Here is a 56746-nt window from a genome sequence, read left to right as displayed (position 1 = left end):
GACGACCCCGGCCCGCTCGCGGCCTTCGGGGCCGGCGCCGCCGACGCCGTGCGCCGCACCCACACCTTCCCGCACACCGCGGACATCATGGTCAACTCCTTCCACGACCCGGCCGACGGCGAGGTCCTCGCCTTCGAGGAGCAGATCGGCTCCCACGGCGGCCTCGGCGGCGCCCAGTCCAGACCCTTCCTGCTGTCCCCGCTCGCGCTGTCCGTGCCCGTGGACGAAGGCGAGGTCCTCTCCGGCGCCGAACACGTCCACCGCGTCCTGCGCCGCTGGCTGCGCGAGTCCGACGGCCCCCAGATACCGCTCCAGGCGGCGAGCGAGGAACGGGCCGCCTAGAAACACGGGCCGCGTGCGGCATCGTGACGGCCGCGGGGCACGGGGCGCCGGACACAGGGCGAGGCGCGTGGGCCGCCCGAAAATCGGCTGCGCCCACGGGACCGTACGCACACACTGGTCGCAGTCGCGCGTCTGCGCCCTTCCCGAGCCCCGACCCTCTCTCAAGGAGCCCCTGCTTTGCAGGCTGCCGTCACCGTCACGCCCTCCCGCGTCCCCGACCTCCTCCTCGGCCTCGCCACCGTCCGGCCGGTGTTCCTCTGGGGCGCCCCCGGCATCGGAAAGTCCTCCCTGGTCAGGGAGTTCGCCGAGTCCCTGGGCCTGGAATGCGTGAGTCTGCTGGGGACGCAGCTGGCGCCCGAGGACCTGATCGGCGTGCCGCAGATCCGCGACGGACGGTCGGTGTTCTGCCCGCCGGAGGCCATCGCCCGCGACGAGCCTTACTGCCTGTTCCTGGACGAACTCAACGCGGCCACCCCGGACGTGCAGAAGGCGTTCTACTCGCTGATCCTGGACCGCCGCATCGGCGACTACGAGCTCCCCGAGGGCTCGATCGTCATCGGCGCCGGCAACCGCGCCACCGACAACGCCCTCGCCCGGCCCATCGCCTCCGCGCTCGTCAACCGTCTCACCCACGTCCACCTCGAGGCGTCCGCCCACGACTGGCTGGCCTGGGCGAAGGCGAACGGCATCCACCCGTGGGTCCTCGACCATCTCACCGACCGCCCCGACCACCTGTGGTCCAAGCCGCCGAAGACCGAGGAGCCGTTCTCCACGCCCCGCTCCTGGCACATGCTGTCCGACGCCCTGCACTCCTTCGGCCGGGACCTCGACGAGGACACCCTCAAGGTCCTCGCCCACGGCACCCTGACGCCCGCGCACGCCACCGCCTTCTGCGGCTACATCAAGATCGTCCGCAGCCGGTACGGCATCGAGGCCATCCTCAAGGGCGACGCCTCCTGGCCGCACCGGGTGGAGGACCGCGACCTGCTCTACTACCTCGCCGAGTCGTTCCGCGGCCGCCTGGTCAAGGACCTGCCCGCCGTGAAGGAGCACATGTCGGCGAACGGCCGGCAGACCGCCTACCGCGCCAAGTCGCTGCTCGTGCAGCTCGCCGAGATCTCCGTCGAGGTGGCCCAGACCGTCATCGCCTCCGACGCCGACGGCACCCCCGTGCTGCCCGCCTGGTTCCTGGTCGAGGCGGCCCGTGACATGCCCCGGCTGGTGGAGGCGCGGCGATGAGCCGGGACGGGCACGGCAAGAAGAAGAAGGACCCCGCGGCGGAGGCGTTCGTCGCGGGGATGAGCCTGGTGTACGCCCACCCGGCGCTGTCCGCCGTGGACTACGACGTCTGCCGCGACGAGACCTGCGACCTGGTGCTCCGCGAAGGCCTGGTCCGCGTCGACTCCGACGGCACCCTCCACGCCCACCCCACCCGCCTCGTCGACCCCGGCCTCTGGGCCTGGTCGATCGCCCACGCCGCCCTCCACCTCGGATTCGGGCACGTACCGGCCGAGAACGGCGTCCGCGTCCAGCCCGACCGGTACGATCTCGCCGCCCGCTGCGTGGTCGTCAACCGTTTCCTGCTGAACTTCCCCGTCGGCACGGCACCCGAGGACCTGCCGCTCACCTACCCCGACGGGGACGAGGAGCAGCTCGCCGCCCGCTGGCGGCGCACCGGCCTCCCGGCGGCGTACGACCGCTGCGGCACGGCCGGCCGGGAACCCGACCAGCTGCTGCTGACCTGGAACGCCCGCCGGTACGGCAAGCCTCCCGACCGGCAGCTGGCGTTCGCCGCGGCCCTGACCCGGACCGTGTCCGCCGCGATGGACATGGCGGGCGGCCGGCGCGCCGGCCTGGACGAGGACATGGCCCCCAAGCGGCCCTGGGAACGGGCGCTGAGCTGGTTCGTCTCCTCCTACCCGCTGCTCGGCGGCATCGCCGCCGGCGTCGAACTCGTCGCCGACGCCGAGATCGCCCGCGCCCACGGCATCAAGATCGCCGCCGTCAACGCCGAGGCCGGCGAGATCTACGTCAACCCGTTCTACCAACTCGACGACGAGGAATGGCGGTTCGTCCTCGCCCACGAGATGCTGCACGCCGCCCTGCGCCACGGCGACCGCTGCGGCACCCGCGACCCCTACCTCTTCAACGTGGCCTGCGACTACGTCATCAACGGCTGGCTGCGGGAGATGCAGGTCGGCACCATGCCCGAGGGTCTGCTCCACGACGACCGGCTCGCCGGCCTGTCCGCCGAGGAGGTCTACGACCGCATCGCCGGCGACCTGCGCCGTCTGCGCCGGCTGAGCACCCCGCGCGGCCGCGGCGCCGGCGACGTGCTCGGCGCCCCCCTCGGGCCGCCCCGCGACTTCGTCGACCTCGACGGCTTCTACCGCCGCGGCCTCGCCCAGGGCTTCGACCTGCACCAGCGGCAGGACCGCGGGTACCTGCCCGGCGGCCTGGTCGAGGAGATCCGCGCCCTGAGCCATCCGCCGCTGGACTGGGACGCCCGGCTCGCCCGCTGGTTCGACGAGTTCGTCCCGCGTCCGCAGCCCCTGCGCACGTACGCCCGCCCCGCCCGCCGGCAGGCCTCCACCCCCGACATCCCGCGCGCCGGCCGCTGGTTCCCGCCCGAGGAGGTGCCCCGCTGCACCTTCGGCGTCGTCCTGGACACCTCCGGCTCCATGGACAAGACCCTCCTCGGCAAGGCACTCGGCGCCATCGCCTCCTACGCCGAGGCCCGCGACGTACCCGCCGCCCGCGTCGTCTTCTGCGACGCCGCCCCGCACGACGCCGGCTATCTGCCGGTCGGCGACATCGCGGGCCGTGTCCGGGTGCACGGCCGCGGCGGTACGGTCCTGCAGCCCGGCATCGACCTCCTGCACCGCGCAGGCGACTTCCCGCGCGACGCGCCCGTGCTGGTCATCACCGACGGCTGGTGCGACGTCCTGCGGATCCGGCGGGAACACGCCTACCTGATTCCGCAGGGCGCCCGGCTGCCGTTCACGGCTCGGGGGCCCGTGTTCCGGGTGCGCTGAGCGAGAGTGTGATCGGATGGGGGACGGGGAAACCCGCTCGTCGGGACACCCACGCGAAACCATGCGAAACAATGCGAAACCCATGCGAAAGGAACAATCGTGGCCACCACGCGCTCCGCTCACACCGTCTGGGAAGGCAACCTGCTCGAGGGCAACGGAGTCGTCACCTTCGACTCCTCCGGCATCGGTCAGCAGCCGGTGTCGTGGCCGTCGCGCGCCGAGCAGGCGAACGGGAAGACCAGCCCCGAGGAGCTGATCGCCGCCGCCCACTCCAGCTGCTTCTCCATGGCCCTGTCGCACGGCCTGGCCGGCGCGGGCACCCCGCCCACCAAGCTCGTCACCTCGGCAGACGTCACCTTCCAGCCGGGTGAGGGCATCACCGGCATCCACCTCACCGTGGAGGGCACGGTCCCCGGCCTCGACAACGACGCGTTCGTCGCCGCCGCCGAGGACGCCAAGAAGAACTGCCCGGTCAGCCAGGCTCTCACCGGCACCACGATCACCCTGTCGGCCAAGCTCGCCTGACCGGCGCCCTCGACCGGCATCCCCACCGCCACCGGCCGGCGCGCCCGCGTACCGGCCGGTTCGGCACGTCCGGGCGGCGGGTATGACGCCCTGAACCGGCTGGGTGACGCGAGGGGAGGGCGGGCGACCGTGCCGGAAATCGTCGACCATGAGACGGTGATCAGCCTCTCGCGGACCCGCCCCGCCGTCTCCGCCCACCGCGGCGGCTCCGAGCGCTGCGGCCCCGCGACCCTCGCGGCGTACGAGGACGCGCTCGCCTCGGGAGCGGAGTACGCCGAGTTCGACATCCGCCGCACCGCCGACGGCGTCCTCGTCGTCCACCACGACGCCCGGGCCGGCGGCCGAGGCGGGCCCCCGCTGCACCGGATCACCCACGCCGAACTGTGCCGGCGCGCCGGACACCCCGTCCCCGCCGTCGAGGACGTGATGGCCCTGGTGGCCGGGCGTCTGATCGGACACCTGGACCTGAAGGAGACCGGCTACGAGCACGCGGTGATCGACCGGGCGGTGGCCCTGCTCGGCCGGGACGGGTTCGTCGCGACGACCCTGGAGGACCGTTCCGTCGCCGCGATCACCCGGGCGTTCCCAGGCGTCCGCACCGCCCTGTCCCTGGGCCGCGACCGCCAGGAGGTGGGGGCCGCCCGGCTGCCCGGGACCCGGGCGGGGGAACTGTTTCCCGTCCGGCGCCTGCGGGCCTGCGGGGCGCACGGCGTGGCCGTGCACCGGCTGCTCGCCCGCGCCACCGTGCTGCGCCGGGCGGCCCGGCACGGCCTGTTCACCATGGTGTGGACGGTCAACGACGACGCCGGACTGCGTCGCTTCCTCGCCGACACACGGGTGGACGTGGTGATCACCGACCGGCCCCGGCGGGCCGTGGAACTGCGCGGAGGCCGTTCCGCATAGCGGTGTGCCCCCTGCGCCCCATTGACAGAAGCCCGCGCACGATTTGTGCTGGAAGTCCGGTGACACGGGAGCTCCCAGGCGGAAGGGGACGGCTATGGGACGTCCGGTCGGCATCGATCTCGGGACCACGAACTCGGTGGTGGCCGTCCTGGAGGGCGGCGAACCCACGGTCATCGCCAACGCGGAAGGCGCGAGGACCACCCCGTCGGTGGTGGCCTTCGCCAAGAACGGTGAGGTGCTCGTCGGCGAGGTCGCCAAACGGCAGGCCGTGACCAACGTGGACCGCACCGCCCGCTCGGTCAAGCGGCACATGGGCAGCCCGGACTGGCGCTTCCCCGAACAGGGCGACGTGGACGGCACCCGCTACCGCGCCCAGGAGCTCTCCGCCCGCGTCCTGCAGAAACTCAAGCGGGACGCCGAGGCCTACCTCGGTGAGGACGTCACCGACGCCGTGATCACGGTGCCCGCCTACTTCGACGACACCCAGCGGCAGGCCACCAAGGAGGCCGGGGAGATCGCCGGCCTGAAGGTGCTGCGGATCATCAACGAGCCGACCGCCGCCGCCCTCGCCTACGGCCTCGACCGCGGCGACGAACAGACCGTCCTCGTCTTCGACCTCGGCGGCGGCACCTTCGACGTGTCCCTCCTCGACATCGGCGACGGCGTCATCGAGGTCAAGGCCACCAACGGCGACACGAACCTCGGCGGCGACGACTGGGACCAGCGGATCGTCGAACACCTCGTGAAGAAGTTCAAGGGCCAGTACGGCGTCGAGCTCGGCAAGGACAAGATGGCGCTGCAACGGCTGCGCGAGGGCGCCGAGAAGGCGAAGATCGAACTGTCCTCGTCCTCCGAGACGACCATCAACCTCCCCTACATCACGGCCTCCGCCGAGGGCCCGCTCCACCTCGACGAGAAACTGACGCGTGCTCAGTTCCAGGAGCTCACCGCGGACTTGCTCGACCGCTGCAAGCAGCCCTTCCACCAGGCCGTCAAGGACGCGAAGGTGGCGCTGTCCGCGATCGACCACGTCATCCTGGTCGGCGGCTCGACCCGGATGCCCGCGGTCACCGACCTGGTGAAGGAGCTGACCGGCAAGGACCCGCACAAGGGCGTCAACCCGGACGAGGTGGTGGCCGTCGGCGCCGCCCTCCAGGCCGGCGTCATCCGCGGCGACGTCAAGGACGTCCTCCTCCTCGACGTCACCCCGCTGTCCCTCGGCATCGAGACCAAGGGCGGCATCATGACCAAGCTCATCGAACGCAACACCACGATCCCCACCCGCCGTTCGGAGATCTTCACCACGGCAGCCGACAACCAGCCCTCGGTCGGCATCCAGGTCTACCAGGGCGAACGAGAGATCGCCGCCTACAACAAGAAGCTCGGCGTCTTCGACCTCACCGGTCTCCCGCCCGCCCCGCGCGGCGTCCCGCAGATCGAGGTCGCCTTCGACATCGACGCGAACGGGATCATGCACGTCTCCGCCAAGGACCTCGCCACCGGCCGCGAACAGAAGATGACCGTCACCGGCGGCTCGGCGCTCCCCAAGGACGACATCGACCGCATGATGCGCGACGCCGAGCAGTACGCGGAGGAGGACAGCAGGCGCCGCGAGGCCGCCGAGACCCGCAACCAGGGCGAACAACTCGTCTACCAGACCGAGAACTTCCTCCGGGAGAACGGGGACCGGATACCCGCCGAGACCCGGGAGGAGGTCGCGGCGGCGGTCACCGACCTGAAGACCCTGCTCGACCAGCAGGCCGACACGGCCGCGCTGCGCACCGGCATCGAGAAACTCGCCACCGTCAGCCAGAAGATGGGCCAGGCGATGTACGCACAGGCCGAGCAGCCGACGGCCGGACAGGCCTCCGACGACACCGCCCGGCAGTCCCCGGACGACGACGAGACCGTGGTCGACGCGGAGATCGTCGACGACGACCGGGACCAGGCCAGGGGCGCCTGACAGCGGACGCCGTCAGGGGCGCCGAGGGCGGGTGCATACAGTCGGCAGTGTGGCGCATACCGCATCCAGGACACAGGTGTACGGCGTCCCTAAGCCGGTCAGCCTGGAGCGCAGCCGCTCCAGGCCGTCACGGTGCTCGACTAGCGGGCCCGTGTCACCGGTGCGGGCGGCGTACTCCAGCACCGCGGGCAGGAAGTCCGCCCGTTCCGCGCCGCCGACCTCCAGGCCGTGTTCCCGGTAGAGGTCCTCGAGCCGGACCGCCGGGCTGCCGGTCCGGCCGGCACCGCCGTCCTGCCAGCCGCCCAGGTAGAGACTGTTCGCCCCCTCGCCGTCGAACACCCGGACGTAGTGCGCGGTCAGTTCCCGGAGCGGGGTGAGTGCCGCGTGGTCGGTGAACTCCCTCAGCTGCGGCGCCGCTTCGCGCACGAGGGGCAGCCGGGCGCGCAGTCCGTCGTCCGGACGCGTCAGGCAGAGCGCGGCGGCCTGGTGGAGCACGGCGTCCGAGGGCATCGGGCCTCCTTCACGTCGCCGGTGCTGCGCGGGTCCCCCGCTTTCGACGCTAGAGGCCTTCGGGGCGGCCCACCCCTTCACGGCACCCGTCCGGGTAACCCCGGGCGCGGATCACGGCTTGCGCGCGACCCCCGCGTACACCGGCACGATGCCCTCCGCCTGCGCGGCCACGTCCTCGGGCTCCGGCCGCCAGCCCGACACCGGGATCACACCCGGCCCGAGCAGCTCCAGACCGTCGAAGAAGCGGTTGACGCCGGCCAGCGGACGCGGATGGAACGGCAGACCGCTGCGGTGGAAGTGCTGGGCCGCCTTCGCGATCGCCGCCGGGCTGAGGTCGGGGGTGACCTGGGAAAGGATCAGGTAGCTGCCCGGCGCGAGCGCGTCGACGTACGTCTTCAGCAGGCCGTGGACGTCGTCGCCCGCCGGATCGTCGTCCAGGTAGTGGGTCAGCGCGATCAGCGACAGCGCCACCGGCTCGGCGAAGTCCAGGGACTCGCCGGCGCGGGCCAGCAGGGTGTCACGGTCGCGGACGTCGGCGTGGACGTAGTCGGTGCTGCCCGCGGCGGAGCCGCGCAGCAGGGCCTCCGCGTGCCGCAGGACGATCGGATCGTTGTCCGCGTACACGACCTTCGCGTCCGGGGCGGCCTGCTGCGCCACCTGGTGCAGGTTGGGCTCGGTGGGGATGCCCGTGCCGATGTCCAGGAACTGGCGTATCCCGGCTTCGGCGACGGTGCGGACGGCCCGTTGCATGAACCGGCGGTTGCCGCGCGCCCCGCGCAGCACCGTTTCGTCGACGGCGAGGATCCTGCGGGCCAGTTCCTCGTCCACGGGGTAGTTGTCCTTGCCGCCCAGCCACCAGTCGTAGACCCGGGCCGGGTGCGGACGGCTGGTGTCGATGCGGAAGGCCTCGGCCTCGGCCATACGGGATCTTCTCCTCGTGCGTGCGATCGTGGTCCGGATTCAGAGCGCCCCGCGGGCGTCCCGCAGGATCTCCTCGGTCTCCTGGGCGGACGCGGCGTGCGTCGTCAGGTGGTCGAGAACCTCCAGGTGCGCGGAGACCTCCGTGCGCGAGTCGAGGTACAGGGCGCCGGTCAGGTACTCGGTGACGACCATGTCGGGCAGCTCGGGCTCGGCGAAACGGAACAGGGAGAACGGCGCCACCGTCCCCGGGTGCGGGCCGTCGGCGAACCGGGCGATCTGCAGGGTGATCCGGTCCCGATCGGTCCACTCCAGCAGCTTGTCGAGCTGTTCGCGCATGATGGAGGGGTCCTCGCTCACCGGGCGGATCAGCACGGTCTCGTCCATCACCGTCCACAGGTGCGGCGGGTTCGGGCCGTCCAGCAGCCGCTGCCGGGCCATGCGCAGCGACACATGCCGCTCGATCGCGTCCGGCGTCGTCCGCCCGACCGTGCCGGCCTCCATGACGGCGCGCGCGTACCGCTCCGTCTGCAACAGCCCCGGCACGAAGTGCGGTTCGTACGAGCGGATCAGCCGGGCCGCGCCCTCCAGGCTCACATACAGGCTGAACCACTCGGGGAGCACGTCGTGGAACCGCTGCCACCAGCCGGGAAGGTTCGCGTCCTCGGCGAGACCCACGAACACCTCGGCCTCGTCGGCGGGCACACCGTAGGCGTCCAACAGCACCTGCACGTAAGGGATCTTCAGTGCGACCTCGGCCATTTCCATGCGCCGCACGGTCGCGGGAGCGACGCGCAGCGCGCGGGCCGCCTCGTCGCGGCCGAGACCGGCCGCCTCCCGCAACTCCTGCAGCCGTCTGCCGAGAACCACCTGGCCCACCGTGGGTGCGGGCCGTCTCTCACTCACGCCACGTCTCCCCTACGTGTCGAAGCACGCGGGTCAGTGTGTCATGTTCCGGCGGTGGACTCACGGGGTCGGACGTGAAGTTCTCGCCACGCTGGCAAAAAGGGGTCCCAGCGCAGCGTGACATATGGCGGGGAACGCGAGGCGTGGTCGCGCGGCCACGCCCTGGTCGACCGGGCCGCCCCGCGACAGTGGTCATACCGACGACCGTGGCCCGTCCTCGGAAAACCGGCCCCGACCGGCTGCGAGCCGCGCACGGTCGGCACGGCATCCGTCCTGACCAGGGCCGCCGTCGCTCTCCTGTGGCACGCTGGACAGGTACGCGACACCCAGGAAGGGAGTCAGGCCATGGCCGTGGAACCGCTTTCACAGAAGGACGTCGAGGACCGCCTGTCCGAGCTGCCCGGCTGGTCCCTCGACGGCGACCACCTCGCCCGCTCCTACCGGCTGGCCTCCCACTTCGCCGCGACAGCCCTGGTCGTCCATGTCGCCCGGATCCAGGAAGAACTCGACCACCATTCGGAGCTCACGCTCGGTTACAACACCGTCTCCCTCACCGTCAACACCCACAGTGTCGGCGGCGCCGTCACCGAACTCGATTTCGAACTCGCCGGGCGGGTGGAGGAAGCGGCTGCGGGGCACGGGGCGCGATGAGATCGGGCCGCGACGGAGGGGAGGGCGCGTGCTCGACTACGACGAGGAAGCGGAACGCTACGACGCCTCACGCGGCGGTGAACCCCGCGCGGCCGCCGCCGCGGAGGCCGTCCTGAGTCTGCTGCCGCCCGACGCCCGCGCCCTGCTGGACATCGCATGCGGCACAGGCATCGTGACGCGCCGCCTCGCGGGCGGACGCGCCGGCCTGCGGGTGACCGGCGTGGACCTGTCCCCGGCGATGGTCCGGCGGGCGGCCGCCCGGCTGCCCGGCGCCGTCGTCCGCGCCGACAGCCGCCGACTCCCCTTCCGGGACGGCGAGTTCGACGCGGTCACCAGTGTGTGGCTGCTCCATCTCATCGACGACGAGGCGGACGTGCGGCGGATCGTCACCGAGTGCGCCCGGGTACTGCGGCCGGGCGGGACATACGTCACGACGGTCGACAAGGGCGCCTCGCACAACGTGGGCAGCGACATCGACGCCGTCCTCTCCGCCCGTCCGCCACGCCCCGCGTCCGACGCCGCCGCGCTCGTCGAGGCGCACGCCGTCGGCTGCGGTCTGGTCCCGGCCGGGCAGGCGCGTTTCCCGGGCCGGGGACAGGGCCGCAGTCCGCGCCGGGCGATCGCCGACCTGCACCGCGGCTGGTTCGTCACCCTGCCCCCCGGCCACCCCCTGGCCGACGGGTTCGCCGCCCGCCTCGCGGCGCTGCCCGACCAGGAACGTGCCCGCCCCGAACCGGAGTTCACACTGCGGGCGTTCAGGAAGCCGGTTCGGCCGGTGCCGGGCGCGCGAACTCCATGACCCAGCCGGTCACCCAGAAGTCCCCGCCGTTCCCGGCGCCCGCCGGACTGCGCCTCCGCAATTCCCGGACGACGGCCGAACTGGCCGAAAGACACGGCAACGCGGCCGGGCCCCGCGGCGACCGACAGGGCGAACCCGTCCGTCCTCTCTGGAGGTTCGTCCCGTGCAGCACCCGCACAAGCACCGCGGACGCCGAGCCCTGCTCTCGGCGGTCACCGCGGCGGCCGCCCTCGTCGCCGCCGGCCTCACCGCGCTCACCCCCGGCACAGCCGAGGCCGCCACCGCGCGCCAGGTGGAAGCCCTCGACCGGGGTGTGGTCAGCGTCCACACCGACAACGGCAACCTGGTCAGCTGGCGCTGGCTCGGCACCGATCCGAACGATGTCTCCTTCAACGTCTACCGGGCCGGTACGAAGGTCAACTCGGCCCCGATCACCGGCTCCACCAACTACTTCCACTCCGGCGCCCCCGCCCAGGCCGACTACACGGTCCGCGCGATCGTGGGCGGCGTCGAACAGGCCGACTCCGTCCACGCCGTCCAACTCCGCACCGGATACAAGGACGTTCCCATCAGCCCGCCGGCCGGCGGCACCACCCCGGACGGCGTCGCCTACACCTACGAGGCCAACGACGCCTCCGTCGGCGACCTCGACGGCGACGGCGCCCTGGACTTCGTCCTCAAGTGGCAGCCCACCAACGCCAAGGACAACTCCCAGTCCGGATACACCGGGAACACCGTCCTCGACGGCGTCAAACTCGACGGCACCCGCCTGTGGCGGATCGACCTCGGCCGCAACATCCGCTCCGGAGCCCACTACACCCAGTTCCAGGTGTACGACTACGACGGCGACGGCAAGGCCGAGATCGCGATGAAGACCGCCGACGGCACGGTCGACGGCACCGGCGCCGTGATCGGCAGCGCCTCTGCCGACTACCGCAACTCCAGCGGCTACGTCCTGTCCGGCCCCGAGTACCTGACCATGTTCAACGGCCAGACCGGCAGGGCGATGCAGAGCGTCGACTACGTCCCGGCCCGCGGCACGGTCTCCTCCTGGGGCGACTCCTACGGCAACCGCGTCGACCGCTTCCTCGCCGGCACCGCCTACCTGGACGGCTCCCGCCCCTCCTTGATCATGGCACGCGGCTACTACACACGCACGGTCGTCGCGGCCTGGGACTGGCGGGGCGGCGCCTTCACCCGCCGCTGGACCTTCGACACCAACTCCTCCACCAACACCGGCAAGGGCTACGACGGCCAGGGCTCGCACAGCCTCTCCGTCGGCGACGTCGACGGAGACGGCAAGGACGAGATCGTCTACGGCGCCATGGCGGTCGACGACAACGGCAACGGTCTGTGGACGACGAAGACCGGCCACGGCGACGCCCAGCACCTGGGCGACCTCGACCCCTCGCACGCCGGCCTGGAGTACTTCAAGGTCTCGGAGTCGAGCAGCCAGCCCGCCGAGCTGTACATCGACCCGGCCGACGGCACCGTCAACTGGCGGCTCGCCGCCTGCTGCGACAACGGCCGCGGCGTCGCCGGCGACATCTGGGCGGGCAACGACGGAGCCGAGGTCTGGTCCGCCTCCGACTCGTCCATCCGCGACGAGGCGGGCGCGACCAAGGGCCGCGAACCGTCCTCGGTCAACTTCCTGTCCTGGTGGGACGCCGACACGACCCGCGAACTCCTCGACAGCACCCACATCGACAAATACGGCACGTCCTCCGACACCCGCCTGCTGACCGGCTCGGACGTCCACTCCAACAACAGCACCAAGGCGACCCCGTCCCTGTCCGGCGACATCCTCGGCGACTGGCGCGAGGAGGTCGTCTGGCCGACCAGCGACAACACGGCCCTGCGCGTCTACTCGACGCCGTACGAGACGACGACGAGGATCACGACCCTGCTCCACGACACCATGTACCGCACGGGCCTGGCCTGGCAGAACACCGCCTACAACCAGCCGCCGCACCCGAGCTTCTACATCGGGAACGGCATGCCGACCGCACCCCGGCCGGCGGTCTACACACCCTGAACGAGCGTGGGTGCGCGTCCCCCGGGTCCGTTGCGGCCGGGGGACGCGCACCCACCGTCGTCAGCTCGTCAGTTCACCGTGCAGCTCTGGTCGCCCAGCCCGAACGCCGTCGGTTTCGGGTTCGAGCCCGTCCAACTGCCCGTGAACCCGAAGGACACGGACGAGCCGGCCGCCACGTTGGCGTTCCAGCCGACGTTCCTCGCCGTCACCGCCGAACCCGACTGCGTGTAGTCGGCGTTCCACAGCTGGGAGATCGTCTGGCCGCCCGGGAAGGTCCAGCCGAGGCTCCAGCCCGACCATGCGCCGGTGCCCGTGTTGGTGAGTCTCACGTCCGCCTGGAAGCCGCCCGACCACTGGTTGGTGATGGTGTACGTCACCGCGCAGGCACCGGACGGAGCGGGATCGGTGGGGTCCGTGGGGTCCGTCGGATCCGTGCCGCCGCCGCTCGTGTCGGAGGTGTCGCCGTAGATCACACCCCGGCCGTTCGTCGACACGTACACCCGCCCGTAGATCCTCGGGTCACCGCTGATCGCCCCGCCCGTCCAACCCCACTGGTGGGCGTCGTCGTTGATCCGGGTCCAGGTCGCCCCCCTGTCGGTCGAACGGAAGATGCCGCGTACTCCGGCGATCTTCGCGCTGGTGTAGAGCGTCTGGTACGAGGCACCCGTCGCAGCCTTCCCGAAACCGATGGTGTCGGCCTGCTCGACCGTCGACAGCCTGGTGAAGGTGGCGCCGGAATCCGTGGAGTGCCACAGCCCGTACGCCCCGTCGCTCGCCCCGCCCGCCAGCCACACGTCGCCCTTGACGCCGGGCAGTGCCTTGAAGCGCACGCTGTCCCCGGCGGGAAGGCCCGTCGCGGCCGAAGCGGTGAAGGTCGCGCCGCCGTCCGAACTGACGTAGAACTTCCCGGACTTGAAGCCGTAGAAGGTCTTCGGGTCGACCCGGTCCGACTCGACGACCGCGCCGGACGGTATCCCGCTCGACGCCGACCACGACGAACCGAACCCCGTCGTGTACTGCACGCCCGTGCCCGCCGGACTCCACACGAACCGGCTGCCGTCCGCCGCCGCGGCGACCGTCCCGCCCCCGCTCACCCCCGAAGGATCGCTCCCGGCGAACCAGTTGGCGCCGTTGTCCGTCGAGAACGCCACATGCGGCCCCGAGTCCAGATTGCCCACCCGGACCACCGTGTTCGGGTTGGTCTCGGCGTAGTCCAGGCTGGTGGTCGTCGTGAAGTTCGGCGAAGTGAACATCATCGACGGCACCTTCGTCAGGTCCGTGTGCCGGAACCCGCCGACATCGCCGAGCGCGCTGAGCAGCGGGGCGCCGGTCGGCGGCGAGGCCAGGTCGTTGACCGCGGTCTCCTCCAGCCCCTGCACCATCGGCTTGACGGTGAACTGGCCCCCGCTGTCCCATTCGGCCAGGTTCTCCGTGCCGTAGATCGTCGCGCCCGTCCCGTACATCATCCGGCTGGAGTTGAACGGGTCGATCTCCAACGCCTCGGTCATCCAGCCGAGTTTGGGTGCCTGCTCGGGAGGCGAGGGGTTCGCACCCCAGGTCAGCCACGGCGAGGAGGAGACGTCCATCGTGAAGCGGTTCGCGCGGTTGGGATACGACGTGTAGTCCCACGCCTTCGTCCAGGTCCCGCCGCTGTTCGTCGAACGGAAGATCTGGGTGTCGGGCCACCAGGAACTGTACGCGGTGGCCATGACCGTGCCGGGCTTCTGCCGGTCGACGGTCAGCCCGCTGAAGCCGTAGTAGGTGTCGGCCTCCGCCACCGGGCTGATGTCCGTCCAGGTGCCGGTCGCCGTCGCGTACCGCCACAGCCGGCCCTTGCCGCCGTCGTACGGACCGCCCTTGTCGCTGTATGCGATGTACAGATAGCCGTTGACGGTATCCAGTACACCCTTGTGCGCCAGATACCCCGTCGGCTGGCCCGCCAGCCGCGACCAGGTCGCGCCCGCGTCCGTCGAGCGGTACACCGCGTTGTCCTTGTCCGCCACCCCGACGTAGACCGTCTTCGTCGCCGTACCGGAGGTACCCGTCGACTCGTCGAAGGTGACCCAGACGATCCCCTGGTTGTCGCTCGCGTACCCGCTGGTGTCGCTGGGATCCTGTACGTAGTTGCCGGCGTTCGGGAAGTTGCCCACCTGCGACCAGGTGACCCCGGAGTCCGTCGACCGCCACAGGCCCTTGCCGCTCGGCGCGCCCAGATACAGCACGCTGTTCCTGTTCGGGTCGACCGCGAGCCGTTCGCCCATCCCCCGGCCCGGCATGTTGCCGCCCAGCTTGAAGGGCAGGTCCGTCTTCTGCCAGCTGGCGCCCCGGTCGGTGGACCGGAGCACGGCGCCGTTGCCCGGATCCCAGCTGTTGGTGTACGTGCCGACGGCCGCGTACACCCTGTTCGGGTCGACGGAGTCGGAGGCCAGGCTCACCACACCCGTGTGCCCCCAGTCGTTCCAGCCGACCGAGTCCAGCAGGGGCGTCCAGGTCTTGGTCGACTCCTGCCAGCGGTACGCCCCGCCGATGTCGGTGCGCGCGTAGGCGAGGTTCTTCTCCTTGCGGTTGAAGACGATGCCCGGCACGAAGCCGCCGCCGTCGATCCGCGCGTTCTTCCAGGTGTACGACTCGGCGGCCAGTGCCGGTCGGGGGGCGCCGTCCGCGGCCAGCGCGGGCGGGCCGCCCGCGATCAGGCCGGCGGCGAGCGCCAGTACGGCCGTGAGGATGCGGGTTCTTCGCACGGTGGGGTCCTTCCTCGCGAAGCCATGTGGGAGGAGATCTGTGCGGGGGAGTGCGCGACGTGGGGGTGAGGGGGGCGTGCGATCACCGGGCGGCCCCCCATGCGGGAAGGGGCCGCCCGGTGCGGTACGCGGAGCTTTAGCGGGGACTTATTCGAGGAGCTCCGCGTACGAACCCATGGCCAGGGCGATGTCCGCCTGGGCCCAGAACCGGTGGTACGTGAACACGGGCGCGGCGCCGCCCGCGAGATAGCTCTCGATCTTCGACCAGGCCGGGTCGTTCTTGTAGAAGGAGCGCAGCGAGGTGAAGGTCGAGGAGGAACTGACCGTGTCGCCGTTCGGCATCTTTCCGCTCCAGCCGCTCGGGACGTACACGCCGTCGTCGAAGCGGTTGTAGTCGGTGCGGGTCTCCGGGACCGCGATGCCGAGGGCGTCCTGGTGGTTGGTCCACATACCGTCCAGGAGCGCCTTGGCCGTCGTCTTCGCCTCCGTGTCACCGGACTTGGCGGCGTAGTACGTCAACGTCCGCGCGTAGGCCCCGGCCACGCCCACGTCGTCGGTGTAGTCGGCGACGGTGACGTGAAGTCCCGTGTTCGCGCCGGGACTCGACGCGTTCCAGGTGTCGGGCTGCCCCGACCACTGGAGGGTGGAGGGGATGCGGTAGGTGCCGTCCGGGTTGATCGTGGTCTTGGACAGCGCCCAGTCGACCCACTTGTCGAGGACCGCCTTGGCGGCCGCGTTCCCCGTCTGCTGGTAGTACTCGGCGACCCGCTCCATCGACCACGCCTGGAAGCCGAACCACTGGTTCGACGGCGGGTCGTGGTAGACGGGCTGCTGGTCGTAGTACATGCCGTAGAAGGTCGACGTGCCGGCCGGGGGAGTGGCGTAGCGGCCCGCCCAGCTGTTGGTCGCCCCGCCCGCGATGGCGCCCTCGCTGGATTGCAGCCAGCGGTAGAACTCCAGCTGTCGGCCGAGGGACTTGGTCCAGTCCGCCTGACCGGTGGCCGACTTGGGCTTCAGGTCGGCGTAGGAGCTGAGGGCATAGGCGGCCAGGGGGTTCTGGTAGCCGCCGTGGGCGTGGCTGGAGCCGATTCGCCAGGCCCAGCCCGCGCTGGTGTCGGTGGCGCCGCCCCAGGCGTAGTACCAGGACAGCAGGTAGTGCGAGGCGTCCTTGCCGGTACCGGCCGCACACGTGGTCGGCCCTGCACAGTTGCCGACCTTCTTGAAGTACTTGTCGTACATCGCATACCGCAGGTAGTCGCCCATCTTCGCGGCCTTGCCGACAGTCGCGGAAACGTCACTGCCCTTGCCCTGCGCCTTCGCCCACACATCCGCCCAGTACGCGGCCTGCACGGCCCGCGCGTCGGCGTCCGGGGCGTCCGTGTACTTCCACTGCCTGGCGTAGGAGGAGTCGCCGGTGAACAGGTCCAGATAGCCGTTCGTCCCGCCGTACTTGAAGGCGTCGCAGGTCGGCTGCGGAACCGTCTCCCACACCGACTCCTGCGCACCGCGCTGGAAGGTGTTGATGTACGACGGCCCGGTCGCCGTCGGCCCGGCCTCGCACTTGCCCGGCTCGTTGCCGTAGCCGTAGACGTTGTCGACGTCCTGCAGCCAGTGCATACCGTAGACATCGTCCGTACCGTACGCGGTCTTCAGTTCACCGGCGATCGGATCCGATCCCACGGACACCCCGGTGTCCAGCCGCGCCGGGTACTCGTTCGGCGTGTCCAGCTCGGGTGCGTACGTGGCCGGCTTCGACGCGTTGTAGTAGGAGTTCGTCGGCTGGTCGGCGTGGGTGGGGATCATGTACTTCTCCATGAGGTCCCACGCGCCGTTGAACTTGGTCCAGTCGCCGGTGATCCTGCCGTACATGGCCTGAAGCCAGAGAAGGTAGCTGTAGGCCTCCGACGTCGTCTCGTGGCCCTGGTCCGGCGCCTCCACGATCAGCGTCTCGACCGAGTGGTACGGGATGCCCTCGGGGGAGAAGTAGCCGTTCGCCGGGTTGGTGATCTTGCCGTACAGATCCAGGAACCGGGCGTCGTACACCTTGCTGCCTGCGATCTCGGTCACCGTGACCGAGGCCTTGGCGTGACCGGTCGCCGTCGATTCGAAGGACGCCGCGCCGGTGCCGGAGGCGTCCGCGGTGACGGTCACCTTCTGAGCGGTGCTCCAGTTCGACGGCGTGAAGGTCAGCGACGCGCCGCCGGTCACCGTCAGACCGGTGTTGCCGCCGGTGCGGGCGGTCGTGACGGTCACACTGGCCGACGGCTGGGTCGACAACTTCAGCTCGTACGTCCCCGACTTGCCCTGCTGGACGGCCAGTTGGTTGGTGGAGGCGACGACGGCCGGTCCTGAGGCGACCGTGATCCCGACCGGGGTCGAGGCGGCCGACGCGCCCAGGCTGTCGTAGGCCTTGGCGACCAGCGAGTGGCTGCCCGCCGACAGGCCGGAGGCCGACAGCGTGTACGGCGAGCTGGTGTCGGTGCCCAGCAGGGTCGTGTCGTCGTAGAACTCGATCTTGCTGATCGTCGCGTTGTCGGCGGCCGCGGCGGTCGCCGCGAGCGGCACCGGGTCGCCCTGTGTGTAGACGGCGCCCGCGGCCGGGCTGGTCAGCACGGTGACCGGCGGCTGGTGTGCGCCGGTGCAGGTGGTGCCGTTGATCGCGAAACTGGTCGGAGCGGTGTTCGTGCCGCTGTAGGTGAACTGCGCGCCCGTGCTCACCGCGGCGCCCGCGGCGATGGTCGCGTTGTAGGTGGCGTTGTTCACCGTGATCTGCTGACCGGACTGCGACCAGGTCCCGTTCCAGCCGCCGGTCAGCTTCTGGTTGCCCGCGTAGGCGTACGTCAGCGTCCAGCCGCTGATCGGATCGGTGCCCCGGTTGGTGAGGGTCACGTCCGCGGTGAAGCCGGAGCCCCAGTCGTTCGTCTTGTAGTCGACACTGCACTGAAGTGCCGCCGCCCGGGCGGGAGTCGTACTCGTGCTCAGCATGGCGAGGGGAAGCGCGAAGGCCGCCACTACGGCGGTCCACAGGCGCCGCGCCCCGCCGCGTCTGCGTGCGGGGTCCATGGTTCTGGTTCCTCCTTGCGGCTCGGAGCGGTGGGGGGAGGAGCAACAAGCCTTGAACCAGTGGGAGCGCTCCCATAGTGGGGACGGGGGTGAGAGCGGTCAAGGTGCTTGAAGAGTCGAAAAGATTCGACGCGTCAAGTTGAGGGAAAGTCAGCGACGCCCCTGTTCTTTGCCGGAACTTGGCGCTAGCTTCGAGACACCAGTGGGAGCGATTCCATCAGTCGACGCGTCCAGCGCGACGCGCTGATCTGCAAGGAGTCGCTCATGCGACGCCCCCTTCATTCAGCCTTTCTGGCCGTCGCCGGCACGGTCGCCCTCGGGACGGGCGCGACCCTGCCGGTGGTGACGGCGCAGGGAGCCGCGCCCGCCTGCACGGTGGAGTACTCGGTCACCAGCCAGTGGGACGCCGGCTTCCAGGCGGACGTGAAAATCACCAACAACGCCTCCGCCCTGAGCAGTTGGAGTCTGACCTTCGACTTCGCCAACGGTCAGAAGGTCACCCAGGGCTGGAGTGCCAAGTGGTCCCAGTCCGGTTCGACGGTCACCGCGGCGAACGAGAGCTGGAACGGCTCCCTGGGCACCGGCGGGAGCGTCAGCGCGGGCTTCGTCGCCACACGGGCGTGGACGAACGCGGTGCCCACGGCGTTCAGGCTCAACGGAACGGCCTGCAACGTCGACACACAGCCGACAACGACACCGACCCCCACCCCCACACCGACACCCACCGCCCCGCCGGACACCGGTGACGCGCCGCCCGCGCTGCACGTCTCCGGGAACAAGCTCGTGGACACGGGCGGCGGCACCCGCCGGCTGCTCGGCGTGAACCGCTCCGGCGGCGAGTTCATGTGCGTCCAGAGCCGCGGCATCTGGGACGGCCCGGTCGACGACGCGGCGATCCAGGCGATCGCCGACTGGAAGGCCAACACCGTCCGCATCCCGCTCAACGAGGAGTGCTGGCTCGGCACGTCGAACATCAACTCCGCCTACAGCGGCGCGAATTACATCAACGCCGTGAAGGAACTGGTGGCCCGGACCGAGGCACACGGCATGACGCCGGTCGTCGAACTGCACTGGACCTACGGCCAGTACACCGGAAACTCGGCGGGCTGCTCCGACGTGCACGCCAGTTGCCAGAAGCCGATGCCCGACATGCAGTACACCCCGTCGTTCTGGACCTCGGTCGCGAACACCTTCAAGGCCGACCAGGCGGTCGTGTTCGACCTGTTCAACGAGCCCTACCCGGACCGTGCGACCGCCACGACCACCCAGGCATGGCAGTGCTGGCGGGACGGCGGTACCTGCCCCGGGATCGGTTATGAGGTCGCCGGTATGCAGGATCTCGTCGACTCCATACGGGCGACCGGTGCCAGAAACCTGGTTCTCGCCGGCGGTATCGCGTACTCCAACGACCTCAGCCAGTGGCTGACGTACAGGCCGACCGACCCCACCGGCAATCTCGCCGCCGCCTACCACGTCTACAACTTCAACTCGTGTGCGAGCGAGAGCTGCTGGAACTCCACGCTCGCCCCGGTCGCCGCCCAGGTGCCGCTCGTGGCCGGGGAGATCGGGGAGAACACCTGCTCGCACTCCTTCGTCGACCAGGTCATGAAGTGGTTCGACGACCGGGACCTGTCGTACCTGGGATGGACCTGGAACACCTGGGACTGCTCCTCGGGCCCGTCCCTGATCTCCGGCTACGACGGAACTCCCACCGCGTACGGCACCGGGCTGCGCGACCATCTGCGCGCCCTCGACGGATAGGCGCCACCAGGGACAGCGCCGACAGCACAGCCAGCGCTGACAGAACAGCCAGAACGGATGGAACAGCCAGAACAGCCAGAACAGCCAGCACAGACACACAGAGACAGCACCGCAACGCCCCAACGGAACGGACAACACCCGCGACCGACAAGGAAACCCGCACTCATGAGCCGTAGCAGAACAGCGATACTCGCCGCGCTGGCGCTGGTCGCCGGGGCCTCCGGGACCGCGCTCGCGGTGGTCCCCGGGGACCCGGGCATCGCCGCGATCCCGTGCAGCGTCGACTACAAGGTCCAGAACCAGTGGGACACCGGCTTCACCGCCAACGTCACCGTGACCAACAACTCGGCCGCGAAGTCGAGTTGGTCGGTGAAGTGGGCGTACGCCGGCAACCAGCAGATCACCAGTGGCTGGAACGCGAAGATCACCCAGTCCGGTACGGCCGTCACCGCGAACAACGAGACCTACAACGCGTCGCTGCCGAGCGGCGGTTCGGTCAGCTTCGGGTTCCAGGGCACCTACAGCGGCACCAACGCGGTCCCGACGGCGTTCACGCTCGACGGGGTGACCTGCAACGTCGACAGCGGTACCGGCGGGTCCACGGACCCCACTCCGACCGACCCGGGCACCCCCTCCACCCGGGTCGACAACCCCTACGCGGGCGCCAAGGTGTACGTGAACCCGGAGTGGTCGGCGAAGGCCGCCGCCGAACCGGGCGGCTCCCGTATCTCCAACCAGCCCACCGGCGTCTGGCTCGACCGCATCGCCGCCATCAACGGTGCGAGCGGCAGTATGGGTCTGCGTGCCCACCTCGACGCGGCCCTCGCCCAGAAGGGAAGCGGCGAGGAGGTCGTCCAGCTGGTGATCTACGACCTGCCGGGACGTGACTGTGCGGCCCTCGCCTCCAACGGGGAGCTCGGCCCGACGGAGATCGACAAGTACAAGGCACAGTTCATCGACCCGATCGCGGCGATCCTCGCCGACAGCAAGTACGCGGGCCTGAGGATCGTCACCACCATCGAGATCGACTCGCTGCCCAACCTGGTCACCAACACCGGCAGCCGTCCCACCGCCACCGCGGCCTGCGACACGATGAAGGCCAACGGCAACTACGTGAAGGGCGTCGGCTACGCGCTGAACAAGCTCGGCGACATCCCCAACGTCTACAACTACATCGACGCCGGTCACCACGGCTGGCTCGGCTGGGACGACAACTTCGCCCCCTCCGCCCAGCTCTTCTACCAGGCGGCCACCGCCGAAGGGGCGACGGTGGACGACGTACAGGGGTTCATCGCCAACACGGCCAACTACAGCGCCCTGAAGGAGAACAACTTCACCATCAACGACAGCGTGAACGGCACGTCCGTACGCCAGTCGAAGTGGGTGGACTGGAACCGGTACGTCGACGAGCTGTCGTACGCGCAGGCCTTCCGCACCCAGCTGATCTCCACCGGCTTCCGGTCGACCATCGGCATGCTGATCGACACCTCCCGCAACGGCTGGGGCGGCACCGCCCGGCCCGCCGGCCCGGGCGCCACCACCAGCGTGGACACCTACGTCGACGGCGGCCGCTACGACCGCCGGATCCACATCGGCAACTGGTGCAACCAGTCCGGTGCCGGCCTCGGCGAGCGCCCGCAGGCCGCGCCGGCCGCCGGGATCGACGCGTACGTGTGGATGAAGCCGCCGGGGGAGTCCGACGGCTCCAGCTCCGCCATCGCGAACGACGAGGGCAAGGGCTTCGACCGCATGTGCGACCCGACGTACACGGGCAACCCCCGCAACGGCAACAACTTGTCGGGCGCCCTGCCGAACGCGCCGCTGTCCGGGCACTGGTTCTCGGCCCAGTTCCAGCAGCTGATGCAGAACGCCTACCCGCCGCTGTAGGGGGCAGGTGGATCCGCCGGGGCCGGTCGGGCCCTCCCGGGCCGGGCCCCGGCGGATCGCGGACTCCACCGGCGATCAGTCCCCGTCCGGCCGCTCCAGGAGCAGCGTCAGCAGGGCACGGCCTCGGGAGCGGACAGGGGGAGCAGCGGGGCAGCCGGCGGCGTTCACCGACCAGAACGTCGAACGCCTCATGAAGGACCGGGTGTCGACCGCGGCGGCGAACGGGCCGTCGGCCGTCCCGCCCATCCGGACCCCGGGTCCTTCCAGGTCCCGGGGTCCTCGGGGTCGTAGCCCGTCTCCCGCCACGGCAGCCGTGCGCAGTCCTCGGCGACCCGCGAGGGGAAGGCGGACTCGAGCCGCACGAAGCCGTCCCTCGAGGAAGTGTGCGGCCTGCTCGTCGTCCATCGGGTCGTCGTCGGGATCCGGCGTACGAAACGCATGCCGCTTTTTTGCGGTCCCGGCAAGGGAAGTGGCCCCGCGCGGTGCGGCGGAGCACGCTGACGTCATACCCGAGGAGAGGGCGATCACCATGGCGCACCACCCGCACGAGCAGCCCGACGGCCACCGGCACGCGCAGGAGCACGGGCACGGGCACCGGCACGGCCACGACACCGACATCGACTGGGAGGAGATGGCCCCGCATCTCGAGGCCCAGGCCGAACTGTTCACGCCGCTGTACGAGCGGGCCCTCGGCTGGCTCGCGAAGGAGGTGACCGAGCCGGGGCTGATCGTCGACGCGGGAAGCGGGCCCGGGGTGATCTCGGGTCTGTTCGCCGAGACCTTCCCCGGCGCCCGGGTCCTGGCGGTCGACGGCTCCGAGCCGCTGCTGGCACGGGCCGCGGCGCGGGCCGCCCGGCTGGGGTACGCCGACCGTTTCGCCACCCTGGCCGGTGAACTCCCCGATGTGCTGGAACAGTCGGACTATCCGGCCGACCTGCTGTGGGCGGGCCGCAGCCTGCACCACCTGGGCGACCAGCGCGCGGCCCTCACCGCCTTCGCGCGGCAGCTCGCGCCCGGCGGCACGCTGGCCGTCATGGAGGGAGGTCTGCCGAGCCGGTTCCTGCCGCGCGACCTCGGGATCGGCCGCCCCGGCCTCGAGGCGCGGGTCGACGCACTGCAGGAGGAGTGGTTCGCGCGGATGCGGGCCGGGCTGCCCGGGGTTGTCGACGAGACCGAGGACTGGCCCGCGCTGCTGGCCGCCGCGGGCCTGAAGCACGCCCGCACGCGCAGCTTCCTGCTCGACCTGCCCGCCCCCGCCTCCGAGCGGGCCCGCGCCTACATCGCCGCCTCCCTGGACCGGATGCGCGAGGTCTTCGCAGACGCGATGGACCCCGAGGACCGTGCCGTGCTGGACCGGCTGCTCGACCCGGACGACGCGGCGGGCGTCCACCGCAGGCCGGACGTGTTCGTGCTGGCGGCACACACCGTGCACACGGCGGTGAAGAGCGTCTAGGACCCGGCCGTGGTCCGGCCCGGGGCGGCGGAACGGAAAAGGGGTGTGACCGCCTGGTCACACCCCTCACCGATGCCGTCCCCGAGGATTCAGCCCGCGTCGAACGCCGCCGGGTCCGGGCCGATCCGCCGGTCCTCGTTGAGCGCGCTGATCGCCGCGAGATCCTCGGTGTCCAGGCTGAAGTCGAACACGTCGATGTTCTCCTTGATCCGCGACGGCGTCACGGACTTCGGGATCACCACGTTCCCCAGCTGGAGGTGCCAGCGCAGCACCACCTGGGCCGGGGTGCGGTCGTGCTTCCGGGCGATCGCCACGATCGCCGGGACCTCCAGCAGGCCCTTGCCCTGACCGAGCGGCGACCACGCCTCGGTGGCGATGCCCTGCTCCGCGTGGAACTCGCGGGAGGCGTGCTGCTGCAGATGCGGGTGCAGCTCGATCTGGTTGACCGCCGGGATCACCGACGTCTGCTCGATCAGCCGCTCGAGGTGCTCCGGGAGGAAGTTGGAGACGCCGATGGCGCGCACCCGGCCGTCCGCGAGGAGCTTCTCGAACGCCTTGTAGGAGTCGGTGTACTTGTCGCGGGCCGGCAGCGGCCAGTGGATCAGGTACAGGTCGACGTAGTCCAGGCCCAGCTTCTCCAGCGAGGTGTCGAACGCGCGGAGGGTGGCGTCGTAACCCTGGTCGCCGTTCCAGAGCTTGGTGGTGACGAAGACGTCCTTGCGGGACACCCCGGAGGCGTTGATGGCCTTGCCGGTGCCCTCCTCGTTGCCGTAGATCGCCGCTGTGTCGATGCTGCGGTACCCGGTCTCCAGCGCGGTGGAGACCGCCCGCTCCGCCTCGTCGTCCGGCACCTGCCAGACGCCGAAGCCCAGCTGGGGCATCTCGACGCCGTTGTTGAGGATGATCGGGGGGACCTTGCTGCTCACGAGCTCTCGATCCTTCGGTTGTCCGTCAATTGGTCTCCCCATCGTGAACGACCACGCGCCGTGATGCATTCCTGACCCCGGAATTCGTACCCCAAAGCCTTACGTGCGGTACAAGAGCCCTACGTGCGGTACAGGGCGTCCACTTCGTTTGCGTAGGCGTTCTCGATCGCCTTGCGTTTCAGTTTCAGCGACGGGGTGAGCAGCCCGTGCTCCTCGGTGAACGGCTGGGCGAGGATACGGAAGGTGCGGATCGACTCGGCCTGCGAGACCAGCGTGTTGGCCGCCACGACGGCCCGGCGCACCTCCGCCTCCAGGTCCGCGTCGCGCACCAACTCGGCGGGCGTGAGCTGGGGTTTGCCGCGCATCTGCAGCCAGTGCTCGATCGCCTCCTGGTCCAGGGTGACCAGGGCGGCGACGAACGGCCGGTCGTTGCCGACGACGATGCACTGGCTGACCAGCGGATGGTCGCGCACCCGCTCCTCCAGCAGCCCCGGCGAGACGCTCTTGCCGCCGGAGGTCACCAGGATCTCCTTCTTGCGGCCGGTGATCGTGAGGTAGCCGTCCTCGTCGAGGGAGCCCAGGTCACCGGTGGCGAGCCAGCCGTCGTGCAACGTCTCGTCGGTCGCCTTGGGGTTGTTGAGATATCCCTGGAAGACGTTGTCGCCGCGCAGCCAGATCTCGCCGTCGTCCGCGATGTGGACGGTCATCCCGGGAATCGGCTGCCCGACGGTGCCGTAGCGGGTACGCCCGGGCGGGTTGGCGGTGGCGGCCGCCGTCGTCTCCGTCAGGCCGTAGCCCTCGTAGACCTGCACGCCCGCGCCGGCGAAGAACAGTCCCAGCCTGCGGTCCATCGCGGAGCCGCCCGACATCGCGTGCCTGACCCGGCCGCCCATCGCCCCGCGGACCTTGGAGTAGACGACCTTGTCGAAGAACTGGTGCTGCATCCGCAGCCCCGCCGACGGTCCCGGCCCGACGCCCCAGGCCTTCGCCTCCACCGCTTCCGCGTAGGCCACGGCCACCTCGACGGCCTTCTCGAACGGCCCCGCCCTGCCCTCCCGTTCGGCCTTGCGGCGGGCCGCGTTGAACACCTTCTCGAAGATGTACGGCACGGCCAGGAAGAACGTGGGCCGGAACGCGGCCAGGTCGGGCAGCAGGGCCGCCGCGTGCAACTGGGGCTGGTGGCCGAAGCGGACCCGGCCGCGGATCGCGGCGATCTGCACCATCCGCCCGAAGACGTGCGCGAGCGGCAGGAACAGCAGGGTGGCCGCCTCGTCGCCCTTCTTGGAGTGGAACACCGGCTCCCAGCGCTCGATGACGGTGTCCGTCTCGAACATGAAGTTGCCGTGCGAGATCACACATCCCTTGGGCCGGCCGGTGGTGCCCGAGGTGTAGATGACGGTGGCCACCGAGTCGGGGGTGACCGCCTCCCGGTGCCGGTGCACCACGTCGTCCTCGACGGACGCCCCCGCGTCGTACAGCTCCTGCACACAGCCCTCGTCCAGCTGCCACAGCCGGTGCAGGTTCGGCAGCCGGTCGATGACGGTGGCGATCGTCATCGCGTGGTCCTCGTGCTCCACGACCGCCGCCGTGCACTCCGCGTCGTACAGCATCCAGAAGCACTGCTCCGCCGACGACGTCGGGTAGACCGGCACCACCTGCGCGCCGATCGTCCACAGGGCGAAGTCGAACAGCGTCCACTCGTAGCGGGTGCGGGACATGATGGCGACGCGGTCGCCGAAGCGGACACCCTGCGCGAGGAGCCCCTTGGCGAGCGCGAGGACCTCGTCGCGGAACTCGGCGGCGGTCACGTCCCGCCACTCGCCCTGCTCGTCCTTGCGGCCCAGCGCCACGCGCAGCGGGTCTTCCTGGGCGTGCCGGAAGACGACGTCGGCCAGACCGCCCACCGGCGGTGCCAACGCCAACGGAGGGTTGGTGAACTCTCGCAAACCCGTACACCCCGCTTCTCATGGCCCAGGCGCCGTGAAAGCTACCCCACCCTCGGTCGGGGCGGGAGAGGGCCGGAAAGCGAACGATGCTCTCGTCTGCGCTGGTCCGTGCAGGAAAATGGGCGCACATGGGGAAGGGTCGGACAGAAAACTGACGGAAGAGTAAGTTTCGGCGCCGTAATCTCCACCGAATCTGCCCGTCCCGCCCACTCCGTCCGACGCCTTCCCTGAGGTCACGGGCGGTGCACCGGCTTCTCCTCCATCAGCGTCCCGGCGGCCGCCCCCGTTACTCCGCCCGCCGCCCCGCGCGCGGGCCGCACCAGGACGAACACCAGCACCCCGGCGGCCACCCCCACACCGCCCGCCGTCACCAGCGCCGCGTCGAGCCCCGCGGCGAACGCCGCCCGCAGGGTGTGCTCGGGCACGCCGCCCCGCAGGGCCGCCGCCCCGCCGCCCGCCAGCGCGTGCGCCGCCCCCCGCGGCAGATCCCCGGCCATCCGGGACGTGAGGACGGTGCCGAAGACCGCGACCCCGAACGCGTACCCGAGCTGCCGTACGGTGTTCACCGCGCCGCCCGCCATCCCGGACCGCGCCGGTTCCACCGCGGCCAGCGCCGCCCCCGCGACCGTCGGCGCCACGAAACCGGTCCCCACCCCCACCAGCACGAACCCGGGAACCAGCGCCGTCCAGCCCGACCCCGCCCCCAGCACCGCCTGGCAGAAACACCCGGCACCGGTCAGCAGCAGCCCGCCCCCGACGGTCAGCCGCGCCGACACCCCGTGCAGCCGCCTGCCCACCACGACCGCGGTCACCATCGCCGCCACCGTCATCGGCAGCAGCGTCAGCCCGGCGTGCACCGGGCTCATCCCCAGCAGCGTCTGCATCCAGATCGACAGATACGGCGTCACCCCGAACGCCACCCCGTTGAACGCCAGCGCGCCCGCCATCACGCCCACGAACGCCGGCCCGCGCAGCAGCGACAGATCCAGCAGCGGATGCGCCGCCCGGCGCTCCACCAGCACGAAGCACAGCAGCGCCAGGACGGCCGCCCCGAAGGAGACCAGCGCCGCCGTCCCCGTCCAGCCGTCCGCACCGGCGCGCACGACGCCGTACGTCGTCCCGCCCGCGAACACCGCGAAGGCCGCCGTACCCGCCCAGTCGACGCGCATCCCGCGCGGCCCCCGGGACTCCGGCACCACCCTCAGCGTCAACCACACCGCGACCACGCTCACCGGCAGATTCACGAAGAAGATCCACCGCCAGCCCGGCCCCTCGGTCAGCAGCCCGCCGAGCACCGGGCCGACCGCCGCCGCCCCGCCGCTGACCGCGCCCCACACGCCCAGCGCCGCCGACCGCTGCCGTCCCCGGTAGACCGAGCCGAGCAGCGGCAGGGTCGTCGCGAACATCGCGGCCGCGCCCACCCCCTGCACCGCCCGCGCCGCCACCAGGGCAGCGGGCCCCGACGCCAGCCCGCACAGCAGCGAGGCCGCCGCGAACACCACCACCCCCGCCACATGCACCCGCCGCCGCCCCAGGATGTCGGCCGCGGCCCCCGCACCCAGCAGCAGCGCGGCCAGCGCCAGCGCGTACCCGTCGACCACCCACTGCAGATCGCTCAGTGAGGCGCCCAGCGCCCGCGCCATGTCCGGCAGCGCCACCACCACGATCGTCACGTCCAGCAACAGCATGAACGTGCCCAGACACACCGCCGTCAGCGGCCCCCATGTCCGCATGTCTCCCACTCCCCGTCGCTCGCTCTTCGATGGATGTGTGCCCGTACGATGAACGCGGCGCGGCCGATCACACCGGTGTCCGGTGTGATGTCAACGGAATCCGATGGAGGAACGCTTGCTGGCGATGGAATCCGACACGTTCGACGAGTTGGACCTGCAACTGCTCTCCGCCCTGGAGATCGACGGCCGGGCCCCCTTCGCCCGGATCGGCGCGGTCCTCGGCGTCTCCGACCAGACGGTCGCCCGCCGCTTCCGCCGCCTCAGCGCCGAGGCCGGACTCAGGGTCGTCGCCGTCCCGGACGCCGAACGCCTCGGGCGGGACCAGTGGATGCTGCGCCTGCGCTGCGTGCCCGACAGCGCCACGGTCATCGCGGAGGCCCTCGCCAAACGCCACGACACCAACTGGATCGGCCTCGGATCCGGCGGCACCGAGATCGTCTGCATGACCCGCCCGCGCCACCCCGGCGACCACGACGACCTGCTCCTCGGCAAACTGCCGCGCACCCCGAGCGTGGTCGAGATCCGGGCACAGCAACTCCTCCACCGCTTCTACGGCGGCCCCAACGGCTGGCTGCGCAAGTTCCGGGCGCTCGACGACGACCAGGTCGCCGCCCTCACCCCGCGCCACGGCCCGCCCGCCGGACCGGCCCGTATCGGCCCCGAGGACGAGGAACTCCTCGCCGTCCTCGAACGCGACGGACGCGCCGGTTTCCCCGAACTCCAGCGCGCCACCGGCCGCTCCGAGTCCGCCGTCAAACGCCGCCTCGCCGCCCTGCTCGCCTCCGGCGCCGCCTACATCGACGTCGAGTACCACTCCGAGGCCTTCGGCCACGGCCTCGCCGCCCTCCTGTGGATCACCACCGCGCCGTCCGCGCTGCACTCGGTCGGCGAGGCCCTCGCCGGTCACGACGAGATCGCTTTCGCCGCCGCCACGGCCGGCCCCTCCCACATCGTGGTCACCGCCGTCGTCCGCGACACCGCGGGCCTGTACGCGTACCTCAGCGGACCGCTCGGCCGGCTGGGGGGAGTCCAGCACGTGGAGACGACACCGTTCCTGCGGAGGGTGAAGCAGCTGACCTATCAGCCTTTGAGGCGGTAGGGGCGGTAAGGGCGGGTGAGGGTGGGCGCGCGGGGCAGGCTGCCGTATGCCGTATGCCGTATGCCGTATGCCGTATGCCGTATGCCGTAGCTGGTAGACGGTGGACGGCCGGTTCGCGGCTGCCGGGATCGGTCAGGCTTGCGGACGGTTCACGGGCGCAGGGCGCGCCGGAGCGTCCGGTGCGGCCGGCCGGCGGTGCAGGCGGTCGCCGCCCGTCAGGATCGCCGCCGCCAGCGCGTCCGCCGCGCCCTGTGCCGACGTACGGCGCCGCCCGTGCACCAGGACGAAGTCGACCCGGCCCAGTTCCGGCAGCCCCGCCCGCTCCGGGACGCGTACCAGGCCCGGCGGGATCAGCCCCCGAGAGTGCGCCATCACACCGAGTCCGGCGCGTGCCGCCGCGATCAGCCCGTTGAGGCTGCCGCTGGTGCACACGATGCGCCACGCCCGTCCCTGCCGTTCCAGCGCTTCCATGGCCAGCGCGCGGGTGATGCCCGGAGGCGGGAACACGATCAGCGGCACCGGCCGTTCCGGGTCCAGGCGCAGCCGCTCCGCGCCGATCCACACCAGCCGGTCGTGCCACACCAGTTCCCCGCGCGGGTCCTCGGGGCGCCGTTTCGCCAGGACCAGATCCAGCTTGCCCGCGGCCAACTGCTCGTGCAGCGTGCCCGACAACTCCACTGTCAGCTCGAGATCGACCTCCGGGTGGTCGTACCGGAAGCCCTCCAGGATCTCCGGCAGCCGGGTCAGCACGAAGTCCTCCGACGCGCCGAATCGCAGCCTGCCGCGCAGCCGGGTGCCGGTGAAGAAGGCGGAGGCCTGCTCGTGCACGTCCAGGATCCGGCGCGCGAAACCGAGCATGGCCTCGCCGTCCTCCGTCAGCTCCACCGAGTGCGTGTCCCGGGAGAAGAGTGTCCGCCCCGTGGCGTCCTCGAGCCGCCGTACGTGCTGGCTGACGGTCGACTGGCGCAGCCCGAGCCGCCTCGCCGCCTGCGTGAAACTCAGCGTCTGGGCGACCGCGAGGAAGGTCCGCAGATGAGAGGGGTCGTACACACCTGACACGCTACCCGGGGAGAGCCGTTGTCATCGCAATGCATGATGACAGTCAGAGCGGTATGACGGACTCCCGATCACGGATCCGAGGGGGACGATGGAGAGGGGCCCTCCGGCCTCCGCCCGCACCCCATCGAACGTACGTGGAGCACCGTGAAACGCCTGAAGTGGCCGAGTCGGATGCCGGTCGACCCCTACATCCTGCTGTTGCTCGGGACCGTCGGGCTCGCGGCGCTCTTCCCGGCTCGCGGCACCTCCGCCGACGTGGCCTCCGGCGCCTCCAAAGCCGCGATCGCGTTCCTCTTCTTCCTCTACGGCGCCCGGCTCTCCACCCGCGAGGCACTCGACGGACTCAAGCACTGGCGGCTGCACGTCACCGTCCTGGCCTGCACCTTCGTCATCTTCCCGCTGCTCGGCCTCGCCGCGCGCGGTCTCGTCCCGGTGTTCCTCACCCACCCGCTCTACCAGGGACTGCTCTTCCTCACCCTCGTGCCGTCGACGATCCAGTCGTCGATCGCCTTCACCTCGATCGCCCGCGGCAACGTTCCCGCCGCGATCTGTGCGGGCTCCTTCTCCTCCCTGGTCGGCATCGTCGTCACCCCGCTGCTCGCGGCCGTCCTGCTCGGCGGCAGCGGCGGCGGCTTCTCGGCCGACTCCGTCGTGAAGATCGTGCTGCAACTGCTCGTGCCGTTCGTCGCGGGGCAGGTGCTGCGCCGGTGGATCGGGGGGTTCGTCACCCGGCACAAGAGGATGCTCGGCCTCGTCGACCGCGGCTCGATCCTCCTTGTCGTCTACACCGCGTTCAGTGAGGGCATGGTCCGGGGCATCTGGCACCAGGTCAGTGCCGTGCGGCTCGGCGGCCTCCTCGCCGTCGAGGCCGTGCTGCTCGCGGTGATGCTCGCCCTGACCTGGTACGGCGCCAAGGCCCTGCGGTTCGGCCGCGAGGACCGCATCGCCATCCAGTTCGCCGGCTCGAAGAAGTCCCTCGCCTCCGGACTGCCCATGGCGAGCGTGCTGTTCGGGGCGCACGCCTCACTCGCGGTGCTGCCGTTGATGCTGTTCCACCAGATGCAGCTGATGGTGTGCGCGGTCATCGCCAAGCGCCGGGCGCGGGATGCGACGGGCGGGCCCAGGGAGTCGGCGGGGGAGGAGCGGGCCGCTGCGGCGGCGTAGACGATCGGCTGTCGGCTGCTGCAAGGCGACGGTATGCAATATGTCGCCGACCGCATCCCGACCGCATCCCGGCCGCGAGAGCCGGACACCGCCGGTGTCCACGCGTCACGTCACCAGAACCACCTTGCCCAGATTGGACCGTGACTCGATCTCGCGGTGCGCCTCGGCCGCCTCCTCCAGCGCGAAGCCCGCGTGCACCGCGGGCCTCAGGACTCCCTCCGTGAACAGCCGCCACAGCTCCTGTCGCCATCGCTCGTACTTCTCCGGCTGCTCGCGGGCGATGCGGGCGATCTGGAAGCCGGTCACGGACTTGGCGCCCACGAGCAGGTCGTACGCCTGGACGGTCCCGCCGCCCGAGCTGCACGCCACGAGCCTCCCGCCGGCGGCGAGGGCGGCGACGGCAGATGTGAGGAGTTCACCGCCGACCGCCTCCAGGACGTAGTCGACCGGTGCGCCCCAGCTCGGGTCGTCGTAGGCGACGACCTCGTCGGCGCCCAGTGAACGCACGAACGGTGCCTTCGCGGGGTCGGAGACGGCACCTGTCACCCGGGCCGCTCCGCGTGCCCTCGCCAGCTGGACGGCGAGATGACCGACACCGCTCGCGGCGGCCGTGACGAGCGCTGACTCGCCGGGGCCGGGGCGCGCCGCCTCCAGCGCCCCCATGGCCACCAGACCGCTGCGGACCAGCGCGACCGCGTCGACCGCGCTCGCGTCGTCCGGGACCGGGGACGCCATGGCCTCGCCCAGGAGGGCGAAGTCGGCGTATCCGTGCCCGAAGCACAGCCCCGTCACCCGCTCGCCGGCCCGGAACCGTGTGACCGCGGCCCCCACGGAGACGATCTCCCCGGCGATCTCGCCGCCGAGCGGGATCGGCTCCGCGGACTCGGTGACCTTGCGGACGACGGGGAGGGTCACGCCGACCGCCTCGCAGCGCACGAGGAGCTCGCCGGGGCCGGGGGTGGGGACAAGGCACTCCTCCAGGAACAGCGGGCCGCCTGCGGTGTCGTAGCGGACGCGGCGCATCACACCTCCGGAACTCGTTGGGAGTCCCAACGATATCCTGGCGTTCGTTGGGGAGTCCAACGAATTCTCGGTAGGGTGGAGCCATGTCCGAGGCGCCCCTCTCCGCGATCCGTTCCCTGCCCAGCTGGCTCCTCGGCCGGGCCGCCGCGCGGGGCCGGGCCCTGGTCGCCGACGCCCTGGCCGTCGAAGGGCTGAAGATGTGGCACCACGTGGTGCTGTCCGCCGTGCGCGACCTGGCCCCCGTCGCCCAGGCCGACCTCGGTCGCAGCGTCGGACTCGACCCCAAGGACGTCGTCGGCATCCTCAACGACCTGCAGTCCGCCGCCCTCGTCGTCCGCGAACCGGATCCGAACGACCGCCGCAAGAACGCCGTGGCGCTCACCGACGAGGGCGGACGGCTGCTCAGGCGCTGCGAGAAGGCCGCCCGCGAGGCGAACGACACCCTGCTCGCCCCACTCACCGCTGCCGAACGCGACCAGTTCACGGCCCTGTTGATCCGGATTTCCGGTACGGACCGCTGACGGCGGATAACGTTCCGTCATGACCGCACCCCTCACGCTCGATCCCGCGCGCACCGCCCTCGTCCTCGTCGACCTGATGGAGCGGATCGTCGCCCTGCCCCTGGAACCCCGCAAGGGCACCCAAGTGCTTTCCGCCTGCGAGGAGTTGGCGAACACCTTCCGCGAGGCCGGCGCCCGCGTCGTCCTCGTCCGCGTCGAACGCCCCGGCGTCACCGAACAACCCCCCGGCAGCGGACTGGTGAACGGCCTGTTCCAGGACGGCGACGTGCAGATCGTGAAGGGGACGATCGGCGCCTTCCAGGGCACCGGCCTGGACGAGCGACTGCGCCGGTACGGCGTGACCACCCTGGTGTTCGGCGGGATCGCCACCAACCTCGGCGTCGAGTCCACCGCCCGCGCCGCCGGCGACCTCGGCTACGACCTCGTCCTGGTCGAGGACGCCATGGCCGCCCTCACCGGACCCGAGCACGAGGCGTCGGTGAAACTGGACTTCCCGCGCCTCGGCACGGTCGTGCGGGCGGCGGAGGTGAGGTTCGCAGGTCAGTGAGGCGCCGGCCGCCGGCGGCCGGGCCGGGTGCGGGGACGGGTTCGAGACGGGGCCTCCGTGGCGCAGGGGGCGCCTCCCGCCGTTCGGGGCCCCGCCGCCCTGCCGCGGGGAACCGGGTCAACCCTGGGCGGCCGCGGTCCGCAGGGCGATGCGGTCCTCACCCGCGTACACGTTCATGGAGCTGCCGCGCAGGAAGCCCACCAGCGTCAACCCCGTCTCCGCGGCCAGGTCCACCGCCAGGGAGGACGGCGCCGAGACCGCCGCCAGCATCGGAATGCCCGCCATCACGGCCTTCTGCGCCAGCTCGAAGGAGGCCCGCCCCGAGACCAGCAGGATCGTCCGGGACAGCGGCAGGCCGCCGTTCTGCAGGGCACGTCCGACCAGCTTGTCGACCGCGTTGTGCCGGCCCACGTCCTCCCGTACGTCCAGCAGCTCGCCGTCCTCGGAGAACAGGGCGGCCGCGTGCAGCCCCCCGGTCCGGTCGAAGACCCGCTGGGCCGCGCGCAACCGGTCGGGGAGGCTCGCGAGCAGTCCGGGTTCGACGCGGACCGGGGGAGTGTCGGCGATGGGCCAGCGGGCCGTCGTACGGACCGCGTCCAGGCTCGCCTTGCCGCACAGACCGCAGGAGGAGGTGGTGTAGACGTTCCGCTCGAGGGTGATGTCGGGGATCGCCACGCCGGGGGACGTCCTCACGTCCACCACGTTGTACGTGTTCGAGCCGTCCACGGTCGCCCCCGCGCAGTAGACGATGTTCTGCAGATCGGATGCGGCGGCCAGCACACCCTCACTGACCAGGAAACCCGCCGCCAGCGCGAAGTCGTCACCGGGAGTCCGCATGGTGATCGCGAGCGGCTTGCCGTTCAGCCGGATCTCCAGCGGTTCCTCGGCGACGAGGGTGTCCGGCCGGGAGGAGACCGCTCCGTCCCGTATGCGCAGCACCTTGCGTCGTTCGGTGACTCGTCCCATGTCGTGATCAGCCCCGGTTCTGTACGTGCTGGTAGCCGAAGCGGCCCTTGATGCAGAGATTGCCGTGGGTCACCGGGTTGCCGTGCGGCGAGGTGACCTTCACGAACCATTGTCCTGCACGTGGAGGGTGGGACGGCAGCCCACCCCGCGCTGCGCGCACACCGTCGTCGTCCGCGTCCGCGCCGACTCGTCCCAGGTGCCCGTCTCCCGCCTGCCGGACTCCGACCTGAACGACGGCGCCGCCGTCGGACGGGGCGGTTTGCCGCGCTCCAGGCCCTGGAGCGCGGAGGTGCGGTCGCCGGCGCGAGGAAACCGGGCAGTCCGACCGTTCGGCGCATGCTGCATACCGCTCATCGCATACGGTCGACGCGCCGCCTTTTCAACTACCCTGTGGTTTCCTACGGTTCGGTGCTCATGAGTCCCCCTGTCGCACCGCCCGGCTGGAGCCGCTGGCTCGTGCCCCCGGCCGCCCTCTCGGTCCATCTCTCCATCGGCCAGGCCTACGCGTGGTCCGTCTTCAAACCGCCCCTGGAGTCCGCGCTCGGCCTCACCGGCACCCAGAGCGCACTGCCCTTCCAGCTCGCGATCGTCATGCTCGGCCTGTCCGCCGCGTTCGGCGGCACCCTCGTCGAACGCAACGGCCCCCGCTGGGCCATGACCGTCGCCCTGGTCTGCTTCTCCAGCGGCTTCCTCATCTCCGCCCTCGGCGCGGCCACCGAGCAGTACTGGCTGATCGTCCTCGGCTACGGCTTCGTCGGCGGCATCGGCCTCGGCATCGGCTACATCTCCCCCGTCTCCACCCTCATCAAATGGTTCCCCGACCGCCCCGGCATGGCCACCGGCATCGCCATCATGGGCTTCGGCGGCGGCGCCCTCATCGCCTCCCCCTGGTCAGCCCAGATGCTCCAGTCCTTCGGCGCCGACCACTCCGGCATCGCCCTGGCCTTCCTCGTCCACGGACTGTCCTACGCCGTCTTCATGACCCTCGGCGTACTCCTGGTACGCGTCCCGCGCACCGCGCAGCCGACCACCGCGCAGCCGACCACCGCGCAAGGACCGGCCGACGCGACCAGGGTCCAGGTCTCCGCCCGCTCCGCGGTACGCACCCCGCAGTTCTGGTGCCTGTGGATCGTGCTGTGCATGAACGTCACCGCCGGCATCGGCATCCTGGAGAAGGCCGCCCCCATGATCACGGACTTCTTCGCCGACACCTCCACCCCGCTCTCCGCCACAGCCGCCGCCGGCTTCGTCGCCCTGCTGTCGGCCGCCAACATGGCCGGCCGTATCGGCTGGTCCTCCACCTCCGACCTCATGGGCCGCAAGAACATCTACCGCCTCTACCTCGGCGTCGGCGCCCTGATGTACGCCCTCATCGCCCTCGCCGGCGACACCTCCAAACCCGTCTTCATCCTCTGCACCCTGGTCATCCTCTCCTTCTACGGCGGAGGCTTCGCCACCGTCCCCGCCTACCTCAAGGACCTCTTCGGCACCCACCAGGTCGGCGCCATCCACGGCCGCCTCCTCACCGCCTGGTCCACCGCCGGCGTCCTCGGCCCCCTCATCGTCAACTGGATCGCCGACCACCAGAAAGACGCCGGCAAACACGGCTCCGACCTCTACACCCTCTCCCTCTACATCATGATCGGACTCCTCGCCGTCGGCTTCGCCGCCAACGAACTCATCCGCCCCGTCCACCCCCGCCACCACCTCCCCGCCCCCAAGGAGACCGCCGATGTCGCAGCCCGGCAGCAGCCCGAGTCCGCCTGACCGACGGCCCCTGATCGCCCTCGCCTGGCTCTGGGTCACCGCCCCCCTCGCCTACGGCCTCTACGAACTCGTACAAAAAGCCACGAAACTGTTCACCGGGTAGACGTCCGCGCTGTTCGCGGGCAGGTGTTCGGGAAGTGTTCGGGCGTCCGAGGGGTAGCGGGAAGCCGACAACCCTGGCGCCCGATTCCTGTCGCAACAGCTGTCCGCGTACCCGTGAGTCACTGATCAGACTGGAGGATCCCGCTACCCACGGCAACGAGGGGGACCCCCACATGAACGGCACGCGTATCGCCGCCGTCGGCCACTACCAACCGGCCAAGGTGCTCACGAACGAGGACCTCGCGGCCATGGTCGACACCAGCGACGAGTGGATCAGGAGCCGGGTGGGCATCCACACCCGCCACATCGCCGGCCCCGACGAGCCCGTGGACGAGCTGGCCGCGCACGCCGCCGCCAAGGCCCTCGCCGCGGCCGGCCTCGCGCCCTCCGACATCGACCTGGTGCTGGTCGCCACCTCCACGGCCGTCGACCGCTCGCCCAACATGGCGGCCCGGGTCGCCGCCCGCCTCGGCATCCCGCAGCCGGCCGCCATGGACGTCAACGTCGTGTGCGCGGGCTTCACCCACGCCCTCGCGACCGCCGACCACACGATTCGCGCGGGCGCCGCGACCCGTGCGCTGGTCATCGGTGCCGACAAGATGTCCGAGGTCACGGACTGGACCGACCGTACGACGTGCGTACTGGTCGGCGACGGGGCGGGCGCCGCGGTCGTCGAGCCCTCTCCCGAGGGGGCCGAGCCCGGCATCGCACCCGTGCTGTGGGGTTCGGTGCCGGAGATGGGACACGCGGTGCGCATCGAGGGACAGCCGGCCCGGTTCGCGCAGGAGGGGCAGAGCGTCTACCGGTGGGCCACCACCCGGCTGCCCCCGCTCGCCCGCCAGGCATGCGAGCGGGCCGGACTGCGCCCCGAGGACCTGGCCGCCGTCGTCCTGCACCAGGCGAACCTGCGGATCATCGAACCCCTCGCCGAGAAGATCGGTGCCGTCAACGCGGTGGTCGCCCGTGATGTCACCGCATCGGGTAACACCTCCGCCGCCAGCATCCCGCTCGCCTTCTCCAAGCTGGCCGAGCAGGGAGTGATCTCCACCGGGGATCCGGTGCTGCTGTTCGGCTTCGGTGGCAACCTGTCCTACGCGGGGCAGGTCGTACGCTGCCCGTGAACCACGACGCCGACGGTGGGCGGCGAAGTCGGCGATGGCGGCCGGCGCGCTTCGGAGGTGACCTGCTTCCGGGGACGGCGTGACGCGTACGACCGCGCGGGAGCTGGATACAGTGCGCCGTAGACCGTAGACCGTAGACGAAAGACAATCGGTGCTCGGTCGGCTGTAGACAGTACGCGGTACACGGTGGACAGCTGCCCGCCGACGCCTTTCGCCGTACGTGGCTTTCCATGCCGCAGTTGCCCGGCGCTGCCCAGGAGGGGACCGACCGATGTTGTCGACAGGACTGCCGCAGGGTGCGGTGCCCAAGCTCGAGCGGCCCGGCCCGCTGCGCGACCGGGTCTACGAGGCCCTGCTCGAACTCATCACCACCCGCGCCCTCCAGCCCGGCCAGCATCTCGTCGAGAGCGAGCTGGCGAACCACCTGGGCGTCTCACGCCAGCCGGTGCGCGAGGCGTTGCAGCGGCTCAACACCGAGGGCTGGGTGGACCTCAGGCCCGCCCAGGGTGCCTTCGTGCACGAGCCGACGGAGGAAGAGGCCGACCAGCTCCTCACGGTCCGTACGCTGTTGGAGGCCGAGGCCGCCCGACTCGCGGCCGTCCACGCGGTCGAGGAGGACATTCACGACCTGGACGAGATCCTGGCCCTGGGTCTGCAGGCCGTCGCCGACGACGACGTGGACGCGGCAGTCGCCCTGAACGCCCGCTTCCACGCCAAGATCATGGAGCTGGCGGGCAACGCGGTCCTCGCGGAACTCGCGGCCCAGGTCGACCGCCGGGTGCGCTGGTACTACACGCCGGTCGCCCGGCAGCGTGGCGAGCAGTCCTGGGTCGAGCACCGCGACCTGATCACCGCGATCCTCAACCGCGACGAGCAGTCGGCCACCCGGCTGATGCGGGAGCACACCGAACACACCCGGCGCTCGTATCACGCGCGCCCCACGTCCTGAGACGCGTCGGAGCGCCTGCCCCGGCGGAACCCCGGCCGGCCGGGACTCTTGAGCGGGCTGAGCGGGCCGAGCGGGCCGAGCGGGCCGAGCGGGCCCGCGGGACGGCGGAACGCCGCTTCCTCGCGCCGCTGGACGAGCGGACGGGCCCGTGCCGCCGCGGAGGCTCGTCGAGGACGAACCCGCCCCGAGGTGACCGGCGCGTCACCCGGTGTGACGCCCGTGCGGTGGCGGCCCCGTCACCTGCCCGTCGGGTGGATATGCAGGTGAAACGCACTCCGAAACCTTGGTATTGTTGTGCATGTCGCCGCGGGGAACGCCCTGGCGTGCGGCAGACACCTTGTCCGGGTGGCGGAATGGCAGACGCGCTAGCTTGAGGTGCTAGTGCCCTTTATCGGGCGTGGGGGTTCAAGTCCCCCCTCGGACACTCTCACTCTCCGTGTCGAGCGTTTTCCGCTCGGTGAGTACTCGATGCCCGCATTCGGCGTTCCGCCGGTGCGGGTTTTCTTTTTCCCGGTGCGACGTATTTGCTCAGCAATTGTTTGCATGTCGCCCTGAATGTCGCGGAAGCCCGTTTATCACTTGTCTTGGCGCACCCTTGATGCCTCGTGACACGTGTCGCTTCGGAGGGCGTCCCCCAGTACGGCTGACGGACCGTCAATGTTCAGTAGAGTCCCCATATTGACGGTCTGTGACGCCTTCTTGTGGTGATACGATCACGCTCGCTTGTAGAGCGGGCGGATGGGTGCAAGACGACATCTCCGACTACGGGGACAGTCCGGGCGGCAACTCCGATGCGGGCGGTCCGCCGGTCCACCCGCAATTGACGGGAATTCAGCAACTGGCCGTCAGTCGCCTGAAGAGAGTCTTATGACTGATTACATACAGAACCCGGTACTCTGGGCTCTCCTCGTCGCCGTACTCGTCTCCGTCGCCCTCATTGTTCGGCAGCGCAGGGCGGCGCGGACGTTAAGGCGGGAGTTCGCAGATCTCCGGGCTCGTCACACCGAGCTCGAGAACGGGTACGCGAAATCCGTCGAGGCAGCTCAGGAAAGAGCCGAAGAGGCTACGAAAACGGTCCTGAAGTCCGCCATGCGGACCCTCCAGGGCCTTGCCGCGGAACAGCAGTTGATTGTTTCCCGGCTGCAGAACAAGTATGGCGAGTCGGTCATCCTCCAGGACCTGTTGGAGATCGACCACACGAACTCACAGTTCGGCCGCCGCGCCCAGTCCATCGCGGTGCTCTGCGACGGCTGGCTGGGACGTCAGCGCGATGTCGCCTCGGTCTACGACGTCGTGCGCAGCGCTCAGGGCAGGGTCCGCCACTACCGGCGGGTGGAAATCCTCTCGCAGGTCGACTTCGGCATCACCAGCCGCGCCGTGGAACCGGTGGCACTGGCCCTCGCCGAACTCCTCGACAACGCCACCAGTTATTCCAGCCCGGACACCGTCGTCGAAATCAACATCCGCACCGTGCCCAAGGGCATTTGCATCGTCGTCGACGACGCCGGTGTCGGTATGAACGACGAGGAACGGGCCCGGGCCGAGAAACTCATGTCCAGCGAGCGCGTCTCCGGCGTCTCCGCACTCGGCAATCCGCCGCAGTTCGGCTTCGCGGTGATCGGCGTGCTCAGCGAGCGCTTCGGATTCGAGGTGTCGGTGGACTCCTCCTCCCCGTACGGAGGTGTCCGCGCCGTCCTCCTCCTGCCGCACGACCTGCTCACCAGCGCACCCGAGCAGAAGGAGCCGGCTCCCGTCGCCCCCGCCGCGGTGACCGCCCCGGCCCGCAGCGGCCCCGAAACCCCGCTGACCATGACGACCACCGCCGACGGCCTGCCCAAGCGGCGCCGCAAGCGGCCGATGGCAATCGTGCCCGGCAGCGCGGCGAACGGCTCCGGTCCCGCCCGTTCGGGCGCGGAGACGGCGGCCATCATGGGCGCCTTCCAGCGAGGCACCAAGTCGGGCCGGGCCGCGCAGACGGACCCCGCGGAACAGTCGAGCAGCACCCGTGGTGCAAGCAGCGAAGGGCATGAGTTCTCGTGAACGACGATCTGTCTTGGATGCTTGACAGCGCCCTGGAGATTCCCGGGGCTCTGCACGCCGTCCTGATCTCCGCCGACGGCCTGCTGATGGCACGGACGCAGGACTTCGGCAAGGACGACGCGGACCGCGTGGCCGCGGCGATGAGCGGGGTGCAGTCGCTCAGCCGCTCGCTCGCCTTCTTCTGCGAGGCCGCCGGCCAGCGGTGGCGGCAGACGCTGGTCGAGTTCGACGGGGGCTGGGTCTTCCTGATCTCCGCCGGCGAGGGCGCCTACCTCGGCGTCTCCGCCTCCCCGGACGTCGACATGCAGGACATCACCTTCCGGATGCAGCAGCTCGTCGGCCAGCTCGGCAAGGCGCTGACCACCCCGCCGCGCGAGAACCTCGGCGTACGGTCATGACCGGTTTCGACGAACTGGAGCCCCAGACACCGGAATTAGTGCGTCCGTACGTCATCACCAAGGGACGCGGACTGCCCGACGAGGACAAGCTCTCCCTCATCACCCTGGTCACCGCTGCCGCCGACCAGCAGCAGCGGCCCACCCGGTTGTCCCCTGAGGAGCAGAGCCTGCTCGAGCTGTGCTCGGCAGGCTACCTCTCCGTCGCCGAGATCGCGGGGCACACCCAACTGCCCCTCGGCGTGGTCAAGATCCTCCTCGCCGCTCTCACCGAGGGCGGCTACCTCGTCACCCGCCCGCCCGTACAGCGGGCCCCGCTCGCCGACCGGGAGATCCTCGAGGAGGTGCTGAATGGTCTCAGGGCCAAGTTTGGATGAGACGGCGTACGTCCGTGAGGGCGCGACGCAGACGGCGGTGAAGATCCTGGTGGTCGGCCACTTCGCGGTGGGCAAGACCACGTTCATCGGTGCGATCTCCGAGATCCAGCCGCTGACCACCGAGGAGACGATGACGCGGGCCGCCGAGTCGGTCGACGACCTCAAGGGAGTCCAGGGCAAGACCACCACCACGGTCGCCATGGACTTCGGCCGTCTGACCATCAGCGACCGCGTCGTGCTGTACCTGTTCGGAACGCCGGGCCAGCAGCGTTTCGTGCAGATGTGGGAGGACATGGCGCGCGGCGCGCTCGGCGCGCTGGTGCTGGTCGACCCCGAGCGACTCGCGGACTCCTTCGCCGTGATCGATCTGATCGAGCAGTACGGACTCGACTACGCCATCGCCGTCAACCACTTCGACGGCTCGCCGCTGCGCGACGAGATGGCCCTGCGCGAAGCACTGGACCTGCTCGACGACACCCCCGTCGTCACCTGCGACGCACGTGACGAGAGGTCGTCGGCCGAAGCGCTGATCACCCTCGTCCGCCACTTGCAGGACCGTGCCCACTAGGAGCAGAAATGGACGCCCAACCCACCGCCCCCGTGCCCCCTCCGGGCTGCCCGGCGCACCACACCGGCGGCAGAGTGCCGCTGTACGGACCGGAGTTCGCGGCCGACCCGCAGGCCTACTACTCCTATCTGCGACACTACGGGCCCACCGCGCCCGTCGAGCTTTCGCCGGGCGTCGAGGCGACCCTCGTCACCGACTACGCCACCGCCCTCCAACTCCTCCAGGACTCCGGCTCGTTCCGCAAGGACGCGCGCCGCTGGCGGGACCTCAACGAGGGAAAGATTCCCCATGACAGCCCGGTCGCGCCCGTGCTCGCGTACCGGCCCAACGCCATGTTCAGTGACGGCGCCGAGCACCTGAGGCTGCGTCAGGCGATCACCGACAGCATGGCGCGCGTCGACTCACGCCGGCTCAGCCAGAGCACCGAGCAGGTCTCCAACTTCCTCATCTCCCAGTTCGGTTCGCGCGGTTCGGCCGACCTGCTCAGCGACTACGCCAAGCAGCTGCCGCTGTTCGTGTTCAACGAACTCTTCGGTGTTCCCGCCGACATCGGCGACCGGATCGTGTTCGGCATCACCGGCATGTTCGACGGCATCAACGCCGAGAAGGCGATGGAGGTGCTGTTCGGAGCCATCGCCGAACTGGTGGGGCTGAAGCGGGCCAGGCCGGGAGACGACGTCACCACCTGGCTGATGCAGCATCAGGCGAAGCTGACCGACGAGGAGATGGTCCATCAGCTCGCCCTGCTGATGGTGGCGGGCAACGAACCACTGCGCAACCTCATCGGGAACACCCTGCACCGCCTGCTCACCCACGACGCGTACGCCTACCAGGGCGGTCTGATCGACGAGGCGATCGACGACACGCTGTGGGAGAACCCGCCCATGCAGAACCTCGGCGCCCACTACCCCGCCTCCGACATGGAGTTCGCGGGGCAGAAGCTGCAGGCGGGCGATCTTCTCCTGGTCAGTTACGCCGCGGCCAACACCGGCCCGGCCCTGATGGCGGCACGCCAGGCGGGCAGCAACCGCGCCCACCTGTCATGGGGCGCGGGCCCGCACGCCTGCCCGTCGAAGGACCCCGGCCGGCAGATCACCGTGACCGCCATCGAGAACCTGTTCAACCGGCTCCCGGACGTCGAACTCGCCGTCCCCAGCGAGAGCCTGACCTGGCGGCCCGGCCCCTTCAACCGTGGACTCGCCGCCCTGCCCGCCAAGTTCACCCCGGTCAAGCCCGCGCGCAAGCCCGCCCCCCAGCCCGAGGCGAACGCCGCCGAGCGGGCCGCGAAGAGCGGCAAGGCCGAACGAGGCGGTGTGTGGAGCCAGTTCCTCAACTGGATCACGAGGTGATGCACAAGCGGCGGAGTGGGTGATTCACACAACACCTCCCAACTCCCCACCATTGCATGACGATTCAACCTCAGGGGTAGTGAGCAACGCGGCATTCCGTGTTGCTCACGAGACAGAGGAGGTGTCGTGGACCACATATCCCCCGACGCCGTGTTCATACAACGCCCCAACGTCGTGCACCCCCTGATACCCGCCCCACCAGGCGGGTATCTTCTTGTCCGTTCGCTTCCGAGAGGAACGGGACGGTGACCGCGTCCGTATCCGGCGCCGTCGCGGCGTCCTCGTCGGGCACCCTCGGCGATCACGCGGCGGGCCAGTTGCGCAGGCTCGGTGAGATCGCGGGCCTGCCTGGAGCCGACTCCAAGGTCTACGCGCGGACACTGGTCGACGTGCTGGGTCCCGTGGCCCGGCGTCCCCTCGACCTGCCGCCGGCCAGCGACAGTTTCCTGTCCGACGACCACACCCCGGTGGAGTTCTCGCTCTCCTTCCAGCCCGGCGGGGCACCGACCCTGCGGGTCCTGCTGGAACCGGGATCCGGTGCCGCGTCACTTGCGGAGAACGGCCGCACCGGACTACGGGTCCTGCGCGATCTGGCCGCACGCTGGGGCTTCGGCATCGGCCGCCTCGACGAACTGGAGGACCTGTTCTTCCCGCCCGACCCCGAAGGCCCGCTGGCGCTGTGGTGCGCACTGGAACTCCGCCCCGGCGGTGTCCCCCGCGTCAAGGCTTACCTCAATCCGGCGGCGAACGGACCGAAACAGGCCGCGAAAACCGTACGCAAGGCGCTGAAACGACTGGGCCACCGCCACGCCTTCCGATCGCTCCCCGAAGGCGACCGTTTCCTGTTCTTCGCCCTGGACCTCGGCGACTGGGACGAACCACGCGTAAAGGTCTACCTCGCGCACCAGGACCTGCCGGTGACGGAGGCCGGCGGCCTGTCCCGCATGGCCGACGGCCCCGAACCCGCCGAGATCGAGGCGTTCCTGCGCACCGCCACCGGACTCGACATCGCACCCGACGACGGGCTGGGGTCGCCGTTGGCCCGTCGGCCGCTCCAGACCTGCCACGCCTTCACCGACACGACCGCCACTCTCCCGGGCGGCTTCACCCTTTACGTTCCCGTCCGTGACCATGCCCCGCACGACGGCGAGGTCCTCGCCCGGGGCACGGCACTGCTGCGCCGCCACGGCATCGACCCCGCCCCCCTGCAGCACGCCCTCGCGGCCGTCACTCCACGCCGGCTCGAGGACGGTCTCGGACTCGTCGCCTATCTCGGCCTCGCCCACCAGCAGGGCCGCCCGCCCCGGATCATGACGTACATCTCCTCGGAGGCGTACGAGGTCCGTCCGCCCGCCGCCCCGCTGCCCGCCGAGGCACCCGCCGAAACGGCGGCGGCCGGGCTCTAGTCCTCACCACGCGCAGAACGGAAACCCGAGGGGAGCCGTACGCCGGCGTCGTCGAACCGCTCCCCTCAACCGCGGCACGTGCACCCGTCGGCCCGCCCCGTCCAGACCGCCCGGACGGCGGCACGGCAGAGGGTCCGGTCGCACGAAGGACACCTCCGCGCGCCGAACCCCGTACGGCCGCCGGTCACCGGCCGGCCGTCACTCCGCCCGCAACTCCTCCAGGTACGGTGCCACGTCGACCTGGATCGACGCGCTCTGCGTCAGGCCGTACTGACCCGCGACACCGCTCAGGTAGGCGCTGATCTCCTTGCGCATGGCCTCCGGCTCCGGCAGCACCGCCTTCCCCGCGACGACCCGCGCCACCCAGCGCGTCTGGGCCTCCACCAGCCGGGTGATGGAACCGTGCGGACGCACCAGACCGATGAAGTACAGCCCCGGACGGCCGGGTTCGACGACCCGCTTGTACAGCTCGACCGACCCCTGCGCCCCGAACGGGAGGCCGTCGGGCAGGAACGGGAACGCCATCCGGTAACCGGTGCAGTGGACGACGGCGTCGGCCCGCACGGAGGAGCCGTCGGTGAACACCACCCGCCCGCCGTCGAACGAGTCGATGGCCGGCTTGGGAGTCACCCCGCCGTGGCGTATCCGGGTGAGGATCTCGTCGGAGAGGGTGACCGCCGAGGCGAACACCGGGTGGTCCGGCTCGGGCAGGCCGTAGTCCGAGAGCCTGCCGCGGGCCACGAGCAGCGCCTGCTCGATGAACCGGCGCTGCTGCGGCAGGGACATGCTCGTCCACCACGGGGCCTCGGCGACATCGTCCAAGGGCATGCCGAAGAGCTGTTTGGGCAGGATGTGCAGCCCCCGGCGCACCGAGAGGACGGTTTGGGCCGTGTACCGGGAGAGGTCCACGGCGATGTCCACGGCGGAGGCCCCGAGCCCCACGACGACGACCCGCTGACCTGCGAAGTCGCTGCCGTCGCGGTAGTCGAGGGCGTGCAGGATCCTTCCTTCGAAGGTGTCCGAGCCGGCGGCCGGGGCGGGCAGCACGGGCTCGGTGTTGTGCCCCGAGGCCACGATCACGTGTCCGAAGCGGCGTTCGTCGCGAGTGCCGTGGGCGTTCCGGCTGACGACCGTCCACACCCCGTCGGCGTCCTGCCGTACGGACTCGACCGTCGTCTCCAGCTCGATGTGGTCCCGCACACCGGCCCACTCGGCGAAGGAGCGCAGATAGGCGGCGAATTCGCTGTGCCGGGGGTAGACCGGGTAGGACGCCGGCATCGGGTAGTCGGTGTAACCGGTGAGCTGCTTGTTGGTGTTGAGGTGGAGCGACAGATAGCCGGGACCGCGCTCGCCGGCCTGCGGCTGACGCCAGAGGCCGCCCACGTCGCGTGCCCGATCCAGGCAGACGAAGTCGATGCCCTCGGACTTCAGAGCGTGAGCCGTCGCGAGTCCCGACAGACCCGCACCGATGAGACACACACGCACGGTTTCCCCCACAGGAAAGACACCATCTTCTCGCGCACGGGCAATTGACTGCCCAACCGGCACTCCTCCCACTCGTCGCGCACCAGCGACAAGGATCACAGGCCGTGCGGGTGTGGAAACCGGCGCGGGAGAGGGGAGGGCGCGCAAAAAAAGGGGGGAGCACAACAGGGCGGTGTCCTGAGGGGGGGGGAGGCCTCCTATTCGGCGGCGGAGGCCCACAACCCCCGGACATGGCCCAGATGCCGCGTCATGACCTCGCGCACCACCCGCTCGTCGCGGGCCGACAGGGCGTCCAGGAGCTCCAGATGCTCTTCCGCGGAGGCCGCAGCCGGCCCGACGCGGCCAGGGCGGTCAGCCCGTAGAGACGGGCCCGGCCGCGCAGACCGCGGACCACCTCGACGAGGTGGGAGTTGCCCGCGAGGGCGAGAAGACCCGGGTGGAAACGGGTGTCGGCCTCGACGTCGCCCCAGTCGCAGTCCGGCCCGGTGGGCGGCTGGAGGATCGCGCCGCTCATCGCCGCGTGGCCGCGCGGCTCGTTCATCAGCAACTGCTTGATGTCGTCGCGGTGTTCACGGAAGTACAGCGGCCGCTCGTTCATCGTGGCGCCGGGGATGGTGCCGATCCCACCGGTGATCACCCGGGTGGGCATGCCCTCCGTGTGCGAGTCGACGGCGTGCAGAACGAGTTTGCTGCGCATGAAGTGCCCTTCTCTGCGGCGCTGTTGTCACCTGTTGGTCGGGACCGGGGTCAGGCGAGGCCCGCGGCCACGGCTTTCTCGGTGTCCGCGGGGACGGCCGAGTTCGCCGTCAGCCTGTGGAACGCCCTGCACCCCGGCCACGGGCGAGCGGCTGCGCATCCGGGTGACCTCCAGCTGCCACCCCCGCTGGGACCGCAACCTCAACACCGGCACGCCGGCCTACGACTCGGCCGAGTCCGCTGTCGCCCGCCAGCCCATACGCATGGGCGAGGACTACCCGAGCCGCGTGGTGATCGGCACCCTCTGCCCCTTCCGGAGGACGGCTCCTCCCTCGCGGTCCGACGAGTGACTCCAGCCTGATCCTCCGGATGGCACCACTGACGCCGGTTCCCCTCGGTGGGGTGGTGGCGGAGGTCAGTCGGTGGAGAAGCCGGCCAGCATCGCGGCCGGATAGCGGCTGCCGGCCGAGCCATGCGGCAGGATCTCGGCGATGCGCCCGAGGTCGGCGTCGGTGAGTTCGGCGCCGGCGGCGCCGGCGTTCTCCTCCAGGCGGACGCTGCTGCGTGTGCCGGGGATCGGGACGACGTCCTCGCCCTGGTGGAGCAGCCAGGCCAGTGCGAGCTGGGCGGTGGTGAGGCCCTTGGCGGCGGCGAACTTCTTGAGCTGGCCGGTGGCACGCAGGTTGTAGGTGTAGTTCTCGCCCTGCCAGCGCTCGTCCCAGCTGCGCATGTCGTCGGCAGGGTACTGGTCGGCGGGCTTGACCACGCCGGTCAGGAAGCCGCGGCCCAGCGGGGAGTAGGGCACCAGGCCGATGCCGAGCTCCCTCAGGACCGGCAGGATCTTCTCCTCCAGCTCACGCTCGAAGAGCGAGTACTCGTACTGCAGCGCGGTGACCGGCGTGACGGAGTGGGCGCGGCGGATGTACTGCGGTCCGACGTTGCTCAGGCCGAAGTACTTCACCTTCCCCTCGGCGATCAGCTCGCCGACCACGCCCGCGACCTCCTCGACAGGCACGTCGGGGTCGGAGATGTGCTGGTAGAAGAGGTCGATGTAGTCGGTCTGCAGGTAGCGCAGGCTGTTCTCGGCGACCTTGCGGATGTTCTCCGGACGGCTGTCGACCCCGGAACCCAGCGGCTCGGCGGCCATGTCGAAGCCGAACTTGGTGGCCAGCACCACCTCGGAGCGGAAGTCCTTGACCGCCTTGCCCAGCAGGGCCTCGTTGCTCCCCGTACCGAGGCCGTACAGCTCGGCGGTGTCGAAGAAGTCGATTCCCAGCTCGTGGGCACGACGGATGGTCGCGACGCCCTCCTCGTCGTTGGACGCGCCGTACGCCATGGTCATCCCCATCACGCCCAGACCGAGCGCCGAGACGCTCAGGCCCTGAGAGCCCAGATTGCGGTGCTGCATGGGTTCACTTCCTCAGTACTCGCCGGTTCCACTCCGAACCGTTCAAACCAAACCGTTTGGTTTGAACCTAGAACCGGAAAGCCCTCAGCGTCAAACCGAACAGTTCGGTGTCTTATCCTGTGGTTGTGTCCCACCCTCTCGACGCCGGCCAGACCGCCGCCCCCGCATCCGCTCCCGACGGCGGCGACACGACGCGGGAGCGGATCCTCACCGCCGCCATGGAGGAGTTCGCCCGCCATGGCATCGCCGGCGCCCGTGTGGACCGCATCGCGAAACTCGGCAGGACAAGCAAGGAACGCGTCTACGCCTACTTCCGCAGCAAGGAAGCGCTCTACGGCCACGTCGCCGCGCGGGAACTGGCCGTGATCGCCGAGGCCACGCAGATGGACCCGTCCGACCTGCCCGGCTATGCGGGCCGTCTGTTCGACTACTTCACCGCCCGCCCCGACCACCATCGCCTGATCACCTGGGGCCGCCTGGAACTGTCAGGTTCCGAGGTCGCCGCCGACGATCCCACTCAGGCAGTCATCGCCCGCAAAATCGGCCAGCTCAGCCAGGCCCAGCGGGCCGGACAGCTCGATCCCGCCTGGGATCCCGCCGACGTCCTCGCCCTGATCAACCAGATCGCCACCACCTGGGCAGCCCAACCCGAACTCAGTCAGGCCGCGACCGAATACGCCGCGGACCCCACCGTCGCAGCCCGGCGCGCCGCCGTGGTGACCGCAGTCGAGCAGTTGTTCCCCCGGACACGCTGAGGCCACCCGCACCAGCGACATCCCTGCGCAGAAGCCCGGCGTCGCGCTCCAGGAAGAGCGATGTTGCCCCAGAGGGGACCGGCAAGACCGGCAAGGGGCCGACTCCGACCGATGTCCTCGCACTCCGCGACCCGCAGAGCACGCGAGCCCTTCCGCCTCCGGCAGCCCGGTCCTGCCGCCAGTCGAAGAGACTGACCTCTCACGAGGATTCTATGAATCAGCGGCCGCTGGGGAGGCATCGCCGGCTGCGGCGGGGAACAGTCGCTGGACGGCGGCGACGATGGCCGCCCGGTGGGCCGCCATGAACGCGTCGCGTTCAGCGCCGACGGGAACGAGGCCGGTCTGGCCTGCCCACGACAGGGCCAGCTGACTGACGAACACGAGGATGTCCTCGGGCTCCCACGAGGGATCGAGGTGGCCTGCGCCCTGCGCCTTCCGCAGTTGCTCGATCTTGCCCCGCAAGGACTCCTGTACCGGGTCGTCGGAGGGAGTCTCACCGGCAGGGAGTTCCAGTTGGCCCCACATCATCAGCCGGTGGCGTTCGGGGTGGCTCGTGGCGTGGTCGTGCATGCGGCCGGCGTAGCCCGGAAGGTCGGTGGGATCCAGCGGGACGGCTTCGGCCATGGCCGCGAGTTCCCGGCCGGCGACGAACCGGTAGAGCTCCTCTTTGCTGCGGAAGTACGCGTACACGCGCTCCTTGCCGGTACGCGCGGCCTTGGCGATCCGCTCGACACGCGCTCCCGCGATGCCGTGGCGGGCGAACTCGGCGGTGGCCGCAGCGATGATCCGATCGCTGGTGGCGTCGATGCTGCTACGGGGAGGCATGCATCCAGTTTATCAGACCGAACCGTTCGGTCTTGACTGAGTGTCCGACGCCTGTACGATCGAACCGAAACGTTCGGTCTGACTTACAGGAGCACCTCATGCAGCAGCGCACTCTGGGCCGGCAGGGCCTGACCGTCTCCGAGATCGGCTACGGCGCGATGGGTACCGCCGTCGGCTACGGCCCCTCGGACGACACCGCGTCGATCACCGCGATCCGCCGCGCCCACGAACTCGGCGTGACCCACTTCGACACCGCGGAGATGTACGGCTGGGGAGAGGGCGAGAAGCTGCTCGGCCACGCCCTCGCACCCATCCGCGACGAGGTGACCATCGCGACCAAGTTCGGTCTCACCCCGACCTTCGCCCCGAACTCACGGCCGGAGCACATCCGGGAGGTCGTCGACAACAGCCTCCGAAACCTGAACATCGACGTGATCGACGTGCTCTACCAGCACGGCCCCGACCCCAGCGTCCCGATCGAGGACGTGGTCGGCGTGATGAAGGAGTTCGTCGACGCCGGCAAGGTCAAGTACCTCGGCCTGTCCAACACCGACAGCGACGCCATCCGGCGCGCCCACGCGGTGCACCCGATCTCCGTCCTTCAGCACGAGTACTCGATCTTCGCCCACGACTCCGAGCAGTTCTTCCCCGTACTGGAGGAGCTCGGCATCGGGCTCGTCGCCTACTCCCCGCTCGCCCGCGGCTTCCTCAGTGGCGCCGTGAAGTCCCGCGAGCACTACGACGCGGGCGACTTCCGTCAGATGATTCCCTGGTGGGCCCCGGAGAACTTCGACCAGAACCTCTCCATCGTCCACGAGCTCACCAAGATCGCGGAGAGCATGGACGTCACCCTGTCCCAGCTCGCCCTGGCCTGGCTGCTCGCCAAGAAGGACTACATCGTCCCGATCCCCGGATCCCGCAGCCCCGAGCGCGTCGCGCAGAACATCGCCGCCGCCGACATCGGGCTGACCGCCGCCGACCTCGCCCGCATCGACGAGATCGCACCCGACGGCGCCATCGGCGGACGAGGTATGTGACACGGCCGCCCGACGGATCCTTCCTCGCCCCTTACAGGCAAGGAACCCGCACACGGCATGGGCCCACGCGCCTCCCGAGGGAGCGTGGGCCCATGCCCTCAACCAACCACACCGCAACCTCTACGGTGAACGCGACCACGCCGAGCTGCCCCTGCCCGACGATCTCCACCCGGACGCCACCACCCACCGCCGCATCGGTGAACGCTTCGCCGAACTGGCCTTCACCAAGGGCCCTTTCGTCGAATCCTGACCCCGACTCCGATTCCGACTCTCCGGCTACGACTCCGTCGACGCCCGCGTGGTGTCTGACGGAGGGCCAGGAACAGCGGATCCGCTGCCACCTGTACGGTTCCGCCTTTCGCTGTTCTGCTTGCGGAATGCGCTGGCGAGACAACGGCAGTTCATGGTGGGTCGCCGGCATCGTGTTCGGGTTGGTCCTCGTGGGTCTGGGCGCCTGGCGCATCGGGCCGGCGCACCACCGCGAGCATCAGCAACGGGTCGTGTCGGCGTGTATCGCCGAGCGTGGTGTCGAGCCGTGCCTGCCGACGCGGACCGCCGCCATCACAAAAATCGTCAAGCTGAAGGGAGGGTGGGGCGAGTCCATCCTGGACGTGTATCTCGACGGGGCCTCGGAGCCGGCGTTCGAGATCTCGCCGCACTGGAGTGAGCGGTACAGCTCGGAAGTGGTCGTCGCCGACTTGCAGGGCGAGGTGTGGGCCTGGCAGGAGAGCGTGCACCATCGGTGGGAAGAACTGCACAAACCGTGGCCGCTCTGGACACTCATCTATCTCGTACTGATCCTGGTCGGCGGCTGGTTCGTACTGCACTACGGGAGCGTACTGCTGATCGAGGGGCACACTCGGTACACCGAACTGGCCGAGCGGTTGGTCGCCACGTACAGCGGGGTGAGCTTTGCGGGGATGGCGATCCTCGTCGGGTTCTCCCTCTCCTGGATCTTCGGGCTGATGTTCATCGCCGCCGTGGCGGGGGTCGTCGGTGTCAACGGCGCGGACCTCTGGCGCCATTGGCGAAACGCCTGGAGCCGTGCCCGCGGTGTACCGGGTTGACCGTACCCGCACCCGCACCCGCACCCGCGTCCGTGCAGGACGGCAGCCACTTCTGCCCGGCGCACGGCCGCGGCGGGCAGGCGTCAAGCTCACACGCCCCCGTTATCGGGCGACGTATCCGCCGTCGACGGGGAGGGCGACGCCTACGACGAAGCTCGCTCCGGGGCTGCACAGCCACAGGACGGCTTGAGCGATCTCCTCGGCCGTGCCGAGGCGGTTGACGGGCTGGTTGGCCTCGGCCTCGGCCAGGTCCAGTTCCCCCTTGGTGATCATGTCGCTGACCATGGGGGTGTCGATGGTGCCGGGGCAGACGGCGTTGACTCGGATGCCGCGCGGGGCGTATTCGAGGGCGGCGCTGGTGGTCAGGCCGATCACCCCGTGCTTGGAGGCGTGGTAGGAGGCACGGCCGGGCAGTCCGACGAGGCCGCCGAGCGAGGAGCAGTTGACGATGGCGCCGCTGCCCTGGGCGCGCATGTGCCGCAACTCGTGCTTCATACAGGCCCACACGCCACGCAGGTTGATGCCGTTGACGCGGTCGAAGCGATCGGCGGGTTCGTCGGCGGCGTCGCTGGGCGGGATCTGGATACCGGCGTTGTTGTAGGCCATGTCGAGGCGGCCGAAGGTCTCGACGGTCCGGTCGACCGCGGCGGCCACCTGGTCCTCGTCGCTGACGTCGCAGGTGAGGGCGAGTGTTCGGTGGCCGGAGGCGGTGAGTTCCCTGACGGCTGCGGTCAGGGCGGCTTCGTCGACATCGGTGAGGGCGACGGCGGCTCCGGCCTCGGTGAAGGCGCGGGCGGTCGCCAGGCCCATGCCGGAGCCGGCACCGGTGACGAAGGCGACCTGGCCGGTGAAGTCGTAGGCGGGGTTCACGTGTATTTCTCCCGTTGAGAGTGGCCCGGGTCAGGAGGCGGTTTCGATGGTGACCTCGGTGGCGGTGGCCAGGCGTTCGGTGTCGCCGTTCACGCGGCCGAGGATGATCAGGCCGGCGTCGCTGGAGCCGCTGCCGCGGTAGAAGAGGGCCAGATTGCCCCAGGGCGCGTAGTAGGCCAGGTCGCCGGGCCTGGCCTCGGCGGCGTCCGGCGCGCCGGAGGTGGACAGCTGACGCGGCAGATCGGCGATCCGCTCCGTCTGGTGGAAGTCGCTCAGGTTCAGGGTGAGCGGGAGCAGGGCCGCGAAGTCGCGGGCCGTGGCGCTGTCGTTCAAGGTGGCGTCGACCTGGTGGCCGTCGATGGTGAGCCGGATGTTCATGGCGGTGTTCTTGTCGTCGGACGGTGTGAAGGGTGCGGTGACAGTCGGCATTCGCTGTGACGCGGAAGCGGGGGATGAGGACGGCGAGGGCCCTGGTGTGTCGTCAGTACAGGCGGTCACTGCAAGCAGTAAGGCGGTCGGGACGGCGCGGGCGAGGCTGGAACGGGTGGTCGGGGTCACCGCATCCTCCAGGCGCGTCAGGCGGGCAGGGGCTCGGCGTAGTGGCGGAAGCCGTTGCGCTGGTGGTGGATGTCGTACAGGCGCTGGGCCAGGGCGTCGGGGCTGCTGTGCTCGGCGTCGGGCCGGATGGCTCCGGGGATGATCAGCTGGGCGGCGTGGATGTTCTCCGGGGCGAGGGCGTCGTGGAGCATCCGGGCGTAGGCGCTTTCGGCGGCGAAGGCGATGGAGGTGCCGGCCCGGTCCATGTGGGGGCGCACGGCGCTGCCACCGTTGACGAACAGCAGGGTGCCGCGGCCGAGTGCGCGCATGCCGGGCAGGACGGCGTTCACCGCGGTGACGGGTCCCTTGACGGAGAAGGCGAGAGGGTCGTCGAGGTCGTCGGCGTCGGTGTCGAGGACCGGCTTCATGAAGTCGGCGCGGGGCACGGGGCTGTACTGGAGGATCTCGATGGGCCCCAAGGCCGTCGCTGCCGCGTACAGGGCCTCGTTCAGCGACTCGATGTCGAGCACGTCGGCGATGAGGCCCCGGGCCCGGATGCCGTCGCGGCCCAGCTCGGCCGCCAGCTCCTCCAGGCGTCGGCCGTTGCGGGAGACGAGGGCGACGGAGTGGCCGGCGGCTCCGAAGCGCCGGGCGGTGGCGAGTCCGAGGCCGGGGCCGGCGCCGATGAGTGCAAAGGTCGTCATGGTGACTCTGCTTTCGCAGGGACTCGTGCTCGGTCAGGGCTTGAGGAGGGCCTTCATTGCATGCCACTGCCGGGGGGCGTGCAAAAAGCTGTTCGATGTCGAGCGTCACACGCGAAGGCAGGGGCGAAAAGCGGAGGGATCTATCGGGGGAGGGAAACATCCTGGGTGGAAACTCTCCCTCCTTCCTCAGGTTCGACCGGTGTCATGCTGGGCACCATGACCGGCAATGTTCCCCTCAATGAGCTGGGAGAATTCCTCAAGAAGCGCCGTTCGGAGCTGAGTCCGCGCACCGTCGGCCTGCCCGAGACCGGTGGGCCCCGCCGGGTGGACGGGCTGCGCCGCGAGGAGGTCGCCCAGCTCGCCAGCATCAGCACCGACTACTACACCCGGCTCGAACAGGGCCGTATGCAGGCATCCGCACCCGTGCTGGACGTGCTCGCCCGGGTGCTCCATCTGGACGACGACGAGCGCGGCTACCTCTTCCAGCTCGCGGGCAGGACCACCACCCGTACCCGGCGGCGCGGCCGGCAGCAGGTCCAGCCACAGCTGCAGCGGGTCCTGGACGACCTCTCCGCCACCCCGGCCATCGTGCAGGGCCGGCGCGGGGACATCCTGGCCTGGAACGCCCTGGCCGCCGCGCTGGTCACCGACTTCTCCCGCGTCCCGGAGAAGCACCGCAACTACCCGCGGCTCATCTTCACCGACCCGGCCATGCGCACTCTGTACGCCGACTGGAACGCCTCCGCCCAGATCGCCGTCGCCCAGCTGCGGATGGAGGCCGCGAGGTATCCCGAGGACCCCCGGCTGATCGAGCTGGTCGGTGAACTGTCCCTGCGGGACAAGCAGTTCGCCCAGTGGTGGGGCGAGCACCGCGTCGCCGCCCGCACCGTGGGCACCAAGACCCTCAACCACCCGTTCGTCGGCGAACTCGTCCTCGACTGGGACACGTTGACCGCCAACACCGACCCCGACCAGCACCTCACCGTCTGGACCGCCGCCCCCGGCTCCGCCACCCACGACCGGCTGCGCATCCTCGCGTCCTGGGCCGCCGACCGGCACCTGCCGGCCTCTCCCCCTCCCGCCTGAGGTCCGGCGAACATTGCCCTGAGACGGCACTAGAAGGTGAGTACGATCTTTCCCCGGGCGTGGCCGGTCTCGCTCAACTCGTGCGCCGCAGCCGCGTTGTCGATGGTGAAGGCAGCCGCGAGCGGCACGGTGAAGCGGCCCTGCTGTGCGAGGGCGGCAGCCGCGGCGAGTCCTTCGACCGCCTGCGGGTCCGCGCCGGGGCCCGCCGAGGCCGACAGGTGGACTCCGTACTTCGCGGCGTTCAGGTCGGCGATGGTCACCACCCGGTCGGGGCTTCCGGCGAGGTCCACCAGATCGGGCAGCGAGCCGGATCCGGCGCAGTCCAGGACGGCGTCGACCCCGTCCGGCGCCAGGGCGGCGACCCGCTCGCCCAGCCCGGGGCCGTACGTGGTCGATATGGCCCCCAACTCCGCGACGAACTCGTGATTGTGGGCGCCGGCCGTCCCGATGACGGTCGCGCCGCGGGCCACCGCGACCTGGACGGCGACCGTGCCGACCCCGCCGGCCGCGCCCTCGATCAGCAGGGTCGTGCCGGCGGTGACCTTCAGCCGGTCGAGGGTGCGTGTGGCGGTCTCGACGTTGGCAGCCGCGCCGCCGGCCTCCTCCCAGCTCAGCGCGTCCGGCTTCGGCGCCCAGACCGCCAGGACGGCGTACTCGGCGTTCGCTCCGCCGAGCACCGCGAGATCGACGATGCCGAAGACCTCGTCGCCCGGCCGGACACCGGTAACCCCGGTGCCGACCTCGTCGACCACCCCTGCGGCATCCACGCCGAGCACGTGGGGCAGGCCCAGCGGCATCAGGTCGCGGAACCGGCCCGAACGGAGGGAGCAGTCGGAGGGAGTGACGCCCGAGGCCCGTACGGCCACCCGGATGCGGCCCGGTCCCGCGTGCGGCTCCGGTACGTCGGAGACCTCCAGGACGCTTGTGGGGCCGTACTCGGAGAATGTGAGTGCTCTCATGACGTCGGACGCTAACGGAACACCCCGTCCGTTTGGCTAAAGTGAGAGCGGTGACGAACCGTTTGCCTCACTCCCTGCGCTCCGATGCCCGGGACAACCGCGAGCGCATCCTCGCCATGGCCCGCACGACCTTCGCCGAGCGGGGGCTGGACGTGGCGATGCGCGAGATCGCGCGGCGTGCCGAGGTCGGCCCCGCGACCCTCTACCGGCACTTCCCGACCAAGGAGGCGCTGGTCACCGAGGCCTTCAGCGAGCAGATGAGGGCCTGTACCGCCCTCGTCGACGAGGGACTGGCCGATCCGGACCCGTGGCGCGGCTTCTGCCTGGTGGTCGAGAAGGTGTGTGAACTGCACGCACGGGACCGGGGCTTCACCGCGGCGTTCGTCTCGGCCTTCCCCCGCGCGATCGACTTCGCCGCGGACCGGGAGCGGGCATGGGGCAAGGTCGCGGAACTCGCCCGCCGGGCCAAGGCGGCGGGCGCACTGCGCCCGGACTTCGTCCTCGACGACCTGATCATGGTGCTCATGGCCAACGGCGGCATCCGGACCACCTCGACGGCCGCCGCGGTGGCCGCCTCACGACGCTTCGCCGCGCTGCTGATCCAGGGCATGCGTGCCCAGCCGGCCATCCCGGCGCTGCCCCCGGCGGTCCGGCTGCCGCTGATGGTTGTGACCTAGGGCCCTTCTGATGGATCTCCGCGGCGTCGCGACGCCCGGCACGCACTCTCGCCGCACCGGACAAAAGCCCTAGTAGCTCCGCTACGAGGG

Annotated in this window: 52 protein-coding genes, 1 tRNA gene and 3 pseudogenes (1 of these 56 cut by a window edge); 34 read left to right on the top strand and 22 right to left on the bottom strand. The window is 70.4% G+C overall.

Annotated elements, in window-relative coordinates; translation table 11 throughout:
- The 6 genes from ABT057_RS36090 to dnaK form a co-directional block, all read left to right on the top strand.
- A protein-coding gene (locus ABT057_RS36090; RefSeq protein WP_352348154.1) for a phage holin family protein crosses the window boundary here: on the top strand, positions 1-342 show its 3' end. Its footprint begins 1686 nt before the window's first position; only the last 342 of its 2028 coding nucleotides appear in the window; the start codon falls outside the window, past its left edge; it ends in the stop codon at positions 340-342.
- 177 nt (positions 343-519) lie between these two features.
- The gene (locus ABT057_RS36085; protein ID WP_352348102.1) at positions 520-1581 is read left to right on the top strand and encodes an ATP-binding protein; all 1062 of its coding nucleotides are present in this window, start codon (positions 520-522) and stop codon (positions 1579-1581) included.
- Positions 1578-3377 (top strand): vWA domain-containing protein, encoded by a 1800-nt coding sequence (locus ABT057_RS36080; RefSeq protein WP_352348101.1) that lies wholly within the window; start codon positions 1578-1580, stop codon positions 3375-3377. The genes ABT057_RS36085 and ABT057_RS36080 overlap by 4 nt, the downstream gene beginning before the upstream one ends.
- Before the next feature lie 99 nt (positions 3378-3476).
- Positions 3477-3902 (top strand): OsmC family protein, encoded by a 426-nt coding sequence (locus ABT057_RS36075; RefSeq protein WP_010983301.1) that lies wholly within the window; start codon positions 3477-3479, stop codon positions 3900-3902.
- 129 nt (positions 3903-4031) lie between these two features.
- A complete protein-coding gene (locus ABT057_RS36070) occupies positions 4032-4805 on the top strand; it encodes a glycerophosphodiester phosphodiesterase family protein (RefSeq protein ID WP_352348100.1) in 774 nt (257 codons plus the stop codon).
- 94 nt (positions 4806-4899) lie between these two features.
- Positions 4900-6768 (top strand): molecular chaperone DnaK, encoded by a 1869-nt coding sequence (gene dnaK, locus ABT057_RS36065; protein WP_352348099.1) that lies wholly within the window; start codon positions 4900-4902, stop codon positions 6766-6768.
- A gap of 12 nt (positions 6769-6780) precedes the next feature.
- Here dnaK and ABT057_RS36060 read toward each other — a convergent pair whose 3' ends face one another.
- The 3 genes from ABT057_RS36060 to ABT057_RS36050 all read right to left on the bottom strand — a co-directional run bounded on the left by ABT057_RS36060 (position 6781) and on the right by ABT057_RS36050 (position 9102).
- The gene (locus ABT057_RS36060; protein ID WP_352348098.1) at positions 6781-7278 is read right to left on the bottom strand and encodes a nitrate reductase molybdenum cofactor assembly chaperone; all 498 of its coding nucleotides are present in this window, start codon (positions 7276-7278) and stop codon (positions 6781-6783) included.
- Positions 7279-7389: 111 nt separating this feature from the next.
- The gene (locus ABT057_RS36055; RefSeq protein WP_352348097.1) at positions 7390-8199 is read right to left on the bottom strand and encodes an SAM-dependent methyltransferase; all 810 of its coding nucleotides are present in this window, start codon (positions 8197-8199) and stop codon (positions 7390-7392) included.
- Positions 8200-8238: 39 nt separating this feature from the next.
- The gene (locus tag ABT057_RS36050; protein ID WP_352348096.1) at positions 8239-9102 is read right to left on the bottom strand and encodes a Sco1979 family transcriptional regulator; all 864 of its coding nucleotides are present in this window, start codon (positions 9100-9102) and stop codon (positions 8239-8241) included.
- Positions 9103-9447: 345 nt separating this feature from the next.
- On the opposite strand from ABT057_RS36050, the gene ABT057_RS36045 reads away from it, so the two are divergent.
- The 3 genes from ABT057_RS36045 to ABT057_RS36035 all read left to right on the top strand — a co-directional run bounded on the left by ABT057_RS36045 (position 9448) and on the right by ABT057_RS36035 (position 12587).
- The gene (locus ABT057_RS36045; RefSeq protein WP_352348095.1) at positions 9448-9753 is read left to right on the top strand and encodes a 4a-hydroxytetrahydrobiopterin dehydratase; all 306 of its coding nucleotides are present in this window, start codon (positions 9448-9450) and stop codon (positions 9751-9753) included.
- Between the two features lie 28 nt (positions 9754-9781).
- Positions 9782-10552 carry a class I SAM-dependent methyltransferase gene (locus ABT057_RS36040; RefSeq protein WP_352348094.1) on the top strand — a complete coding sequence of 257 codons (771 nt, stop codon included), beginning with the start codon at positions 9782-9784 and terminating at the stop codon, positions 10550-10552.
- 163 nt (positions 10553-10715) lie between these two features.
- A complete protein-coding gene (locus tag ABT057_RS36035) occupies positions 10716-12587 on the top strand; it encodes a rhamnogalacturonan lyase (protein WP_352348093.1) in 1872 nt (623 codons plus the stop codon).
- 68 nt (positions 12588-12655) lie between these two features.
- Here ABT057_RS36035 and ABT057_RS36030 read toward each other — a convergent pair whose 3' ends face one another.
- Positions 12656-15328: a cellulose binding domain-containing protein gene (locus ABT057_RS36030; RefSeq protein ID WP_352348092.1), complete on the bottom strand. Its 2673-nt coding sequence runs from the start codon at positions 15326-15328 to the stop codon at positions 12656-12658.
- 147 nt (positions 15329-15475) lie between these two features.
- Positions 15476-18391, bottom strand: coding sequence for a glycoside hydrolase family 48 protein (locus ABT057_RS36025; RefSeq protein ID WP_352348091.1), 2916 nt, complete (start codon positions 18389-18391; stop codon positions 15476-15478).
- A 264-nt stretch (positions 18392-18655) separates the two neighbouring features.
- Here ABT057_RS36025 and ABT057_RS36020 point away from each other — a divergent pair, with 264 nt between their 5' ends.
- A complete protein-coding gene (locus ABT057_RS36020; RefSeq protein WP_352348090.1) occupies positions 18656-20152 on the top strand; it encodes a cellulase family glycosylhydrolase in 1497 nt (498 codons plus the stop codon).
- 165 nt (positions 20153-20317) lie between these two features.
- Positions 20318-22039, top strand: a complete 1722-nt coding sequence (locus tag ABT057_RS36015) for a glycoside hydrolase family 6 protein (protein WP_352348089.1) — start codon at positions 20318-20320, stop codon at positions 22037-22039.
- Between the two features lie 75 nt (positions 22040-22114).
- Here ABT057_RS36015 and ABT057_RS49290 read toward each other — a convergent pair whose 3' ends face one another.
- Entirely contained in the window at positions 22115-22285 is a 171-nt protein-coding gene (locus ABT057_RS49290; protein ID WP_502974024.1) for a hypothetical protein, read from the bottom strand.
- A gap of 283 nt (positions 22286-22568) precedes the next feature.
- Between ABT057_RS49290 and ABT057_RS36005 the strand changes: the two genes are divergently transcribed.
- A complete protein-coding gene (locus ABT057_RS36005) occupies positions 22569-23492 on the top strand; it encodes a methyltransferase (protein WP_352348088.1) in 924 nt (307 codons plus the stop codon).
- Between the two features lie 89 nt (positions 23493-23581).
- Here the strand turns inward: ABT057_RS36005 and ABT057_RS36000 are convergent, their stop codons facing one another.
- The 3 genes from ABT057_RS36000 to ABT057_RS35990 all read right to left on the bottom strand — a co-directional run bounded on the left by ABT057_RS36000 (position 23582) and on the right by ABT057_RS35990 (position 28097).
- Complete coding sequence (locus tag ABT057_RS36000; protein ID WP_352348087.1) at positions 23582-24418, bottom strand: aldo/keto reductase; 837 nt, start codon at positions 24416-24418, stop codon at positions 23582-23584.
- A gap of 119 nt (positions 24419-24537) precedes the next feature.
- Positions 24538-26364, bottom strand: a complete 1827-nt coding sequence (locus ABT057_RS35995; RefSeq protein ID WP_352348086.1) for an AMP-dependent synthetase/ligase — start codon at positions 26362-26364, stop codon at positions 24538-24540.
- Between the two features lie 233 nt (positions 26365-26597).
- Complete coding sequence (locus ABT057_RS35990; RefSeq protein ID WP_352348085.1) at positions 26598-28097, bottom strand: MFS transporter; 1500 nt, start codon at positions 28095-28097, stop codon at positions 26598-26600.
- Between the two features lie 124 nt (positions 28098-28221).
- Here ABT057_RS35990 and ABT057_RS35985 point away from each other — a divergent pair, with 124 nt between their 5' ends.
- Positions 28222-29196, top strand: a complete 975-nt coding sequence (locus tag ABT057_RS35985; protein ID WP_352348084.1) for an Lrp/AsnC family transcriptional regulator — start codon at positions 28222-28224, stop codon at positions 29194-29196.
- A gap of 132 nt (positions 29197-29328) precedes the next feature.
- On the opposite strand, the gene ABT057_RS35980 is transcribed toward ABT057_RS35985, so the two are convergent.
- The gene (locus ABT057_RS35980) at positions 29329-30246 is read right to left on the bottom strand and encodes a LysR substrate-binding domain-containing protein (protein WP_352348083.1); all 918 of its coding nucleotides are present in this window, start codon (positions 30244-30246) and stop codon (positions 29329-29331) included.
- A gap of 180 nt (positions 30247-30426) precedes the next feature.
- On the opposite strand from ABT057_RS35980, the gene ABT057_RS35975 reads away from it, so the two are divergent.
- Positions 30427-31419, top strand: coding sequence for a bile acid:sodium symporter family protein (locus ABT057_RS35975; protein WP_352348153.1), 993 nt, complete (start codon positions 30427-30429; stop codon positions 31417-31419).
- A gap of 105 nt (positions 31420-31524) precedes the next feature.
- Here the strand turns inward: ABT057_RS35975 and ABT057_RS35970 are convergent, their stop codons facing one another.
- Positions 31525-32442: a quinone oxidoreductase family protein gene (locus ABT057_RS35970; protein ID WP_352348082.1), complete on the bottom strand. Its 918-nt coding sequence runs from the start codon at positions 32440-32442 to the stop codon at positions 31525-31527.
- Between the two features lie 83 nt (positions 32443-32525).
- Between ABT057_RS35970 and ABT057_RS35965 the strand changes: the two genes are divergently transcribed.
- Both ABT057_RS35965 and ABT057_RS35960 read left to right on the top strand, forming a co-directional pair.
- On the top strand, positions 32526-32963 hold the full coding sequence (locus ABT057_RS35965; protein WP_352348081.1) for a MarR family winged helix-turn-helix transcriptional regulator: 438 nt from the start codon (positions 32526-32528) through the stop codon (positions 32961-32963).
- Positions 32964-32982: 19 nt separating this feature from the next.
- Positions 32983-33510, top strand: a complete 528-nt coding sequence (locus ABT057_RS35960; protein ID WP_352348080.1) for an isochorismatase family protein — start codon at positions 32983-32985, stop codon at positions 33508-33510.
- A gap of 117 nt (positions 33511-33627) precedes the next feature.
- Here the strand turns inward: ABT057_RS35960 and fdhD are convergent, their stop codons facing one another.
- Positions 33628-34476, bottom strand: coding sequence for a formate dehydrogenase accessory sulfurtransferase FdhD (fdhD, locus tag ABT057_RS35955; protein WP_352348079.1), 849 nt, complete (start codon positions 34474-34476; stop codon positions 33628-33630).
- A 7-nt stretch (positions 34477-34483) separates the two neighbouring features.
- A pseudogene (locus ABT057_RS35950) lies at positions 34484-34725 on the bottom strand (2Fe-2S iron-sulfur cluster-binding protein); the annotation flags it as partial.
- Between the two features lie 165 nt (positions 34726-34890).
- On the opposite strand from ABT057_RS35950, the gene ABT057_RS35945 reads away from it, so the two are divergent.
- From ABT057_RS35945 to ABT057_RS35900, 11 genes are all read left to right on the top strand, one after another.
- On the top strand, positions 34891-36243 hold the full coding sequence (locus ABT057_RS35945; protein WP_352348078.1) for an OFA family MFS transporter: 1353 nt from the start codon (positions 34891-34893) through the stop codon (positions 36241-36243).
- Entirely contained in the window at positions 36209-36346 is a 138-nt protein-coding gene (locus ABT057_RS49285; RefSeq protein WP_502974023.1) for an MFS transporter small subunit, read from the top strand. Before ABT057_RS35945 ends, ABT057_RS49285 begins: the two co-directional genes overlap by 35 nt.
- A 172-nt stretch (positions 36347-36518) precedes the next feature.
- Positions 36519-37466, top strand: coding sequence for a beta-ketoacyl-ACP synthase III (locus ABT057_RS35940; protein WP_352348077.1), 948 nt, complete (start codon positions 36519-36521; stop codon positions 37464-37466).
- A 271-nt stretch (positions 37467-37737) separates the two neighbouring features.
- Complete coding sequence (locus ABT057_RS35935; protein WP_352348076.1) at positions 37738-38415, top strand: GntR family transcriptional regulator; 678 nt, start codon at positions 37738-37740, stop codon at positions 38413-38415.
- A gap of 339 nt (positions 38416-38754) precedes the next feature.
- Positions 38755-38839 (top strand) — tRNA-Leu (locus ABT057_RS35930).
- A 443-nt stretch (positions 38840-39282) separates the two neighbouring features.
- Entirely contained in the window at positions 39283-40455 is a 1173-nt protein-coding gene (locus ABT057_RS35925; protein ID WP_352348075.1) for an ATP-binding protein, read from the top strand.
- Entirely contained in the window at positions 40452-40853 is a 402-nt protein-coding gene (locus ABT057_RS35920) for a roadblock/LC7 domain-containing protein (protein WP_352348074.1), read from the top strand. Before ABT057_RS35925 ends, ABT057_RS35920 begins: the two co-directional genes overlap by 4 nt.
- Complete coding sequence (locus tag ABT057_RS35915; RefSeq protein WP_352348073.1) at positions 40850-41227, top strand: DUF742 domain-containing protein; 378 nt, start codon at positions 40850-40852, stop codon at positions 41225-41227. The genes ABT057_RS35920 and ABT057_RS35915 overlap by 4 nt, the downstream gene beginning before the upstream one ends.
- Positions 41202-41795 carry a GTP-binding protein gene (locus tag ABT057_RS35910; RefSeq protein ID WP_352348072.1) on the top strand — a complete coding sequence of 198 codons (594 nt, stop codon included), beginning with the start codon at positions 41202-41204 and terminating at the stop codon, positions 41793-41795. The genes ABT057_RS35915 and ABT057_RS35910 overlap by 26 nt, the downstream gene beginning before the upstream one ends.
- 8 nt (positions 41796-41803) lie before the next feature.
- Positions 41804-43144, top strand: a complete 1341-nt coding sequence (locus ABT057_RS35905; protein ID WP_352348071.1) for a cytochrome P450 — start codon at positions 41804-41806, stop codon at positions 43142-43144.
- Positions 43145-43389: 245 nt separating this feature from the next.
- On the top strand, positions 43390-44550 hold the full coding sequence (locus ABT057_RS35900) for a tryptophan dimethylallyltransferase family protein (RefSeq protein WP_352348070.1): 1161 nt from the start codon (positions 43390-43392) through the stop codon (positions 44548-44550).
- Positions 44551-44748: 198 nt separating this feature from the next.
- Here ABT057_RS35900 and ABT057_RS35895 read toward each other — a convergent pair whose 3' ends face one another.
- The 3 genes and pseudogenes from ABT057_RS35895 to ABT057_RS35885 form a co-directional block, all read right to left on the bottom strand.
- Positions 44749-46029: a flavin-containing monooxygenase gene (locus ABT057_RS35895; RefSeq protein ID WP_502974022.1), complete on the bottom strand. Its 1281-nt coding sequence runs from the start codon at positions 46027-46029 to the stop codon at positions 44749-44751.
- Between the two features lie 203 nt (positions 46030-46232).
- Positions 46233-46340: a hypothetical protein gene (locus ABT057_RS49280; protein WP_502974025.1), complete on the bottom strand. Its 108-nt coding sequence runs from the start codon at positions 46338-46340 to the stop codon at positions 46233-46235.
- A 104-nt stretch (positions 46341-46444) separates the two neighbouring features.
- Positions 46445-46732, bottom strand: a pseudogene (locus ABT057_RS35885) (proline racemase family protein); the annotation flags it as partial.
- Positions 46733-46895: 163 nt separating this feature from the next.
- Between ABT057_RS35885 and ABT057_RS35880 the strand changes: the two are divergent.
- Positions 46896-47081: a hypothetical protein gene (locus ABT057_RS35880; RefSeq protein WP_352348068.1), complete on the top strand. Its 186-nt coding sequence runs from the start codon at positions 46896-46898 to the stop codon at positions 47079-47081.
- Between the two features lie 65 nt (positions 47082-47146).
- Here ABT057_RS35880 and ABT057_RS35875 read toward each other — a convergent pair whose 3' ends face one another.
- Positions 47147-48139, bottom strand: a complete 993-nt coding sequence (locus tag ABT057_RS35875; RefSeq protein WP_352348067.1) for an aldo/keto reductase — start codon at positions 48137-48139, stop codon at positions 47147-47149.
- A gap of 125 nt (positions 48140-48264) precedes the next feature.
- Here ABT057_RS35875 and ABT057_RS35870 point away from each other — a divergent pair, with 125 nt between their 5' ends.
- A complete protein-coding gene (locus ABT057_RS35870; protein ID WP_352348066.1) occupies positions 48265-48894 on the top strand; it encodes a TetR/AcrR family transcriptional regulator in 630 nt (209 codons plus the stop codon).
- A gap of 210 nt (positions 48895-49104) precedes the next feature.
- On the opposite strand, the gene ABT057_RS35865 is transcribed toward ABT057_RS35870, so the two are convergent.
- Positions 49105-49719, bottom strand: a complete 615-nt coding sequence (locus tag ABT057_RS35865; protein ID WP_352348065.1) for a TetR/AcrR family transcriptional regulator — start codon at positions 49717-49719, stop codon at positions 49105-49107.
- A gap of 98 nt (positions 49720-49817) precedes the next feature.
- Here ABT057_RS35865 and ABT057_RS35860 point away from each other — a divergent pair, with 98 nt between their 5' ends.
- From ABT057_RS35860 to ABT057_RS35850, 3 genes and pseudogenes are all read left to right on the top strand, one after another.
- Entirely contained in the window at positions 49818-50756 is a 939-nt protein-coding gene (locus ABT057_RS35860) for an aldo/keto reductase (protein WP_352348064.1), read from the top strand.
- A gap of 112 nt (positions 50757-50868) precedes the next feature.
- A pseudogene (locus ABT057_RS35855) lies at positions 50869-51006 on the top strand (lipase); the annotation flags it as partial.
- Between the two features lie 127 nt (positions 51007-51133).
- Positions 51134-51823: a hypothetical protein gene (locus tag ABT057_RS35850; RefSeq protein WP_352348063.1), complete on the top strand. Its 690-nt coding sequence runs from the start codon at positions 51134-51136 to the stop codon at positions 51821-51823.
- Positions 51824-51925: 102 nt separating this feature from the next.
- Here the strand turns inward: ABT057_RS35850 and ABT057_RS35845 are convergent, their stop codons facing one another.
- The 3 genes from ABT057_RS35845 to ABT057_RS35835 form a co-directional block, all read right to left on the bottom strand.
- The gene (locus ABT057_RS35845) at positions 51926-52693 is read right to left on the bottom strand and encodes an SDR family NAD(P)-dependent oxidoreductase (RefSeq protein ID WP_352348062.1); all 768 of its coding nucleotides are present in this window, start codon (positions 52691-52693) and stop codon (positions 51926-51928) included.
- Between the two features lie 30 nt (positions 52694-52723).
- Positions 52724-53122, bottom strand: a complete 399-nt coding sequence (locus ABT057_RS35840; protein ID WP_352348061.1) for a cyclophilin-like fold protein — start codon at positions 53120-53122, stop codon at positions 52724-52726.
- A gap of 146 nt (positions 53123-53268) precedes the next feature.
- On the bottom strand, positions 53269-53934 hold the full coding sequence (locus ABT057_RS35835) for an SDR family NAD(P)-dependent oxidoreductase (RefSeq protein WP_352348060.1): 666 nt from the start codon (positions 53932-53934) through the stop codon (positions 53269-53271).
- A 204-nt stretch (positions 53935-54138) separates the two neighbouring features.
- Between ABT057_RS35835 and ABT057_RS35830 the strand changes: the two genes are divergently transcribed.
- Entirely contained in the window at positions 54139-55020 is an 882-nt protein-coding gene (locus ABT057_RS35830) for a helix-turn-helix domain-containing protein (RefSeq protein ID WP_352348059.1), read from the top strand.
- Positions 55021-55049: 29 nt separating this feature from the next.
- On the opposite strand, the gene ABT057_RS35825 is transcribed toward ABT057_RS35830, so the two are convergent.
- Positions 55050-55979: an NADP-dependent oxidoreductase gene (locus ABT057_RS35825; protein WP_352348058.1), complete on the bottom strand. Its 930-nt coding sequence runs from the start codon at positions 55977-55979 to the stop codon at positions 55050-55052.
- Between the two features lie 50 nt (positions 55980-56029).
- Between ABT057_RS35825 and ABT057_RS35820 the strand changes: the two genes are divergently transcribed.
- Complete coding sequence (locus ABT057_RS35820) at positions 56030-56656, top strand: TetR/AcrR family transcriptional regulator (RefSeq protein WP_352348057.1); 627 nt, start codon at positions 56030-56032, stop codon at positions 56654-56656.
- Positions 56657-56746 lie beyond the last annotated feature (90 nt).

The sequence above is a fragment of the Streptomyces sp. NPDC002588 genome, assembly GCF_040295925.1.
Taxonomy (GTDB): domain Bacteria; phylum Actinomycetota; class Actinomycetes; order Streptomycetales; family Streptomycetaceae; genus Streptomyces.
Note: the sequence above shows the minus strand (reverse complement) of the source record. Positions and strands in the feature narration are given on the sequence as shown.

Bases quoted from the DNA above. Each gene is read 5' to 3' on its own strand.
- ABT057_RS36080 (WP_352348101.1), top strand. From the start codon at position 1,578: ATGAGCCGGGACGGGCACGGCAAGAAGAAGAAGGACCCCGCGGCGGAG.
- dnaK (WP_352348099.1), top strand. From the start codon at position 4,900: ATGGGACGTCCGGTCGGCATCGATCTCGGGACCACGAACTCGGTGGTG.
- ABT057_RS36060 (WP_352348098.1), bottom strand. From the start codon at position 7,278: ATGCCCTCGGACGCCGTGCTCCACCAGGCCGCCGCGCTCTGCCTGACG.
- ABT057_RS36055 (WP_352348097.1), bottom strand. From the start codon at position 8,199: ATGGCCGAGGCCGAGGCCTTCCGCATCGACACCAGCCGTCCGCACCCG.
- ABT057_RS36045 (WP_352348095.1), top strand. From the start codon at position 9,448: ATGGCCGTGGAACCGCTTTCACAGAAGGACGTCGAGGACCGCCTGTCC.
- ABT057_RS36025 (WP_352348091.1), bottom strand. From the start codon at position 18,391: ATGGACCCCGCACGCAGACGCGGCGGGGCGCGGCGCCTGTGGACCGCC.
- ABT057_RS36020 (WP_352348090.1), top strand. From the start codon at position 18,656: ATGCGACGCCCCCTTCATTCAGCCTTTCTGGCCGTCGCCGGCACGGTC.
- ABT057_RS36015 (WP_352348089.1), top strand. From the start codon at position 20,318: ATGAGCCGTAGCAGAACAGCGATACTCGCCGCGCTGGCGCTGGTCGCC.
- ABT057_RS49290 (WP_502974024.1), bottom strand. From the start codon at position 22,285: ATGGGCGGGACGGCCGACGGCCCGTTCGCCGCCGCGGTCGACACCCGG.
- ABT057_RS36005 (WP_352348088.1), top strand. From the start codon at position 22,569: ATGGCGCACCACCCGCACGAGCAGCCCGACGGCCACCGGCACGCGCAG.
- ABT057_RS35990 (WP_352348085.1), bottom strand. From the start codon at position 28,097: ATGCGGACATGGGGGCCGCTGACGGCGGTGTGTCTGGGCACGTTCATG.
- ABT057_RS35985 (WP_352348084.1), top strand. From the start codon at position 28,222: ATGGAATCCGACACGTTCGACGAGTTGGACCTGCAACTGCTCTCCGCC.
- ABT057_RS35975 (WP_352348153.1), top strand. From the start codon at position 30,427: ATGCCGGTCGACCCCTACATCCTGCTGTTGCTCGGGACCGTCGGGCTC.
- ABT057_RS35970 (WP_352348082.1), bottom strand. From the start codon at position 32,442: ATGCGCCGCGTCCGCTACGACACCGCAGGCGGCCCGCTGTTCCTGGAG.
- ABT057_RS35965 (WP_352348081.1), top strand. From the start codon at position 32,526: ATGTCCGAGGCGCCCCTCTCCGCGATCCGTTCCCTGCCCAGCTGGCTC.
- ABT057_RS35960 (WP_352348080.1), top strand. From the start codon at position 32,983: ATGACCGCACCCCTCACGCTCGATCCCGCGCGCACCGCCCTCGTCCTC.
- fdhD (WP_352348079.1), bottom strand. From the start codon at position 34,476: ATGGGACGAGTCACCGAACGACGCAAGGTGCTGCGCATACGGGACGGA.
- ABT057_RS35945 (WP_352348078.1), top strand. From the start codon at position 34,891: ATGAGTCCCCCTGTCGCACCGCCCGGCTGGAGCCGCTGGCTCGTGCCC.
- ABT057_RS49285 (WP_502974023.1), top strand. From the start codon at position 36,209: ATGTCGCAGCCCGGCAGCAGCCCGAGTCCGCCTGACCGACGGCCCCTG.
- ABT057_RS35940 (WP_352348077.1), top strand. From the start codon at position 36,519: ATGAACGGCACGCGTATCGCCGCCGTCGGCCACTACCAACCGGCCAAG.
- ABT057_RS35935 (WP_352348076.1), top strand. From the start codon at position 37,738: ATGTTGTCGACAGGACTGCCGCAGGGTGCGGTGCCCAAGCTCGAGCGG.
- ABT057_RS35925 (WP_352348075.1), top strand. From the start codon at position 39,283: ATGACTGATTACATACAGAACCCGGTACTCTGGGCTCTCCTCGTCGCC.
- ABT057_RS35915 (WP_352348073.1), top strand. From the start codon at position 40,850: ATGACCGGTTTCGACGAACTGGAGCCCCAGACACCGGAATTAGTGCGT.
- ABT057_RS35910 (WP_352348072.1), top strand. From the start codon at position 41,202: ATGGTCTCAGGGCCAAGTTTGGATGAGACGGCGTACGTCCGTGAGGGC.
- ABT057_RS35905 (WP_352348071.1), top strand. From the start codon at position 41,804: ATGGACGCCCAACCCACCGCCCCCGTGCCCCCTCCGGGCTGCCCGGCG.
- ABT057_RS35875 (WP_352348067.1), bottom strand. From the start codon at position 48,139: ATGCAGCACCGCAATCTGGGCTCTCAGGGCCTGAGCGTCTCGGCGCTC.
- ABT057_RS35865 (WP_352348065.1), bottom strand. From the start codon at position 49,719: ATGCCTCCCCGTAGCAGCATCGACGCCACCAGCGATCGGATCATCGCT.
- ABT057_RS35860 (WP_352348064.1), top strand. From the start codon at position 49,818: ATGCAGCAGCGCACTCTGGGCCGGCAGGGCCTGACCGTCTCCGAGATC.
- ABT057_RS35850 (WP_352348063.1), top strand. From the start codon at position 51,134: ATGCGCTGGCGAGACAACGGCAGTTCATGGTGGGTCGCCGGCATCGTG.
- ABT057_RS35840 (WP_352348061.1), bottom strand. From the start codon at position 53,122: ATGCCGACTGTCACCGCACCCTTCACACCGTCCGACGACAAGAACACC.
- ABT057_RS35835 (WP_352348060.1), bottom strand. From the start codon at position 53,934: ATGACGACCTTTGCACTCATCGGCGCCGGCCCCGGCCTCGGACTCGCC.
- ABT057_RS35830 (WP_352348059.1), top strand. From the start codon at position 54,139: ATGCTGGGCACCATGACCGGCAATGTTCCCCTCAATGAGCTGGGAGAA.
- ABT057_RS35825 (WP_352348058.1), bottom strand. From the start codon at position 55,979: ATGAGAGCACTCACATTCTCCGAGTACGGCCCCACAAGCGTCCTGGAG.